Source organism: Rhodococcus aerolatus (assembly GCF_054783215.1).
This window is the reverse complement of record NZ_BAAGQZ010000004.1, coordinates 227115-282880: the sequence shown is the minus strand read 5'-3', so window position 1 is coordinate 282880 and position 55766 is coordinate 227115. Positions and strand designations below refer to the sequence as shown.

The 55766-nt window shown below is 74.4% G+C and carries 61 protein-coding genes and 3 tRNA genes (2 of these 64 cut by a window edge); 30 read left to right on the top strand and 34 right to left on the bottom strand.

Translation table 11 applies throughout. The features are described 5' to 3' along the window. The 5 genes from ACYVOF_RS03020 to ACYVOF_RS03000 form a co-directional block, all read right to left on the bottom strand. Positions 1-659, bottom strand: the 5' portion of a protein-coding gene (locus ACYVOF_RS03020; RefSeq protein WP_460864019.1) for a formate/nitrite transporter family protein. The gene continues 196 nt to the left of window position 1, outside the view; 659 of the gene's 855 nt are visible here — the first part of the coding sequence; its start codon is at positions 657-659; the stop codon falls past the left edge of the window. A 93-nt stretch (positions 660-752) separates the two neighbouring features. Beyond that, on the bottom strand, positions 753-1565 hold the full coding sequence (locus ACYVOF_RS03015) for an FAD binding domain-containing protein (protein ID WP_460864018.1): 813 nt from the start codon (positions 1563-1565) through the stop codon (positions 753-755). Further along, entirely contained in the window at positions 1562-2038 is a 477-nt protein-coding gene (locus ACYVOF_RS03010; protein WP_460864017.1) for a (2Fe-2S)-binding protein, read from the bottom strand. The genes ACYVOF_RS03015 and ACYVOF_RS03010 overlap by 4 nt, the downstream gene beginning before the upstream one ends. Then, entirely contained in the window at positions 2038-4320 is a 2283-nt protein-coding gene (locus tag ACYVOF_RS03005; RefSeq protein ID WP_460864016.1) for a xanthine dehydrogenase family protein molybdopterin-binding subunit, read from the bottom strand. The genes ACYVOF_RS03010 and ACYVOF_RS03005 overlap by 1 nt, the downstream gene beginning before the upstream one ends. 102 nt (positions 4321-4422) lie before the next feature. Further along, entirely contained in the window at positions 4423-5109 is a 687-nt protein-coding gene (locus ACYVOF_RS03000) for a TetR family transcriptional regulator (protein ID WP_460864015.1), read from the bottom strand. 88 nt (positions 5110-5197) lie between these two features. Between ACYVOF_RS03000 and ACYVOF_RS02995 the strand changes: the two genes are divergently transcribed. The 7 genes from ACYVOF_RS02995 (at position 5198) to ACYVOF_RS02965 (ending at position 12953) form a co-directional block, all read left to right on the top strand. Continuing rightward, positions 5198-6439 (top strand): ferredoxin reductase, encoded by a 1242-nt coding sequence (locus ACYVOF_RS02995; protein ID WP_460864014.1) that lies wholly within the window; start codon positions 5198-5200, stop codon positions 6437-6439. Positions 6440-6581: 142 nt separating this feature from the next. Beyond that, positions 6582-7775, top strand: coding sequence for a fatty acid desaturase family protein (locus ACYVOF_RS02990; protein WP_460864103.1), 1194 nt, complete (start codon positions 6582-6584; stop codon positions 7773-7775). Between the two features lie 138 nt (positions 7776-7913). Beyond that, on the top strand, positions 7914-8747 hold the full coding sequence (locus ACYVOF_RS02985) for a DNA-formamidopyrimidine glycosylase family protein (protein ID WP_460864013.1): 834 nt from the start codon (positions 7914-7916) through the stop codon (positions 8745-8747). A 45-nt stretch (positions 8748-8792) separates the two neighbouring features. Next, positions 8793-9065, top strand: a complete 273-nt coding sequence (locus ACYVOF_RS02980; protein ID WP_460864012.1) for a hypothetical protein — start codon at positions 8793-8795, stop codon at positions 9063-9065. Between the two features lie 225 nt (positions 9066-9290). Further along, on the top strand, positions 9291-10166 hold the full coding sequence (locus ACYVOF_RS02975; RefSeq protein ID WP_460864102.1) for an SDR family oxidoreductase: 876 nt from the start codon (positions 9291-9293) through the stop codon (positions 10164-10166). Beyond that, entirely contained in the window at positions 10163-11995 is a 1833-nt protein-coding gene (locus tag ACYVOF_RS02970) for a glycoside hydrolase family 15 protein (protein WP_460864011.1), read from the top strand. The genes ACYVOF_RS02975 and ACYVOF_RS02970 overlap by 4 nt, the downstream gene beginning before the upstream one ends. A 190-nt stretch (positions 11996-12185) precedes the next feature. After that, positions 12186-12953, top strand: coding sequence for a dioxygenase family protein (locus tag ACYVOF_RS02965; protein ID WP_460864101.1), 768 nt, complete (start codon positions 12186-12188; stop codon positions 12951-12953). Between the two features lie 51 nt (positions 12954-13004). Here ACYVOF_RS02965 and ACYVOF_RS02960 read toward each other — a convergent pair whose 3' ends face one another. Beyond that, positions 13005-13925: an SMP-30/gluconolactonase/LRE family protein gene (locus ACYVOF_RS02960; RefSeq protein WP_460864010.1), complete on the bottom strand. Its 921-nt coding sequence runs from the start codon at positions 13923-13925 to the stop codon at positions 13005-13007. A gap of 55 nt (positions 13926-13980) precedes the next feature. Here ACYVOF_RS02960 and ACYVOF_RS02955 point away from each other — a divergent pair, with 55 nt between their 5' ends. Then, positions 13981-15021: a DUF5685 family protein gene (locus ACYVOF_RS02955; RefSeq protein WP_460864009.1), complete on the top strand. Its 1041-nt coding sequence runs from the start codon at positions 13981-13983 to the stop codon at positions 15019-15021. Between the two features lie 81 nt (positions 15022-15102). On the opposite strand, the gene ACYVOF_RS02950 is transcribed toward ACYVOF_RS02955, so the two are convergent. The 3 genes from ACYVOF_RS02950 to ACYVOF_RS02940 form a co-directional block, all read right to left on the bottom strand. Beyond that, positions 15103-16134, bottom strand: coding sequence for a 5'-3' exonuclease (locus tag ACYVOF_RS02950; RefSeq protein ID WP_460864008.1), 1032 nt, complete (start codon positions 16132-16134; stop codon positions 15103-15105). 100 nt (positions 16135-16234) lie between these two features. Next, the gene (locus ACYVOF_RS02945; RefSeq protein ID WP_460864007.1) at positions 16235-17716 is read right to left on the bottom strand and encodes a choice-of-anchor L domain-containing protein; all 1482 of its coding nucleotides are present in this window, start codon (positions 17714-17716) and stop codon (positions 16235-16237) included. Between the two features lie 231 nt (positions 17717-17947). Continuing rightward, positions 17948-18502: a DUF732 domain-containing protein gene (locus tag ACYVOF_RS02940; RefSeq protein ID WP_460864006.1), complete on the bottom strand. Its 555-nt coding sequence runs from the start codon at positions 18500-18502 to the stop codon at positions 17948-17950. Between the two features lie 332 nt (positions 18503-18834). On the opposite strand from ACYVOF_RS02940, the gene ACYVOF_RS02935 reads away from it, so the two are divergent. Continuing rightward, a complete protein-coding gene (locus tag ACYVOF_RS02935) occupies positions 18835-19509 on the top strand; it encodes a hypothetical protein (protein ID WP_460864005.1) in 675 nt (224 codons plus the stop codon). Here ACYVOF_RS02935 and ACYVOF_RS02930 read toward each other — a convergent pair. From ACYVOF_RS02930 to ACYVOF_RS02920, 3 genes are all read right to left on the bottom strand, one after another. Continuing rightward, positions 19478-20158, bottom strand: a complete 681-nt coding sequence (locus ACYVOF_RS02930) for a DUF4166 domain-containing protein (protein ID WP_460864004.1) — start codon at positions 20156-20158, stop codon at positions 19478-19480. The genes ACYVOF_RS02935 and ACYVOF_RS02930 overlap by 32 nt on opposite strands. Then, entirely contained in the window at positions 20155-20847 is a 693-nt protein-coding gene (locus ACYVOF_RS02925; RefSeq protein ID WP_460864003.1) for a hypothetical protein, read from the bottom strand. Before ACYVOF_RS02925 ends, ACYVOF_RS02930 begins: the two co-directional genes overlap by 4 nt. Before the next feature lie 115 nt (positions 20848-20962). Then, the gene (locus ACYVOF_RS02920; RefSeq protein WP_460864002.1) at positions 20963-21190 is read right to left on the bottom strand and encodes an RNA-binding S4 domain-containing protein; all 228 of its coding nucleotides are present in this window, start codon (positions 21188-21190) and stop codon (positions 20963-20965) included. Between the two features lie 57 nt (positions 21191-21247). On the opposite strand from ACYVOF_RS02920, the gene ACYVOF_RS02915 reads away from it, so the two are divergent. Both ACYVOF_RS02915 and ACYVOF_RS02910 read left to right on the top strand, forming a co-directional pair. Continuing rightward, on the top strand, positions 21248-22675 hold the full coding sequence (locus ACYVOF_RS02915; protein ID WP_460864001.1) for a glucose-6-phosphate dehydrogenase: 1428 nt from the start codon (positions 21248-21250) through the stop codon (positions 22673-22675). Continuing rightward, the gene (locus ACYVOF_RS02910; protein WP_460864000.1) at positions 22675-23373 is read left to right on the top strand and encodes a maleylpyruvate isomerase family mycothiol-dependent enzyme; all 699 of its coding nucleotides are present in this window, start codon (positions 22675-22677) and stop codon (positions 23371-23373) included. The genes ACYVOF_RS02915 and ACYVOF_RS02910 overlap by 1 nt, the downstream gene beginning before the upstream one ends. 105 nt (positions 23374-23478) lie before the next feature. Here the strand turns inward: ACYVOF_RS02910 and ACYVOF_RS02905 are convergent, their stop codons facing one another. From ACYVOF_RS02905 to ACYVOF_RS02890, 4 genes are all read right to left on the bottom strand, one after another. Then, entirely contained in the window at positions 23479-23922 is a 444-nt protein-coding gene (locus tag ACYVOF_RS02905) for an OsmC family peroxiredoxin (protein WP_460863999.1), read from the bottom strand. Positions 23923-23970: 48 nt separating this feature from the next. Continuing rightward, positions 23971-24360, bottom strand: a complete 390-nt coding sequence (locus tag ACYVOF_RS02900; protein WP_460864100.1) for a MarR family winged helix-turn-helix transcriptional regulator — start codon at positions 24358-24360, stop codon at positions 23971-23973. Between the two features lie 135 nt (positions 24361-24495). After that, positions 24496-24927 carry a hypothetical protein gene (locus ACYVOF_RS02895; RefSeq protein WP_460863998.1) on the bottom strand — a complete coding sequence of 144 codons (432 nt, stop codon included), beginning with the start codon at positions 24925-24927 and terminating at the stop codon, positions 24496-24498. Next, positions 24920-25300, bottom strand: coding sequence for a hypothetical protein (locus ACYVOF_RS02890; RefSeq protein WP_460863997.1), 381 nt, complete (start codon positions 25298-25300; stop codon positions 24920-24922). The genes ACYVOF_RS02895 and ACYVOF_RS02890 overlap by 8 nt, the downstream gene beginning before the upstream one ends. Positions 25301-25380: 80 nt before the next feature. Between ACYVOF_RS02890 and ACYVOF_RS02885 the strand changes: the two genes are divergently transcribed. Next, positions 25381-25659 (top strand): DUF7218 family protein, encoded by a 279-nt coding sequence (locus ACYVOF_RS02885; RefSeq protein WP_460863996.1) that lies wholly within the window; start codon positions 25381-25383, stop codon positions 25657-25659. 69 nt (positions 25660-25728) lie between these two features. On the opposite strand, the gene mbp1 is transcribed toward ACYVOF_RS02885, so the two are convergent. Both mbp1 and paaI read right to left on the bottom strand, forming a co-directional pair. Continuing rightward, positions 25729-25971, bottom strand: coding sequence for a microaggregate-binding protein 1 (gene mbp1 / locus ACYVOF_RS02880; protein ID WP_460863995.1), 243 nt, complete (start codon positions 25969-25971; stop codon positions 25729-25731). A gap of 138 nt (positions 25972-26109) precedes the next feature. Next, positions 26110-26541: a hydroxyphenylacetyl-CoA thioesterase PaaI gene (gene paaI, locus ACYVOF_RS02875; protein WP_460863994.1), complete on the bottom strand. Its 432-nt coding sequence runs from the start codon at positions 26539-26541 to the stop codon at positions 26110-26112. Between the two features lie 92 nt (positions 26542-26633). Between paaI and ACYVOF_RS02870 the strand changes: the two genes are divergently transcribed. Continuing rightward, positions 26634-27428: an ANTAR domain-containing protein gene (locus ACYVOF_RS02870; protein ID WP_460863993.1), complete on the top strand. Its 795-nt coding sequence runs from the start codon at positions 26634-26636 to the stop codon at positions 27426-27428. A 53-nt stretch (positions 27429-27481) separates the two neighbouring features. Here ACYVOF_RS02870 and ACYVOF_RS02865 read toward each other — a convergent pair. Further along, positions 27482-27564, bottom strand: a tRNA-Leu gene (locus ACYVOF_RS02865). Between the two features lie 177 nt (positions 27565-27741). Between ACYVOF_RS02865 and ACYVOF_RS02860 the strand changes: the two genes are divergently transcribed. The 7 genes from ACYVOF_RS02860 (at position 27742) to pknB (ending at position 37669) form a co-directional block, all read left to right on the top strand. After that, complete coding sequence (locus ACYVOF_RS02860) at positions 27742-29250, top strand: DUF3662 and FHA domain-containing protein (RefSeq protein ID WP_460863992.1); 1509 nt, start codon at positions 27742-27744, stop codon at positions 29248-29250. 209 nt (positions 29251-29459) lie between these two features. Further along, on the top strand, positions 29460-29930 hold the full coding sequence (locus ACYVOF_RS02855) for an FHA domain-containing protein FhaB/FipA (protein ID WP_460863991.1): 471 nt from the start codon (positions 29460-29462) through the stop codon (positions 29928-29930). Beyond that, positions 29927-31390 (top strand): PP2C family protein-serine/threonine phosphatase, encoded by a 1464-nt coding sequence (locus ACYVOF_RS02850; RefSeq protein WP_460863990.1) that lies wholly within the window; start codon positions 29927-29929, stop codon positions 31388-31390. Before ACYVOF_RS02855 ends, ACYVOF_RS02850 begins: the two co-directional genes overlap by 4 nt. Continuing rightward, on the top strand, positions 31387-32817 hold the full coding sequence (locus ACYVOF_RS02845; protein WP_460863989.1) for an FtsW/RodA/SpoVE family cell cycle protein: 1431 nt from the start codon (positions 31387-31389) through the stop codon (positions 32815-32817). Before ACYVOF_RS02850 ends, ACYVOF_RS02845 begins: the two co-directional genes overlap by 4 nt. After that, positions 32814-34289 carry a peptidoglycan D,D-transpeptidase FtsI family protein gene (locus tag ACYVOF_RS02840; protein ID WP_460863988.1) on the top strand — a complete coding sequence of 492 codons (1476 nt, stop codon included), beginning with the start codon at positions 32814-32816 and terminating at the stop codon, positions 34287-34289. The genes ACYVOF_RS02845 and ACYVOF_RS02840 overlap by 4 nt, the downstream gene beginning before the upstream one ends. A gap of 54 nt (positions 34290-34343) precedes the next feature. Continuing rightward, positions 34344-35723, top strand: coding sequence for a serine/threonine-protein kinase (locus ACYVOF_RS02835; RefSeq protein WP_460863987.1), 1380 nt, complete (start codon positions 34344-34346; stop codon positions 35721-35723). After that, positions 35720-37669: a Stk1 family PASTA domain-containing Ser/Thr kinase gene (pknB, locus tag ACYVOF_RS02830; protein WP_460863986.1), complete on the top strand. Its 1950-nt coding sequence runs from the start codon at positions 35720-35722 to the stop codon at positions 37667-37669. The genes ACYVOF_RS02835 and pknB overlap by 4 nt, the downstream gene beginning before the upstream one ends. Positions 37670-37675: 6 nt before the next feature. Here pknB and ACYVOF_RS02825 read toward each other — a convergent pair whose 3' ends face one another. Continuing rightward, a complete protein-coding gene (locus ACYVOF_RS02825) occupies positions 37676-38320 on the bottom strand; it encodes an aminodeoxychorismate/anthranilate synthase component II (protein ID WP_460863985.1) in 645 nt (214 codons plus the stop codon). A 44-nt stretch (positions 38321-38364) separates the two neighbouring features. Then, positions 38365-38970 carry an acyl-CoA-like ligand-binding transcription factor gene (locus ACYVOF_RS02820; protein ID WP_460863984.1) on the bottom strand — a complete coding sequence of 202 codons (606 nt, stop codon included), beginning with the start codon at positions 38968-38970 and terminating at the stop codon, positions 38365-38367. A gap of 144 nt (positions 38971-39114) precedes the next feature. Here ACYVOF_RS02820 and ACYVOF_RS02815 point away from each other — a divergent pair, with 144 nt between their 5' ends. Genes ACYVOF_RS02815 through ACYVOF_RS02800 form a run of 4 tightly spaced genes read left to right on the top strand, consistent with a single transcriptional unit; the run spans position 39115 to position 42789 of the window. Next, positions 39115-39948: a mycofactocin-coupled SDR family oxidoreductase gene (locus ACYVOF_RS02815; protein WP_460863983.1), complete on the top strand. Its 834-nt coding sequence runs from the start codon at positions 39115-39117 to the stop codon at positions 39946-39948. Continuing rightward, positions 39945-40781 (top strand): mycofactocin-coupled SDR family oxidoreductase, encoded by an 837-nt coding sequence (locus ACYVOF_RS02810; RefSeq protein ID WP_460863982.1) that lies wholly within the window; start codon positions 39945-39947, stop codon positions 40779-40781. Before ACYVOF_RS02815 ends, ACYVOF_RS02810 begins: the two co-directional genes overlap by 4 nt. Positions 40782-40836: 55 nt before the next feature. After that, entirely contained in the window at positions 40837-41802 is a 966-nt protein-coding gene (locus ACYVOF_RS02805; protein ID WP_460863981.1) for an AAA family ATPase, read from the top strand. Between the two features lie 24 nt (positions 41803-41826). Further along, positions 41827-42789, top strand: a complete 963-nt coding sequence (locus ACYVOF_RS02800) for a vWA domain-containing protein (RefSeq protein ID WP_460863980.1) — start codon at positions 41827-41829, stop codon at positions 42787-42789. A 97-nt stretch (positions 42790-42886) separates the two neighbouring features. On the opposite strand, the gene ACYVOF_RS02795 is transcribed toward ACYVOF_RS02800, so the two are convergent. The 3 genes from ACYVOF_RS02795 to ACYVOF_RS02785 are packed head-to-tail and all read right to left on the bottom strand — an operon-like array spanning position 42887 to position 44690. Further along, the gene (locus tag ACYVOF_RS02795) at positions 42887-43060 is read right to left on the bottom strand and encodes a hypothetical protein (RefSeq protein WP_460863979.1); all 174 of its coding nucleotides are present in this window, start codon (positions 43058-43060) and stop codon (positions 42887-42889) included. Between the two features lie 5 nt (positions 43061-43065). Beyond that, on the bottom strand, positions 43066-43926 hold the full coding sequence (locus ACYVOF_RS02790) for a class E sortase (protein ID WP_460863978.1): 861 nt from the start codon (positions 43924-43926) through the stop codon (positions 43066-43068). A 26-nt stretch (positions 43927-43952) separates the two neighbouring features. Beyond that, a complete protein-coding gene (locus ACYVOF_RS02785; RefSeq protein ID WP_460863977.1) occupies positions 43953-44690 on the bottom strand; it encodes a DUF881 domain-containing protein in 738 nt (245 codons plus the stop codon). A 195-nt stretch (positions 44691-44885) separates the two neighbouring features. On the opposite strand from ACYVOF_RS02785, the gene crgA reads away from it, so the two are divergent. Both crgA and ACYVOF_RS02775 read left to right on the top strand, forming a co-directional pair. Further along, positions 44886-45146 (top strand): cell division protein CrgA, encoded by a 261-nt coding sequence (gene crgA, locus ACYVOF_RS02780; RefSeq protein WP_460863976.1) that lies wholly within the window; start codon positions 44886-44888, stop codon positions 45144-45146. A 64-nt stretch (positions 45147-45210) separates the two neighbouring features. Then, entirely contained in the window at positions 45211-45678 is a 468-nt protein-coding gene (locus tag ACYVOF_RS02775) for a PH domain-containing protein (protein WP_460863975.1), read from the top strand. On the opposite strand, the gene ACYVOF_RS02770 is transcribed toward ACYVOF_RS02775, so the two are convergent. Continuing rightward, on the bottom strand, positions 45635-46249 hold the full coding sequence (locus tag ACYVOF_RS02770) for a TetR/AcrR family transcriptional regulator (protein ID WP_460863974.1): 615 nt from the start codon (positions 46247-46249) through the stop codon (positions 45635-45637). The two genes, ACYVOF_RS02775 and ACYVOF_RS02770, sit on opposite strands and share 44 nt — an antisense overlap. A gap of 152 nt (positions 46250-46401) precedes the next feature. Here ACYVOF_RS02770 and ACYVOF_RS02765 point away from each other — a divergent pair, with 152 nt between their 5' ends. Together ACYVOF_RS02765 and ACYVOF_RS02760 are read left to right on the top strand one after the other, a co-directional pair. Continuing rightward, positions 46402-47727, top strand: coding sequence for a cytochrome P450 (locus ACYVOF_RS02765; RefSeq protein WP_460864099.1), 1326 nt, complete (start codon positions 46402-46404; stop codon positions 47725-47727). 23 nt (positions 47728-47750) lie between these two features. Further along, a complete protein-coding gene (locus ACYVOF_RS02760; RefSeq protein ID WP_460863973.1) occupies positions 47751-47942 on the top strand; it encodes a ferredoxin in 192 nt (63 codons plus the stop codon). 99 nt (positions 47943-48041) lie between these two features. Here ACYVOF_RS02760 and ACYVOF_RS02755 read toward each other — a convergent pair whose 3' ends face one another. Together ACYVOF_RS02755 and ACYVOF_RS02750 are read right to left on the bottom strand one after the other, a co-directional pair. Continuing rightward, positions 48042-48932: a rhomboid family intramembrane serine protease gene (locus ACYVOF_RS02755; RefSeq protein ID WP_460863972.1), complete on the bottom strand. Its 891-nt coding sequence runs from the start codon at positions 48930-48932 to the stop codon at positions 48042-48044. A 31-nt stretch (positions 48933-48963) separates the two neighbouring features. After that, a complete protein-coding gene (locus tag ACYVOF_RS02750) occupies positions 48964-49515 on the bottom strand; it encodes a peptidylprolyl isomerase (RefSeq protein WP_460863971.1) in 552 nt (183 codons plus the stop codon). A gap of 120 nt (positions 49516-49635) precedes the next feature. Here ACYVOF_RS02750 and ACYVOF_RS02745 point away from each other — a divergent pair, with 120 nt between their 5' ends. Beyond that, on the top strand, positions 49636-50031 hold the full coding sequence (locus tag ACYVOF_RS02745; protein WP_460863970.1) for a hypothetical protein: 396 nt from the start codon (positions 49636-49638) through the stop codon (positions 50029-50031). 7 nt (positions 50032-50038) lie between these two features. On the opposite strand, the gene ACYVOF_RS02740 is transcribed toward ACYVOF_RS02745, so the two are convergent. The 5 genes from ACYVOF_RS02740 to ACYVOF_RS02720 all read right to left on the bottom strand — a co-directional run bounded on the left by ACYVOF_RS02740 (position 50039) and on the right by ACYVOF_RS02720 (position 51516). Next, on the bottom strand, positions 50039-50605 hold the full coding sequence (locus tag ACYVOF_RS02740; RefSeq protein ID WP_460864098.1) for a DUF2020 domain-containing protein: 567 nt from the start codon (positions 50603-50605) through the stop codon (positions 50039-50041). Next, positions 50590-50662: transfer RNA gene (locus ACYVOF_RS02735), tRNA-Ala, on the bottom strand. The genes ACYVOF_RS02740 and ACYVOF_RS02735 overlap by 16 nt, the downstream gene beginning before the upstream one ends. Next, entirely contained in the window at positions 50653-50796 is a 144-nt protein-coding gene (locus tag ACYVOF_RS02730; protein WP_460863969.1) for a DLW-39 family protein, read from the bottom strand. The genes ACYVOF_RS02735 and ACYVOF_RS02730 overlap by 10 nt, the downstream gene beginning before the upstream one ends. 26 nt (positions 50797-50822) lie before the next feature. After that, positions 50823-50896 (bottom strand) — tRNA-Ile (locus ACYVOF_RS02725). Positions 50897-50964: 68 nt separating this feature from the next. Further along, a complete protein-coding gene (locus ACYVOF_RS02720) occupies positions 50965-51516 on the bottom strand; it encodes a DUF3566 domain-containing protein (RefSeq protein ID WP_460863968.1) in 552 nt (183 codons plus the stop codon). Here ACYVOF_RS02720 and ACYVOF_RS02715 point away from each other — a divergent pair. Continuing rightward, entirely contained in the window at positions 51503-51769 is a 267-nt protein-coding gene (locus tag ACYVOF_RS02715; protein ID WP_460863967.1) for a hypothetical protein, read from the top strand. The two genes, ACYVOF_RS02720 and ACYVOF_RS02715, sit on opposite strands and share 14 nt — an antisense overlap. Before the next feature lie 115 nt (positions 51770-51884). On the opposite strand, the gene gyrA is transcribed toward ACYVOF_RS02715, so the two are convergent. Both gyrA and gyrB read right to left on the bottom strand, forming a co-directional pair. After that, the gene (gene gyrA, locus ACYVOF_RS02710) at positions 51885-54476 is read right to left on the bottom strand and encodes a DNA gyrase subunit A (RefSeq protein WP_460863966.1); all 2592 of its coding nucleotides are present in this window, start codon (positions 54474-54476) and stop codon (positions 51885-51887) included. 69 nt (positions 54477-54545) lie between these two features. Then, positions 54546-55766, bottom strand: the 3' portion of a protein-coding gene (gene gyrB, locus ACYVOF_RS02705) for a DNA topoisomerase (ATP-hydrolyzing) subunit B (protein WP_460863965.1). The gene runs 774 nt beyond the window's last position; only the last 1221 of its 1995 coding nucleotides appear in the window; its start codon lies beyond the right edge, outside the window — the gene reads right to left on this strand; its stop codon occupies positions 54546-54548.

The following is a 55766-nucleotide window of genomic DNA, read 5'->3' as shown; positions in this document are numbered from 1 at the left end:
GTGCCCACCAGGACGAACGAGAAGGCCACCGCGGCCACCAGCTTCGCGCCCACCGACTCGGTCGCGGTCTGCATCCGGGTCAGCAGGGTGATGACGGCCCCGGCGAGCACGGCGAGGAAGAACGCCCGCCACGTGGTGCCCAGCTCGGCGTAGTGCAGCCCCGTCTCGATCGCGGTCTCCCGCACCGACGGCAGCGCCACGATGATCATCGCCGCCATGGCCAGGCCCCCGACGAGGTTCGCGGCCAGGCTCACCCCCCACAGCCGCACCAGCTGGCGCACCGACCCGTCGCGGGAGACCACGGCGATCACCGGGACGAGGAAGTTCTCCGTGAACAGCTCGCTGTTGGCCAGCAGCAGGGCGATGAACCCGACCGTGAAGCCCAGCGCGGCCAGCAGCGAGCTGCCGGTCTGCTCCTTGACCACCAGGTACGTCAGCACCCCCACCCCGACGTCGACGCCGCCGAGGAAGCCGGTGGAGAGCAGCGGCAGCAGCGGCCGGTCGAGCCGCTCCTCCCCGTCGTCGAGGATCTTGTCGAACGTCTCCTCGAGCTCGCTGTCGTCCCGCTCGCCGGGCTCGGCGGTGAAGCTCTCCGAGCCGGTGAGGTCCTGCTCGGGGCGCCGGTCCGCGTGGGTGGGGTCGTCGGTGCGGTCGCTCATCGCAGGTCACGCGAGGTGGTCATGGCGCGGACGCTAGACCCGCGTGCCACGCCGGGCCCGACGAAGACGGGTGCATCGCGGTGCGGGGAGCGGTCAGGCGGCGGCCGTCTCCAGGGCCCGCTGGGTCAGGGTGCGGATGAGGTGGCGGCGGTACTCGACGCCGCCGTGCATGTCGGCCGACGGCGAGGTCCCCTCGTCGGCCACGGCCGCGGCGTCGGCCGCCGAGGCCCCGCCGGCGAGCGCCTCCTCGGTCGCCGCGGCCCGAAGCACGGTCGGCCCGCAGTTCGCCATCGCGACCCGGCCGTCGATCGCGGCGACCGACACGATCGGCCAGTCGTTGGCGCGGCGGGTGAACTTCTCGTACCCCCAGCCCGCGCTGCCCGTCCGCGGCACCCGGACCTCGGTGAGCAGCTCGTCCTCGCCGACCGCCGTGGTGAAGAAGCCCTGGAAGAAGTCGGTGGCCGCCACTGTCCGGGTGCCCTGCGGCCCCTGGACGACCATGCTGCCGCCGAGCGCGAGCACCGCCGTGGGCAGGTCGGACGCCGCGTCACCGTGGACGAGCGAGCCGCCGAGGGTGCCGCGGGCGCGGACCTGCGGGTCCCCCACCTGCGAGGCCACGTGGGCCAGCAGCGGGCACTCCGCGCGCAGCACGTCGGAGGACTCGAGCTCCCGGTCGCGGGTCAGCGCGCCGATGGCCACCTCGTCGCCCTCCACCCGGACGTAGCGCAGGTCGTCGATGCGGGCGATGTCGACGAGCACCGAGGGCACCGCGAGGCGCAGCTTCATCAGCGGCAGCAGCGAGTGCCCGCCGGCCAGCAGCTTGGCCTCGTCCCCGTGCTCGGCCAGCAGGCTCAGCGCGTGCTCCGCGGAGTCGGCCCGGACGTAGTCGAACGCGGACGGGATCATGCCGAGGCCCCCTGGCCCGTGCCAGCCGCGGAGAGCACGGCCTGCACGATGTTGTGGTAGCCGGTGCAGCGGCAGAGGTTGCCCTCCAGGCCTTCCCGCACCTGCCGCTCCGTCGGGTCCGGGTTGTCCTGCAGCAGGCTGACGCTGGCCATCACCATCCCGGGGGTGCAGAAGCCGCACTGCAGGCCGTGCTCGGCGCGGAAGGCGGCCTGCACCGGGTGCATCGTCCCGTCGGACTCGGCGAGGCCCTCCACGGTGGTCACCGCGCAACCGTCGGTCTGCGCGGCGAGCACGGTGCACGACTTCACCGCGGTGCCGTCGACGAGCACGGTGCACGCCCCGCAGCTCGAGGTGTCGCAGCCGACGTTGGCGGCACGCAGCCCCAGGGTCTCGCGGAGGTGGTGCACGAGCAGCGTGCGCGGCTCGACGTCGTGGGTGGACTCGGTGCCGTTCACCGTCATGGTGACGTCCATCAGGCGTTCGCTCCTTCGCGAGCGGTGGCGGCCTGGATCGCGAGCCAGACCTTCTCCGGGGTGGTGGGCATGTCGATGTGGCGGACGCCGAGGTGGCCGACGGCGTCGACCACGGCGCTGTGGACCGCAGGGGTGGAGCCGACGGTGCCGGACTCCCCGATGCCCTTGGCGCCCAACGGGTTCATCGGGGTGTCGGTGGCCATGTCGAGCAGCTCGTAGCTGGGCAGCTCGGCCGCGGAGGGGAAGGGGTAGTCCGCCAGCGTCGAGGTCAGCGGGTTGCCGTCGTCGTCGTAGAGGACCTCCTCGAACAACGCCTGCGACGCGCCCTGGGCGATGCCGCCGTGGCGCTGGCCCTCCGCGAGCAGCGGGTTCAGCACGCGGCCCGCGTCGTCGACGGTGACCACCCGCTGCAGCACCACCTTGCCGGTGCCGGTGTCGACCTCGACCACGGCCAGGTGGGCACCGAACGGGAACGTCGGGGCGTTGGCGGTGAACGTGGTGCGCACCAGCAGCGGCTCCTCGGCGGCGAGGTCGGCGTAGCTGACGCCGGCGTCGGTGCCCTGCACCCGCAGCCCGCCCATCGTCACGTCGATGACCAGGTCGTCCGGGTTGGCCTCGAGCCGCTCGGCGGCGCGCTTGCGGGCCAGCTCGACGAGCTCGCCGGCGGCCTGGTGCACCGCGGCACCGCCCTGCTGCAGGCTGCGCGACGCCATCGTCCCGCCGCCGTTGGGCACGCGGTCGGTGTCGCCGTGCACCACGGTGATCTTGTCCATGGGGATGCCGGTGCGGTCGCTGGCCAGCATCGCCCACGCGGTGCCGTGGCCCTGGCCGTGCGGCGACGTGCCCGTCAGCACCGTGGCGGTGCCGTCGGCGTGCACCTCGACCTCCGCCTCCTCGCCGGTGCCGCTGGGGGCGGCACCGGTGATCTCGACGTACAGGCTGACCCCGATGCCGAGCTGCGTGACGGCCCCGGACTCGCGACGGCGGGCCTGCTCGGCGCGCAGCTCGTCGTACCCGGCGCCGGCGAGGAGCCTGTCGAGCGCGCCGACGTAGTCACCGCAGTCGTAGGTGGCGCCCGCACCGTTGGGGCGGGGCTCGCCGAAGGGGGCGACGAGGTTGCGGCGCCGCACCTCGGCGGCGTCCATCCCGATCTCCGCGGCGAAGAGGTCCATGGCCCGCTCGATCGCGGCGGTGGCCTCCGGCCTGCCCGCGCCGCGGTAGGGCGCGGTGGACGTGGTGTTCGTGACGACGCTGCGGGCGAAGGAGTGCACGGTGTCGATCTCGTACACCCCCGGCGCCATCATCATCGTCAGCGTCGGCAGCACCGCGCCCGCCCGCGGGTAGGCGCCCGAGTCCTGCAGGATCTCCAGCGAGTAGGCGGTGACGTCGCCGTCCCGGGTGCCGCCGATGGTGACGCGCTGGTCCTGCCCGCGGCCGTGCACCAGGCCGGTGAGGTTCTCCGAGCGGCTCTCCGCCCACCGGACGGGCCGGCCGACGTGCTTCGCGAGCCACGCGACGAGGGCGAACTCCGGGTCCGCGCCGATCTTGGCGCCGAACCCGCCGCCGACGTCGGGCGTGCGGACGTGGATGGTCTGCGGGTCGACGCCGAGCCAGCCCGCGACCTCGGCCTTGACCTGCTGCGCGCCCTGGTTGGAGCAGAACAGCGTGACCCGGCCGTCGTCGCCCCAGGCCGCCGCCGCGGCGCGCGCCTCGAGCGGCACGGGCGCGACGCGCTGGTTGACGATCGCCTCGGAGACGACCACCTCGCAGCCGTCGAACATCCCGGCGGGGGCGGGCTCGCCGTAGGTGGTGACGGTGTTGGTGCCCGCCGACTCGTGCACGAGCGTCGCGTCGGACGCGGCGTCGGCCGGCCTGACGACGGCGGGCAGCGGGTCGATGTCGACCTCGACGAGCTCCGCGGCGTCCTCGCCCTGGTAGCGCTCCTCGGTGAGCACCGCGGCCACCGGCTCCCCGACGAAGCGCACCACATCGGTGGCCAGCCAGGGCCGGACCATCTCCTGGTTGTAGAACGGGAACGCCGGGGCGAGCGGCGTCAGCCCGGTGAGGTCCGCCCCGGTGACCACCGCGACGACGCCGGGGGCGGCGAGCGCCTCGGTGGTGTCGATGGAGGTGATGCGGCCGTGCGCGGCGGGCGAGCGCACGAACGTGAGGTGCAGCGCCCCGGTGAGCTGCTCCTCGACGAGGTCGTCGGTGTAGGTGCCACCGGTGGTGAGGAACGTCGGGTCCTCCGTGCGCACGACGCGCGTGCCCAGGATGCTCATGTGATCACTGTGCCCGCGGTCACACCGGTTGGCAACGGTGGATGTCAACGCCGCTGTTGACGCGCGTGTCGCCCCGTCGGGTCAGGGCGGGCTGCGCGTGGGTCAGGGCTGGCTGCGCCAGTGCTCCAGGCCGGCCACGACCATCCGCAGCTGACGGCCGGAGTCGGCCAGCACCGTCTCCCGCGGGTCGGTGGCGTCGATGAGCCGCTCGGTGGTGGCGACGACCTGGTTCACGATGACCTCGGCCAGCAGGTAGCGGTCGCGCTCGCGCCAGTCCCGCAGGGGCGGGAACACCAGCAGGTCGGCGGAGAGGTCGGAGACGAACACCCGCAGCTGGCGCTGCACCGACGCCCGGATGACGGCGGAGCCGCCGGAGCGCTCGCGGGCGATGAACTGGAAGTGCGCCTCGTGCGAGCCCACCCAGTCGGCCAGCACGTCGACGGACCCCTCGATGAGGGCGCCCGGCTGGATGCCCTCCGACCGGATCGCGCGCATCATGCGGCGCAGCGTGGAGAACGACTCCTCGACGAGGGTCTCGCCGAGCGCGTCCATGCTCGCGTAGTGGCGGTAGAAGGCCGTGGGCACGATGCCCGCGGCCTTGGTCACCGCGCGCAGGCTGGTGCCGGCGAAGCCGTGCTCGGCCGAGATCTCCAGCGCCGCGTCGAGCAGGGCGCGGTGGGTCCGCGCCTTGCGCTCCTCCCGGGTGACGCCCTCGTCCGGGGCCGCGCGTCCGGTGACCGGCGTCGCGAGACCGACGTCACCGGCTCCGCGCGCGCTACCCCTGGCCATCGGGCCCTCCCCTGCGTACCGTCGGTTTCGGTGAACAGGTGTTCGCTGATCACTCCTGCCGAGTCCCGACACCCGAGGTGGTGACCCCGTGCCGACGACCGTCGTCCCATCATCGTCCCCGCCGCGCCCGAGCCCGACCAGCGCCGGGGCGACCCCGCCGCGCGGTGGGGCACCCGCCAACCCTAGGCCGCCGCGGCCCGCGAACCCGCGCCGCAGCCTGCTCGGCCGCCTCGCCGTGCCGCTGCTGGAGCGGCTCGCCTACCCGCAGTCGCCCGACCGCTACCTCGAGCTGGTCGACCCCACCTGGTCGCTGCGCGAGGTCCGCGCCACCGTCACCGAGGTCGACCGCTCGACCCCCGGCAGCGTCACCGTCTCGCTGCGCCCCAATGGCAACTGGCGTGGTCACGTCGCCGGGCAGCACGTGGTCCTCACCGTGCTCGTGGCGGGCGTCCGACGCAGCCGCTGCTACTCCGTCACCACCTCCCAGCACGCCACCGACGGCCTGCTCGAGCTCACCGCCCGGCTCGGCCGGACCGACGACGGCCGCCCCGGCGCGGTCTCGGGCCACCTGCACGAGCGCCTGGCCCCCGGCGACGTCGTCGACCTCACCCAGGCCCAGGGCACGTTCGTGCTCCCCGACGCGCGGCCCGAGCACGTGCTGCTGGTCTCCGGCGGCAGCGGCATCACCCCGGTGCTGTCCATCCTGCGCACGCTGGTCGACGAGGGCCGCGCCGACGGCGGGGACGCCGGCCGGGTGACGTTCCTGCACTACACGCGCACGCTCGACGAGGTCCCGGCCCACGACGAGCTGCGCGACCTCGCCGACGACCACCCCGGCCTGCGGCTGGTCCGCGTCACCACCCGGTCCGACGAGCACCCCGACGGGGTGCGGGGGCACTTCAGCCCCGCGCAGCTCGAGGCGCTCGTCCCCGACTGGCGGCGCGCCGGGGTCTACGTCTGCGGCTCGGCGCGGCTGGTCTCCGAGGTGCGCGCACTCGCCGAGGCCGAGGGCGTCGCGATCGAGGCCGAGCAGTTCGACCCGCCCGCGGCCATCGTGCCCACCGACGGGGAGATCACCGGCGAGGTGAGCTTCTCCGCCAGCGGTGCGAGCGCGGCCAACTCCGGCCGGCCCCTGCTCGAGCAGGCCGAGGCCCTCGGCCTGAGCCCGGCGTACGGCTGCCGGATGGGGATCTGCTTCTCCTGCACCCGGCGCAAGACCGCGGGCACCACGCGGCACCTGCACACCGGCGAGACCACCACCGAGGCCGAGGCCGACATCCAGCTCTGCGTCAGCGTCCCGGTCGGCGGCGACGTCACCATCGACCTGTAGACCCACGCTCTCACAACGCTTCTCGAGGAGGCACCCCGTGTTCCTGATCTCCGGGATCCAGACCCTGCTGCGCGACCCGCTGCTGCGCCGCAGCGACGGCCGCGCCCCGCTCTCCGGCGAGGTGCTGCCCGCCGACACCGCGCTGCTGCCGCGCCGCAACGAGGCCCACCGCGCGGCCCGCGAGAACGGCCGCCCCGACCTGACGCCCGAGCAGGTGACGGCCCTCGGCGAGGAGCTCGACGCGCTGCGCCGCCGGGTCGTCGAGTCCCTCGGGGAGGACGACGCGGACTACCTGCGCGCCGTCGTGGACAAGCAGCGCAAGCTCGAGCTGCTCGGCCGCGGCCTGCTCGCCGTCGGCATCTTCCCGCCCGCGTTCATCGCCGGGGTCGGGGCGCTCGGCGTCGCGAAGATCCTGGACAACATGGAGATCGGGCACAACGTCATGCACGGCCAGTACGACTGGATGCGCGACGACGTGCTCAACAGCCTGGTCTTCGAGTGGGACACCGCCGCGCCGTCGGCGAACTGGAAGCACTCCCACAACTACCTGCACCACACCTACACCAACGTCGTCGGCAAGGACCGCGACGTGGGCTACGGGATCCTGCGGATGAGCGAGAGCCAGCCGTGGCATCCCTACTACCTGGGCAACCCCGTCTACGCCGTCGCGCTGATGCTGTTCTTCCAGTGGGGCGTGTGGTTCCACGACCTCGAGGTGGACAAGCTGCTCAGCGGCGAGACGCGCTGGGAGGACTACGCCGACGTCCGCAAGCGGATGGGCCGCAAGGCCGTCAAGCAGGTCGCCAAGGACTACGTCCTGTTCCCCGCCCTGTCCGGCCCGCTGTTCCCGATCACGCTTGCGGGCAACGTGACCGCGAACCTGGTCCGCAACGTGTGGACGTTCTCCATCATCTTCTGCGGGCACTTCCCCGACGGTGTGGCCACGTTCACCGAGGAGGAGATCGAGGACGAGAGCCGCGGCCAGTGGTACCTGCGCCAGCTGCTGGGCTCGGCGAACATCACCGGCAGCCCGCTGTTCCACGTCATGACGGGCAACCTCAGCTTCCAGATCGAGCACCACCTGTTCCCCGACATCCCGGCGCGGCGCTACAGCGCGATGGCCGAGGAGGTCAAGGCGATCTGCGAGCGCTACGACCTGCCGTACAACACCGGCGGGCTGCGCTCCCAGCTCGGCTCGGTGGCGGGGAAGATCATCCGGCTGGCCATGCCCTGGAACGGCACGCCCCGCGGCGGGGTCGACCCCGAGCGCGTCGCCCGCGAGGAGTCCGCCGCCCGTGAGGCCGCCCGCGCCCAGCAGGTCCCCCAGGCCGCCTGACCCCGTCCCCGACCCGGCCCCCACACCCGCAATTGGAGTGCCGGTGGTCGTCATCCCCGCCGGATGACCGCCACTGGCACTCCAACGGCGTACCGGGACCGGTGAGCGGGGACAGGGCCGGCGCGGGATGATGAGGGCGTGCCGGAGGGGGACAGCGTGCTGCTCGTCGCCCGCAAGCTCCAGGCACGGCTGAGCGGGCTCGTGCTGGCGCGCACCGACTTCCGCCACCCCCGCTGGGCCACCGCCGACCTCTCCGGGCACCGCGTGCTCGAGACCGTGCCCCGCGGCAAGCACCTGCTCACCCGACTGGACGGCGGCACCACGCTGCACACGCACCTGCGCATGGACGGCTCGTGGACCGTGCTCGCCCCGGGCAAGGTCCTGCCGCGGCGCGTGCAGCCCCAGGTCCGCGTCTCGCTGGGCACCACCGCCGACGACGGCACCCCCGGGCCCACCGCGGTCGCGCTCGCGATGCCCGTCGTCGAGCTGATCGAGACCCGCCTGGAGCACCGTGCCGTCGGCCACCTCGGCCCCGACGTGCTGGGCCCGGACTGGGACACCGCCGAGGCCGCCCGGCGCCTCGGCGCCGACCCGGCCCGACCGCTGGTGGCCGCGCTGCTCGACCAGCGCAACCTGGCCGGGCTGGGCAACCTGTGGGTCAACGAGCTGGCCTTCCTGCGCGGGGCGTACCCGTGGACGCCCGTCGGGCAGGTCGACCTGCCACCGCTGCTGGCCCTCGCCCACCGGGCGCTGCGGCACTCCGTGGACACCCCCGGGGCCTACCAGGTGACCACCGGGTCGCGGCGTCGCGGCGAGCAGCACTGGGTGGCCGGGCGGGCCGGGCGGCCGTGCCTGCGCTGCGGCACCACCGTGCGCGTGGTGGCCGAGACGGCGGGCGACCCCGAGCGCCGCCGCACGTGGTGGTGCCCCTCGTGCCAGCCCGTCCACGACGCACCGCACCCCGTGGGGTGATCACCCGGGTGGCGCAGCCCCACCCAGGAGGTCCACCGTTGGGGGGTGAACCCCGAACCCGACCCCGGGACGGACTCCGCCTGGGCGCTGCGCACCGGGCTCGCCCTCGCCGGGCTCGAGCCCCAGCAGCTGTGGCTGGCCTACGTCGGGGTGGGGGGCATGATGGCCGAGACCGAGCTGGTCGCCGCGCTCCGCGGCACGGCCGGCGTCTCCGACCGCGAGCACGACATGCTGGCGCTCACCCTGAACGACAGCCTGCTCGAGCGCGGCATCCACTTCCCCGTCGCCTACAGCGGCGAGCTCGTCCACCAGGGCTGACGCTCGCCCGGCGCGCCGCGCCCCCGACCCGTAGCGTCGCGGCTGCTCGGCACCGCCGCCGAGGCCCTCCGGGCCATCCCGCCGATGTGCAGCCACGCCGCACCGGCCGGAGCCCGGCCCCCCGGACCCGCCGCGCACCCACCTCGTGCGCCGGGCCCTCCCCGCACCTGGAGCACCGCCGTGAGCGAGAACACCCCGTCCGAGCAGACCCCGACGCAGCACACCATGACCGACCCGGTCACCCAGTACAAGACCGGTGACTACCCCGACGACACCCAGGACGGTCCCGGCCTGACCTCGGCGATGTCACCGCGCCCCGACCACGGCGAGGACACGTACGTGGGCAGCGGCAAGCTGACCGGCCGCAAGGCCCTCGTCACCGGGGCCGACTCGGGCATCGGCCGGGCCGCCGCCATCGCCTTCGCCCGGGAGGGCGCCGACGTCGTGCTCAGCTACCTGCCCAGCGAGCAGAGCGACGCCGAAGAGGTCGCCGAGCTCGTCCGCGCCGCCGGCCGCACCGCCGTGCTGGCCCCGGGCGACATCGCCGACGAGACCGTTGCCCGCGGGCTTGTCACCACCACCGTCGACGAGCTGGGCGGCATCGACGTCGTCGCCAACGTCGCCGGCCGCCAGCAGAACGTGACCGACCTGGCCGACCTCACCTCGGCCAGCTTCGACGAGACGTTCAAGACCAACGTCTACGCGCTGTTCTGGATCTGCCAGGAGGCGCTGCCGCACCTGCCCAAGGGCGCCTCGATCATCAACACCAGCTCGATCCAGGCCTACCAGCCCGCGCCGTTCCTGGTCGACTACGCCACCACCAAGGCGGCCATCAACACCATCAGCAAGGCGCTGGCCCAGCAGCTGGCGCCGAAGGGCATCCGCGTCAACGTCGTGGCCCCCGGCCCGATCTGGACCCCGCTGCAGACCGCGGGCGGCCAGCCCGCCGAGAACCTGCCCAGCTTCGGCCAGGAGACCCCGCTGGGGCGCGCCGGGCAGCCGGCCGAGCTGGCGCCGGCCTACGTGTTCCTGGCCTCGCAGGAGTCGAGCTACGTCAGCGGCGAGACGCTGAACGTCAACGGCGGCATGCCGACCCCGTGACCGACCCTCACCACGAGCACGACGCGACCGCCGCCGCGGCCCCTCCCGGCGGCGGTCCGCGCGATCCCGCCGGGTACGCCGACCTGCGGTCCTACGCCGCCATCGGCGACGGCCGCACCGTCGCCCTGGTGGCGCGGGACGGACGCATCGACTGGTTCCCCGCCCCGCACCTCGACGCCCCGCCCGCGTTCGCGGCGCTGCTCGACGCCGACCACGGCGGGTTCGTCTCGCTGCGGCCGGTGGAGGACTTCACCGTCGAGCGCGAGTACGTGGCGGGCACCAACGTGCTGGCCACGACCTTCACCACGGCTTCGGGCCGCGTGCGGGTGACCGACGCGCTCAACACCGGTGTGGCGGGCCGCCTGCCGTGGTCCGAGCTGGCGCGCCGGGTCGACGGCCTCGAGGGCTCGGTCGCGATGCACGCCGAGGTCAGCCCCGGCACGGTGCTGAACACGGTGTCGCCCTGGGTGCAGGAGACCACCCACGGCGCGGTGCTCCGCGTCGACGGCCTCACCCTGGCGGTGCGGACCCTCGGTGAGTGCGAGGCCACCGTCTCCGAGCAGCACATCGAGGTCGACCTCGTCACCGGCGCCGGCTCCCGGCACCTGCTGGCGCTCGTCGCCACCGACCGGGAGGCGCTGTTCCTGCCCGACCCGGCCGTCATCGACACCGCGGTGGACCGCACGATCGCGAACTGGCGGGACTGGACGAGCGCCTTCGAGTGGGACGGGCCCTGGGAGGACGCGGTGCGCCGCAGCGCGCTGCTGCTCAAGCTGCTCATCCACGCCCCCACGGGGGCGATCGCCGCGGCCGCCACCACCTCGCTGCCCGAGGACCTCACCGGGGGCAAGAACTGGGACTACCGCTTCGCCTGGGTCCGTGACATGGCCTACACGCTGACCGCGCTGTTCCGCTTCGGCCTGCGCGAGGAGACCCACGCCGCCGTCACCTGGCTGCTGGGCACCATCGCCGACCACGGCCCGCAGCCGCGGGTGTTCTTCCGGCTCGACGGCACGATGCCCGACGGCACCGCCGAGCCGGACGTGCCCGGCTGGCGCGGGGTGGGCCCCGTCGTCGACGGCAACGCCGCGGCCGACCAGCTGCAGCTCGGCGTGTTCGGCGACCTGTTCACCACCGTCCGGCTCTTCGTCGACCGCGGCAACGTGCTCGACGCCGCGACCGGCCGGCTGCTGGCCAGCATCGCCGACCAGGCCTGCGACGCGTGGCACCGCAAGGACTCGGGGATGTGGGAGCTGCCCGAGCTGGCGCACTACACGACGTCGAAGCTGGGCTGCTGGGAGGCGCTGGAGTGCGCCGTGCACCTGGCCGAGGTGGGGCAGGTCCCCGGCGACCCGGGCCGGTGGCGCAGCGAGGCGGGCCGCATCCGCACCTGGGTCGAGGACCACTGCTGGGACGCCGAGCGCGGCGCCTACGTGATGGCCCCGGGCTCGGACCGGCTCGACGCCTCGATCCTGCTGCACGCCATCTCCGGGTTCGACCGCGGCGAGCGGATGGCCTCGACCGTGGACGCGCTGCGCCGCGAGCTGGGGTCCGGGCCGCACCTGTACCGCTACTCGGGCATGCGCCAGGAGGAGGGCACGTTCGTCGCCTGCTCGTTCTGGACCGTCTCCGCGCTGCACCACCTCGGCCGCTCCGCGGAGGCGCACGACCTCATGGACGAGCTGGTGGCCGCGGGCAACGACGTCGGGCTCTACGCCGAGATGATCGACCCCGCGACGGGGGACTTCCTGGGCAACCTGCCCCAGGCGCTGAGCCACCTCGCCCTGGTCAACGCGGCGATCACGCTCACCGAGGACGGGGCCGCGTAGGCCCCCGCGGCCGGGGGTGTTCCACGTGGAACGGTGCTAGCATCGGTTGAGCGCTCAACCAACTGTGTCGGAGGTACCCGTGGCCAGCCTGATCGACCCCCCGGTGCCCGGCGCCGCCTTCGACGCGTTCCTGCGTGACGAGGCACCCCGGGCCCGGGAGCGGCGGGCCTGGACCCCGGAGGACGGGCCGCTGCCGTCGCTCTACCTCAGCCACGGTGCTCCCCCGGTGTTCGACGACCCGCTGTGGATCAGCCAGCTCTTCGGCTGGGCGCAGTCGATGCCCACCCCGCGGGCGATCCTCGTCATCAGCGCGCACTGGGAGTCCGCGCCGCTGAGCCTGTCCGCCCCCGGCGCGAGCACCCCGCTGGTGTACGACTTCGGCGGCTTCGCCCCCCGCTACTCCGCCATGACCTACCCCACGCCGGACGCGAGCGCGCTGGCCGCCCGGGTCGCGGCCGTGGTGCCGGACCACGAGCCCGTGCACGTCCACGCCTCCCGCGGGCTCGACCACGGCGCCTGGGTCCCGCTCAAGGTCATGTACCCGTGGGGCGAGGTGCCCGTGCTGCAGCTCAGCATGCCCACCCACGACCCGGACCGGCTGCTGGCCCTGGGGTCCCGGCTGCGCGAGCTGCGCCACGAGGGCGTGCTCGTCATCGGGTCGGGCTACATGACCCACGGCCTGCCGTTCCTGAGCCGGGACTCGTTCGCGCACAACGTCGTCCCCGGCTGGTCGCGGGAGTTCGACGCCTGGGCGGCCGAGCGGCTCGCCGCCGGCGACGTGGCCGCGCTGGCCGACGTCGCCCGCGCCCCCGGGATGCCCTACGCCCACCCCACGGTGGAGCACTACACGCCGCTGTTCGTGACCCTCGGCGCCGCGACCGACCCCGCCGCGGCGCCCACCACCGCGATCGACGGCTTCCAGATGGGGCTCGCCAAGCGCAGCATCGTCTGTGTGTGATTCCTGCACCCAGGACGCGAGGTCCCGTTCACGGTCCCGGGGCGGACGGGGCTAGGGCGTCCCGGAATGGGGCACGTCCACCCGCACGCTGAGCACCTGCGCCTCGCGGGCGGCGCTGCGGGCGTGCTCGTCGAAGTCCGGTGCCGCGCTGAGGAACAGGGTTCGGCCGTCGGCCCCGCCGAGCATGCAGGCGAACACCCCGGTGCCGGGTGAGACCTCGTCGAGCACCTCGCCGCCCTCGCGCACCCGCACCGCCCGGCCGTGCACCGCGTCGGCCACCCAGAGCGCACCCTCGGCGTCCAGGCCGCACCCGTCCGGGGCGACGACCAGCCCGGGCAGCGCCTCGCCGATGTCGCGCGAGGTCGGGAGGTCACCGAAGCGCGCCCACTCCCGGCGGTTGCCGAGCGAGCCGTCCTCGGCCACGTCGAAGGCCGTGACCCGGTTGCCGAAGGTCTCGTCGACCAGCAGCACCCCGTCGTCGGTGAGCACGCTGCCGTTGGGGAACCACAGGTCGTCGGCCACGGGGGTCACCGTGCCGTCGGGGTCCACCCGCACCAGGCCGGTCGGCTCGATCGGTGCGCCCGCCATGAGGTTGAACCCGAAGTTGCCGACGAACGCGCGGCCCCGGGCGTCGACGACCATGTCGTTGGGGTGCCCGCCGACGTGCGCGGCGAGGTCGGCGTGCGTGACCAGGGTGCCGTCGTCCTCGCGGCGCAGCAGCCGGGCGTCGCGCATCGACACCACCAGCAGCCGACCGTCCGGCAACCACCCCAGGCCCGACGGCTGCCCGGGCACCTCGGCCTCGACCCGCAGGTCCGCCCCGTCCTCGGTGCACGAGAGCACCCGGTGGGTGTAGAAGTCCACCAGCCAGAGCCGGCCGTCGTGCCACCGCGGGCACTCGGTGTAGCTGAGGTCGGACAGGACGGTGGTGACCTCGCGGCTCAGCGGGGCTCGCTCTCGTCGTGCCGGCACACCGGTGCACCGGATCCCCGCCCGTCGGTAGCCGCGTCACCCTAGGGTCCACCCCGTGCTCGGTCTCGTCGCCCCGTGCCGCTGCCGGCTCGGCCCAGAGCTCGCCGACCGGTGGCAGGCCCACCTGTGCGGGCTCTGCCTGCGGCTGCGCGACCACCACGGCCAGCTCGCCCGCGGCCTGACCAACACCGACGCCGTGCTGGTCTCGGTGCTGGTGGAGGCGCAGGCCCCCGGGCCGGCCGCGCGGGTGACGGCCGGGCGCTGCGCGCTGCGGGGGATGCGGACCGCCGAGGTCGTCCCCGCCGACGCCCTCGCCGCCCGGCTCGGGGCCACCGCCTCGCTCACCCTGGCCGCGGCCAAGGCGGGCGACGTCGCCGGTGAGGCCGAGCAGGGTCTGGCCCCGCACGCCGCGCTGGGCGGGCGCGCCGCCCGGGTCGTCGCGCCTCGGCTGCGCGGCCACGCCCACCGCGACGGGGCGGTCGCCGCCGCCCTGGGGGTCGACACCGTCCTCGACGACCTCGCCGGGCAGGCCGCGCTGGAGGCGGCGGTGGCGCCCGGCGACGACCTCGACACCGTCACCGGGCCGTCGGCACGCGCCTGCGCCGCGGTCTTCACCACCGCCGCCACCCTCGCCGGCGTGCCCGCCAACACCGCCCCGCTCGCCCGGCTGGGCGCCGACTTCGGCCGGCTCGCGCACCTGCTCGACGCCCTGACCGACCTCGCGGACGACGCGCGCACGGGCGCGTTCAACCCGGTCACGGCCACGGCGACCCCGCTGCCGCTGGTGCGGGCGCGGTGCCGGGCGCTCGCGGCCCGGGTGCGCCACGGGATCGACGAGCTGGAGCTGGCCGACGACCGGCTCGTCCGGGTGCTGCTCGTCGACACCCTGCGCGCCGCGGTGCACCGCGTGACGTGCACCGACCCGGTCTCCGCACCCCCCGACCGCGGACCGTGGTGGCGCCGGGCCGCACCGTGGGCGGCCGTGTACTGCACCGGGTACGCCTGCTGCGCCTCCCACGACAACCCGTGCACCGGCAAGCGCCACGAGCCGGCCTGCCTGCGCTGCGACGGGTGCGACTGCGGGTGCGACTGCTGACGCCCGGCCCGGGCGGTCGGGCAGCGCGCCTCGTCACCACGACCACGACCACGGCCGCTGCCCGATCGCGCGGGACCGGGCTCAGAACAGCGTGAGCTCGGGCTCCTTGGCCACGGCCTTGGGCGGGTTCGCCAGCGGGGCGCGCCGCACCCGCTCGGTGGCCACCACCGGGGGCGGCGGGGTGAACTCCAGCCCGCAGAGCGCCCGGATCGCGGGCCGGCAAGTGGCGTCGAGGCGCACCCGGGCCAGTGCCGCGCGCAGCGCGTCCTCGGCCAGCGGGAGCTCGGCGCCACCCCCGGCCAGGTCGCAGCCCAGGTCGACCGGGCGCGGCGTCATCAGGGCCACCGTCCGCGCGTAGACCTCGCGGGCCTCGGGGCTGGCCAGCGTCGCCGCCACCCGGTCCCCCAGCACCGCCCGGGTGCGCTCCGGGTCGGCCAGCGCGGCGTCCACCGAGCCCAGCTCGGCGAGCAGCCGCGCCCCGGTCTTGGGGCCGATGCCGCGGACCCCCTCGAGGTTGTCCGAGGCGTCCCCGCGCAGCGCGGCCAGCTCCCGGTACTGCTCGGGCCACACCCCGGTCAGGGTGTGCATCAGCGAGCGGGTCAGCAGCGGGGACGCGTCCACCCCGCCGCGGATGAGCCGCAGCAGCCGGGTGTGGCGATCGACGAGGGCGTAGGCGTCGCGGTCCGAGGTGGCGATGACGGTGCACCAGCCCGCGGCGGGGGCCTGCGCCGCGGCGGCGGCCACCACGTCGTCGGCCTCGAGGCCGGGCGGGACGACGACGTGCACGCCGGCCTCGCGCAGCACGTCCACCGCGAGGGCCAGCTGGCTGACCAGGTCGGGGTCCTTCTCGGCGCGGGTGCCCTTGTAGCCGGGGTGGTCGTGCTTGCGCAGGTTGTGGGTGGGATCGTCGAAGCCGACGACGAGCCCGTCCGCGCACACCCGGTCCACCAGCAGGCCCAGCTGGGAGAACAGCCCCCGCACGGCCCACGTCGGGGCGCCGTCCGCGGTGCGCGTCGGGGAGTCGCCGAGCGCGTGGAAGCTGCGGTGCACCAGCGAGTTGCCGTCGACGGCCAGCAGCACGCGGGGGGAGTCGTCCACCGCCACCGCCGTCACGGCGACCAGTCTCCCAGACCCACGCGGGTGCTGACGTGAGGTGCCCGCGACGCGCGTCGACCCCGGCCGGGGGTGGCCGGGGTCGACGCGGGTCGGAGGGTCAGAGGACCAGGTTGAACCCCCCTGCGCCGTCCAGCGTGTTGTTCCCCGGGCCACCCACGATCAGGTCTGCGTCGGCACCACCGAGGATGTAGTCGTCGCCGGGTCCGCCGTAGAGCAGCCCGGTGCCGGCACCACCGCAGATGGTGTCGTTGCCGCCGCCACCGAACACGAAGTCCAGACCGCGCTGGGCGACGATGACGTCGTCACCCGGCGTGCCGACCAGGAAGTCGACACCATCGGTGCCGACGATCGTCGCCGTCTTGCCGTTGCAGGTCGGCAGCGTCGGAGGGGGCGTCACGTCCGTGAACGTGAAGTCGTACGACGCAGGCGCTCCGTCGAGGACGTAACCCGTGTCGGCGACGGGGACGACCGACACCGTGCCCGCGCCCGGGTACGTGCCCGCGGGCACCGTGGCCCCGCCGACCTGGTAGGAGACACCCGTCGTCGTCGGGATCGTGTACGTGTCGTTCGCCGTCCCCGGCAGGTCGGTGAACGTCGGGGCGGTCGGCGTCACCGGGATGTCGGCGGGCGGGTCGACGACGTTCGTGAACGTGAAGTCGTACGACGCAGGCGCTCCGTCGAGGACAAAGCCCGTGTCGGCGACGGGGACGACCGACACCGTGCCCGCGCCCGGGTACGTGCCCGCGGGCACCGTGGCCCCGCCGACCTGGTAGGAGACACCCGTCGTCGTCGGGATCGTGTACGTGTCGTTCGCCGTCCCCGGCAGGTCGGTGAACGTCGGGGCCGTCGGGGTCACCGGCTGCTGGGTGGGCGCGTCCACCGCTCCGGGCTTGCAGTCGGTCGCCACGTCCGCGACCTGCCCGATGCGGATGTTGTCGATCAGCACCGTCGAGTCCAGGATTCGGTCACCCTGGTCGAAGATCGAGAAGTAGAGCGTGTGCGGCCCGGGGCTCAGCGGGGTCGCGGCCGACAGCACCGTCGTCGCACCGTCGTAGGTCGTGCCCGACGCGTCCTCCGCCGTCATCGTCGCCGCACCCGCCGCGTTGATGGTGATCGGGTTGCCCAGCTGGTCGAAGGCGAAGTTGCCGGGCGCGGTGATCGTCGAGCCGGACGTGGTCCACGTCGAGCTGTCCACCTCCGCGATGAACGCGTCGTTGAACCGCGTCCCGACGTACTCCGGGTACTCCTCGCTGAGGAACTTGAAGTCGACCCCGAGCAGGCAGTTGGCCTGAGCGGGGACGACCACGTCCACGCCCAGCACGGTGACGTCGTAGTCCGTGTCACCCCGGACGTTCTGGCCGCCGAAGGAGGTCGAGGTGTCGGGGGCGTCGTTCGGCAGGTACGCGTCCGCCGCAAGCCCCGTGGACAGGATGGCGAAGGAGTCGCCGGCCCGGGGGAAGCCGGCCAGAGGTGTGCTCGACACCTCTGCCGCGCCGTCCCCGGCCGGCCCGTCCAGGAAGGCGGCTCCGGAGAGCTGCGCCGAGTTCGCGACCGCAGCCGCGGCGAGAGACTCGGCCAAGGTCGGCTCAGCCGCCATGGCTTGTGGGGGGTATGCCACGGCACCGATCAGTACGAGGCCGGCCGCAGCCGCCACGCGTGTTCTCGTCACATTTCTGCCTTTCCTTCTCTGGTGGGCCACCCGCTGGCTGCGGGCAGGGCAGGACGCCGCCGGAGCGGACCGCCGAGGCGGCACCGTCGGGCGGAAGAATGGTCCCGGCAACGACCGGGAATGACGCCGGAGCTAGGCGGGTCAGCCGCCCTGGGCTCGTCCCAGCTGGGGGCAGAAGGACACGACGGCGGCTCCGACCACCGCTCCCGCGGCGAGCCGGTCCGACCCGACGGCACGGCTCACCGTCTCGACGACGGCGGTGAGCGGGGAACCACCGGCGAGCCTGTCGCACGCGGAACGTCCCAAGGCGATGGCAGCAGCGGGCCCGGGGGTGACCCCGCCCACCGCGGCCAGGTTTGCGAGGAACTGGTCGTCCCCACCACCGGTGGTACCGGGTGGCGGAGCAGGCGGAAGGGCACCACCGTCAGCGTTGGTGGCGACGACAGAGGTTGCAGTGGAACTGTTCTCGCGACCGTCGACGGCTGACGACGACGAGGCGCCGGGGTCGACGACCGACGTGGGAGCAACGGTGTCCGCCGCACCGCGACCTCCGTCCTCCGCCGCGTCCGGGATCCCGGTGGAGGCCGACGGTCCGCGCGTCGCACCCTGCACCGCGGCAGCGGTGGTGGAGGGCGCGGACGCACCGACACCGGTCGCACCGCTCCCGCAGGCACTCAGCGCACCCAGCAGCACCACGAAAGCGACCCCCCGCCGCATGCACACCATGGACCCCCTCGTCCTCGGCCACCTGGCCCCCGTGGAGAGGATCTGTGATCGCCGTCGGCCGGAACACTCCCCCCGTCCGAATGGCGAGTCAAGGGTTTCTCAGAACTATCTCGAGGTTTGCGTTCGCATCGACGAGATCGTTAGCGAAGACCATTAAGGGTATTCCGCAAGGACCCGCTCGTGCGAGCTCGCTACCGGGGTCGCGCCAAGTTCGGGGCTGCCCCACCGTCGAGTCGTCGACCGGCGGGCGACCGTGCGGCAAACCCGCCCGGGCGGGCGCCCGGGTGCCTAGCGTGGGGGCCGTGCAGGCCACCCCGTACCCGCCCCCGGTCCGGTTCCCGGTCGTCGTCCGGCGGCGGGCGTCGACGCGGGTGGGGCTGACGGTGCTCACCGCGCTGTTCGCCGGCGTCCTGCTCTGGCCGCTGGCGCGCGACGGGACTCGCTCCAGCGGGGGCGAGGTGCTCGGCGGCGCCGTCATGGTGCTCATCGCCGTGGTGGTCCTGGTGCAGGTCAACCTGTTCCGGGTGGTCATCGACACCGACCGGGTGGAGGTCCGGGGCCTCACCGGGCGGGCGGTGCTGCCCCTGGCGGGCCTGCTGCGGGTGGAGAAGACGTACACCTCGCGCCGGACGTCGATGCCGTTCCCGTTCGTGCGCGCCTCCGGGGTGACCCGGACGGTGACCGGTCGCGCCACCACCGGGCAGGTGCGGCGCGCCGCGATCAACGCCCAGCTCTGCGACACCCGCGAGTCGGACCCCGCGCTCGACGCCCTGCTCCGCCAGTTCCCCCACCTCGACGCCGACGTCCAGGGCGCCGACGTCCCGTGGGTGCGGTGGTACGACCGCCCGCTGGGGAAGCGGCCCGCCCCGCGCGCCGCCCCGCCCGGCCTGGAGCACGGCTGGGGGGCCACCGGGGGCACCTGGCGCGAGGGCGACGGCGCGGGGCCTACTCGCGGCGCTCCTCCCGGATCGGCTTGAGCGCGCCGGACACCCCCTCCGGCGGCACCGGCCTGCGGTGCGCGCGGAACGAGCCCCGGTAGCCGAACAGCCGGCCCAGCCGCGGGTTGCGCACCTCCACCTCGATGCGGTGGCAGCCGGCGTCGTCGTCGAACCACTCGTGCACGTCGCCGCAGCCGGTGAGCGCCGCGGGGAACCGGAAGCTGACGACCCGCTCGTGGAAGCGCTGCTCCCCGGTGCGCAGGTGCAGCCCGCCCCGGGCGTCGACCTCGAGGTCGACGTCGGCGGCCAGGTGCTGGTGGGTGCCCAGGTAGTCCACGACGCCGCCGCGCTGCTCGCTGTAGACCATGGTGGCGTCGAACCGGCGGCGGACGCCGGCGAGCTCGAAGGTGCGCACGAAGGTCACCGTCTCCCGGCCGAGACCGTCGGTGTAGGGCCAGTTCTCGATGGTGAAGGGCACGTCGCGGCCCGTCTCCGGGAACATGATGTGCCGCCACGTGCCGAAGGCCAGGAAGGGTCGGGTGAACCCCGGGGCGCGCCACACCTCGTCCATCGTGCCCACCCCCACGCAGCCGTGACCCCCGGCGGTGGAGAGGTCGAAGCGGGCCGCGATCTCGGGGTGCAGGCGCTCGAAGTCCGACCCCAGGGCGCGGCGGTAGATCGACGTCACAGCTGCTCCATCGTGGACGGTGGGGTCCGGGCCAGGCGGTCGGGCGGGGTGCGCAGGCAGCGGCGGGCCCGCGGCACCCCGGGCGCGGCGGGCGCCAGCACGGCGGCCGCGGCCAGGACCACGCCGAGCAGCCCACGCCGGTGGGCCCCCACCGCGAGGGCGGCCGCGCGCAGACCGGTGTCGGCCAGCCAGCGCCGGGCGGCCGTCTCCGGGGCGACCCCGTCGTCCAGCCACAGCCGGAGCCGGTCGAAGCTCCACGCCGTGCCCCAGCCGACGGCGGCCCGGAAGCCGGCCCGGTCCACCAGCGGGCCCAGCGCGGCCCACCCGGGCTCGTAGTCGAAGCCGGTGAGGAAGCGCGTGCCGTCGTCGGTGGGGACGTAGCGCCACCAGCCGCTGCCCGAGCGCACCAGCGAGAGCGGGTGCGGCGAGCCGAAGCGCAGCGCCGAGGTCAGCGTCCCGTCGGGCCGGCGCCGCTCGCCCACCGTGGTGCCGGTGCCGGAGATCGTCAGCCCGGGCAGCCGCAGGTCGTAGCGGAAGGTGCGGGGGGCGTCGGCGGTCTGCGCGGTCACGTCGGCGATGGTGGTGAAGCGCAGGTCCCAGCGGGTGTGCTGGTCGGCGTCCTGGGTGCGGTGCCACAGGGTGTCGTCGTCGGCGTGCACCCGGGTCTCGACGTAGATGCCTGCTGCCACCCGACGAGGCTCGCACGCCCGACCCGCCCGCGTCCGGGGATCGGCCGGCGCGGACGTCCTGGTGGCGGTTGCAGACCCCCGGGGGCGCTCCTGGGGGTGCTTGCAGACACCCCGCTCAGCCGGCGGCGACGACCCGGGCCCGCTGCCCGGCCACCTCGACGACCTCGCCGCCGCGCAGCTGGCGGCCGCGGCGGGTGTCGACCTCGCCGTCGACCTGCACCAGCCCCTCGGCCACGACGGACTTGGCGTCCGCCCCGGTGTCGACGAGCCCCGCGACCTGCAGGAACTGCCCCAGCCGGATCGTGGCGCCGCGGACCTCGACGTCGACCGGTGCGCTGCTCACCGTGACAGTCTCCACCCCGGGTGGTGCCGGGGGGACGCGCGGGGAAAGGTGGAGCTCGTGGCTGACGACACCCGTCCGGGACCGACGATCTTCATCCTCTACGGCGCGACCGGGGACCTCGCGAAGCGGATGGTGCTCCCCGCGTTCTACGAGCTCGCCGCCGCCGGCCTGCTGCCGGAGGACTTCTGGCTCGTCGGCAACGGCCGCGGGGACGAGTCGGACGACGACTTCGTCGACCGCGTCCGGGAGAGCCTCGAGGAGTTCGGCGACGGCACCGACGCCGGCCCGTGGGACCGGTTCCGGACGCGGCTCAAGTTCGCGGGCAAGGGGTTCACCCCCGACAACCCGGGCGAGCTGGTCGACGTGGTCGAGGGTCTGCGCGGCGGCGAGGGGGGCGCGTCGGGCGGGGACTACCAGCTGGTGCACTACATCGCGCTGCCGCCGAGCACCTTCACCGACTACACCCGGGCGATCGGCGAGCACGGCCTGGCCGAGGGCGCGCGGGTCGTCTACGAGAAGCCCTTCGGCACCTCGCAGCAGAACTTCACCGAGCTCGACGAGGCCGTGCACGACGTCCTCGACGAGAAGCAGGTCTACCGGATCGACCACTTCCTGGGGAAGGAGGCGTCGCAGAACCTGCACGTGCTCCGCTTCGCCAACGACCTCGTCGGCGGGGTGTGGAACAACCGCCACGTCGAGCAGGTGCAGATCGACGTGCCCGAGGAGCTCGACATCGACACCCGCGCGGAGTTCTACGACGCCACCGGGGCGGTGCTCGACATGCTGGTCACCCACCTGTTCCAGATCGCGGCGGAGGTGGCCATGGAGCCGCCGACGTCGATGTCGGCGGACGACCTGCAGACCGCCCGGGAGACGGTGATCGCGGCGTTCCGGCCGCTCGCCGACGAGGACGTGGTGCTGGGGCAGTTCGAGGGCTACACCGGCACCGAGGGCGTGGCCGAGGGCTCGCAGACCGACACCTTCGTCGCCGCCCGGCTCTGGGTCGACACCGACCGCTGGCACGGCGTGCCGTTCCTGCTGCGCACCGGCAAGCAGATGGCCGTGAGCGAGCAGCGCGTGAGCCTGGTCATGAAGGCACCCGACGGTCCGCTCACCCACGTCCCCCCGCAGGGCACGGTGCTGACGTTCTCGCTCAAGGGCGACGGCTCGGTGGGCCTGAGCCTGGTGGTCAAGGAGCCGGGGCCGGAGCTGGAGCTGACCGTCGGCCGCACCGAGCTGAACCTGGCCGCGGTGCCCGACGCGGAGCCGCTGCCCCCCTACGCCCGGCTGATCCACGACGTGCTGCAGGGCGACCGCTCGCTGTTCACCCGGCCCGACGGCCTGGCCCACGTGTGGGAGGTGGCGGCCCCGCTGCTCGACGACCGGCCGGCGGTGCAGCCCTACGAGCGCGGCTCCATGGGCCCGCAGGCGGCGATCGACCTGGCCGGGGACACCGGCTGGCTGCTGACCGGGCAGGGGTCCTGATGGACCCCACCCGCGAGTGGCCCGCCGCGCAGCGCCGCGTGATCGACCTGGTGGCCGGGCTGGGACCCGACGAGCTGGCCACCACCGTGCCCGCGTGCCCCGACTGGACCGTGCAGGACCTGCTGGCGCACGTCATCGGGGTCGGGGTGGACGTGGTCAACGGCGACGAGGTCGACGACCACAACCCCACGTGGACGCAGGCGCACGTCGACGCGCGGCGCGGCCGCTCGCTCGACGCGCTGCTGGCGGAGTGGACCGAGCTGACGCCGCAGATGGTGTCGTGGATGCAGGAGCGCCCCGGCCCCGGCTCGCGGCCCGTGCTGGACCTGACCATCCACGAGCAGGACCTGCGGGGCGCGCTTGGGCAGCCGGGGGCGCGGGACAACGAGGGCCTGGCGTACGCGTTCGGCGTGTTCACCGACCGCGTCGCCCCGGGCCTGCGCGACGCGCGCCTCGACCCGCTCGAGCTCACCGACGGCGAGTTCACCGAGCTGCTCGGCACCTCGTCGGCCGGGCAGGAGCCCGGTGCGGTGCTGCAGGCGTCGCGGTTCGACCTGCTGCGCATGATGCTGGGCCGGCGCTCCGCGGACCAGGTCCGCTCCTGGGTGGTCCGCGGTGACGTCGAGCCCTACCTCGAGCACGTGTCGGCGTTCGGGTCGCTGCGCGGCACCCCGCTCGAGGAGCCCGGCACCGGCTAGACCCCCACCACGATCCCCCGGGACGTGGGACGGCCCCACCACCCGGCGTGACGCACGGGTGGTGGGGCCGGTCGGGGTGCCGGGCGCGGGCCCGGCCGGGGTGGCTCAGCTCTCGAGCGCGGCGTCCAGCGTGATGTCGACGCCGGTCAGCGCCTTCGACACGGGGCAGCTCTCCTTGGCGGCCTGGGCGGCCTCGGCGAAGCCGTCGGCGTCCATGCCCTCGACCTCGCCGCGGACGATCAGCTTGATGCCGGTCAGCTTGAAGCCGCCGTTGGCCTTGTCCGGGCCGAGCGAGACCTCGGCGGTGACGTCGAGCGACTGCGGCGTGCCGCCCTTCTCGGCGATGATCGCGGAGCACTGCATCGCGTAGCAGGAGGAGTGCGCGGCCGCGATCATCTCCTCCGGGCTGGTGGTGCCACCGGCGTCGTCAGCGGCGCGCTTCGGGAACGACACGTCGTAGGTGCCGACCTTGGAGGAGGTCATCTCGACCTGGCCGGAGCCCTCCTCGAGGGTGCCGTTCCAGGCGGTGCGGGCGGTACGGGTGGGCATGGGGGCTCCTTGCGTCGGCGGTGACTGGCTGAACCGATGGTACACGTTTCAATCGTGCGCGACAGACCTGTCGGCGGGGTCGAGCCGCTCGGCCAGCGCGCGCAGCACGCCGACGAGCTCGGCCTGCTCGGACCCGTCCATCCCGGTGGCGTCGCAGATCGCGTCCGGCACGCGCGCCGCCGCGACCTCCATGGCCCGGCCCCCGACCGTCAGCTCCACCCGGACCGCGCGGGCGTCCGCCACCCCGCGGACGCGCCGGACCAAGCCCATCGTCTCCAGCCGCTTGAGCAGCGGCGACAGCGTCGAGGAGTCCAGCCGCAGCTGCTCACCGAGCCGGCCGACGCCGAGCGGCCCGCCCTCCCACAGCGCCACCATCACCAGGTACTGCGGGTAGGTCAGGCCCAGCTCGGCGAGCAGCGGGCGGTAGCGCGCCGTCATCGCCCGGGAGGCGGTGTGCAGCGCCAGGCAGAGCCGGTCGGCGAGGGCGAGCTCGCGGGGCTCGTCGCTGGTCGTGGTCACCCGGCCACGGTAGCGCGCAGTCCTGTCGTGCACGACAGGACTGTCGCGGGCGCCTCAGCGGCGCGCGGCCCCGCGGCGCAGGTGCACCAGCCAGGCGATCCCGAGCAGCGGCAGCAGGACCGGGACGAAGCCGTAGCCCGCCCCGAACTCCGACCACACCGTCGCCTCCGGGAACTCCGCGGGCAGCAGCACGCTGGTGGTGCCGACGGCCAGCACGCCGACCAGCTCGACGACGACGGCGACCAGCGCCACGCCGAGCCAGCCCCGCACCAGCGCGACGGTCGCCACGAGGTAGACCACGGCCGCCAGCGCGGAGAGCAGGAACGGCACCGGGGCGAGCGAGAACTTCGTCGCGATCTGCTCGACCGAGCGGGCGCCCGCCGAGAGCGCGAAGACCGCGTACACCGCCACCAGCACCCGGCCGGGCCCGGACCGCGCGCGCTCCCGACCGGTGACCGGCGCGTCGGGCTCCCGGCGCTCAGGCACTGACGTTCCAGATCTGGACCATGCGCAGGATCATGACGGGGATGGTCACGAACGCCACCGCCAGCACCCCGGGGCCCCACCGGCTGCGGTCGGCCAGGGCCCACGCCAGGCCGACGGGGACGATGAGCAGCGAGCCCACGAGGTAGCCGACGAAGGTGACCCCGGAGACGGGCCGGTCGGTGCCGGCGAGCAGGACGACGCCGACGACGAGCTGCACCACCAGGGCGACCTCGAGCAGGCCGGCCACGCCGAGCACCCCGCGGTCCGCGACCGCGGCCGTGCCGAGCGGGCGGCGCACGGCCACCATCACCAGGGCCCACAGCAGGCCCACGGCGCTGAGCAGGAGGACGAGGTCGGCGAGCCAGGACACCACGCCCGCCATCCTCCCCGCGCGCGCCGCGGGCGGCAGGGCCGGGGCTGCGAGCGGCCCCGCGGGCTGCCACCATCGCGGCCATGGCTGAGGACGAGAAGGAGGACCCGGGCCCCAGCGTCAAGGACCCGGAGATGTACGAGGCGCTCCGCGAGGAGGGCAACAGCAAGGGCAAGTCGGCCCGGATCGCGAACGCGGCGGCGCGCGACGGCCGCTCGACGGTCGGTGAACGGGGCGGCGAGTCCCCGTCCTACGAGGAGTGGACGGTCGACGAGCTGCACCAGAGGGCGCGCGAGCTCGACGTCGAGGGCCGCTCGTCGATGACCAAGGACGAGCTGGTCGAGGCGCTGCGCAACAGCTGACCGCCAGGCGCACGCCCGCCCCCCGGTGGTGCTCACCGGGGGGCGGGTGCGGGAACGGGTGGAGCCGGGTCAGCCCTGCTCGGCGGCCTTCTGGCGGCTCTCGTCGGCCTTGGCCTGCGCGCGGGCCTTCTCGGCCTCGGCCTCCTTCTGGGCGACCTCGCGCTGGTCCTCGGCCTTGTCCTGCTGGGCCTTGCCGGCCTCCTTCAGGGAGTCGTTGCCGGTGACGGCACCGACACCCTCCTTGGCCTTGCCCACGACGCCCTCGACGATGCCCTTGACGCCCTCGGCGGCACCGCTCTTCTCGTCAGCCACGGTCTTCTCCCTCTCGTCCGCGCCCGTGCTCGCACCGCCCCCCGGGGGGCGGCCATCGCCGGGTCGGCGACGGTGCCGGGCTGCGCTGGGAAGGTTCTCAGCCCCTCACCGGGGCCGCCACCCGGGGAGGCGGACGTCTCACCGGGCCCGCAGCTCCTGGCTGTGGCCCCGCAGCTCGGCCACCACCTCGTCCCCCTCGCCGGGCTGCGTGCCCCGGCGGGTGACGGTGACGTCGCAGATGCCGCGGCGGCCGAAGCGGGTCCGCACCTCGGCCCGGGCGTCGAGCACGTCCCCCTCGCGGGCCGGGGCGACGAAGGTGATCTCGCAGCCGGCCGCGACCGCGGCGGGGCCCCAGCTGTTGCAGGCGCAGGCGAACGCGGTGTCGGCGAGGGTGAACACCATGCCGCCGTGGGCGATGTGGTGGCCGTTGACCATGTCGGGGCGCACCGTCATCCGCACGTGCGCCCAGCCGGGGCCGTGGTCGGCGAGCTCGATGCCCAGCGCCGGGCCCGTGGCGTCCGCGGCCATCATCGCGAGCACGGGGTCCTGGTCGGGCGGCTGGGGGTCCACGCCGCGGACGCTAGCCGTTCGCGCCCCGGCCCGGGCCCGTGCGGACCCCGGTCGCCCGCGCGCGACCGGCGCGGCTGCTTACCATCCGGGCCGTGGACACCCCCGCAGCGAGCCCCGCGCTCTCCGACGCCCGCACCACCAGCTACGCCGACCTCGTGCGCACCGCCGTCCGGACCCACCCCGCCGCGACCGCCGAGGTGGTCGCGGCCCTGGGCTGGTCGGTCTCCGACGAGGACGAGCTCGTCGAGTTCCTGCAGCGCACGGTGGACCTCGCCACGTCCGTGGTCGGCGGGGCGACCAGCGCCGGGGTGACGGCCCGGGTCGGGCGCACCCCCTTCACCGCCGTCGCCACCGACGACGGGACGCTGACCGTGGACGCCGCGCAGTACGACGCGGGCGACGGCCCGTGCCTGCACGCGATGCGCAGCGGCGAGGTCGTCCACGTCGACCTCGCCACGGTGCGGGAGCGCTGGCCGACCTTCGCCCCGGACGCCGAGGCCGCGGGGATCTCCGCCTTCCTCGCCGCCCCCCTGGGCTCGGACGACGGGTGCCTGGGCGCGCTGAACCTCTACGCGACCGACACGGACCGCTTCTCCGAGGACGACGCGGTGCTGCTGCAGCTGCTCAGCGCGCACGCCGAGCGGTCCGTGGGCGACTACGCGCGGCTGCGGGCCTCGCAGGACCTCGTCGCCCAGCTGCAGGAGGCGATGGTCAGCCGCGCCCCGATCGAGCAGGCCAAGGGCATCCTCATGGCGGTCCACTCGGTCTCCGCCGAGGACGCGTTCGAGCTGCTGCGCACCCGCTCCCAGCACACCAACACCAAGCTGGCCGTGCTGGCCCGGGAGTTCGTCGCCGAGCACAGCGGCACCGGGCCCGCCGCGCGGTAGCGCCCGGGGACGCCGCGAGCCGGCCCGGGGGTCCCGGACCGGCTCGGCGTGCGTGGGCGAGGGGGGACTTGAACCCCCACGTCCCGGAGGACACTGGCACCTGAAGCCAGCGCGTCTGCCATTCCGCCACTCGCCCGAGCGACGGCGAAGAAGGTAGCACGCGGCCCAGCGGCGTCCTCCCACCGAGTGCACGTGGTGGACGGGCCCGACCGATACCATGCGAGCACAGGCGGTGCCCGGTGGTGGGACACCGCGCCGCACCGCGCCGCCAGGACGGTGGTGAGGAGGCCGGCCGAGCGGAGGGAGGGCAGCGGTGGGGATCGTCCAGCGCTTCGAGCGTCGCCTCGAGGGCGCGGTCGGCGACGCGTTCGCCCGCATCTTCGGCGGCGGCGTCGTCCCCGCCGAGCTCGAGGCCGGCCTGCAGCGCGAGGCGGCCGACGGCGTGCGCCACCTCGACGGCGGCCACTGGCTCGCGCCGAACTCCTACGTCGTCACCCTGAGCAGCACCGACCGCGCCCGCGTGGCCGAGGACGAGCAGCGCGCAGCCGACATGCTCGTGCGCTGCGTGCGTGACAACCTCACCGACCGGGGGTGGCAGACGTACGGCGAGGTGGCCGTGGCGCTCGAGTCGTCCCCCGCGCTGCACACCGGGCAGTTCCGCATCACCTCCCGCGTCGACCCCGACGCGGAGCACGGCAGCCGACCACGCCACGACCCCGACCCTGGAGCACCACCGATGAGCCACGACCACGGCCACGACCAGCCCGACGACGCCGAGGGGCGCGACGAGTCGCGTGCGGCGGGGCCGGGCCAGCACGACGCGGCGGCGCAGGGCGGCCGTCCCGGTCCCGGTGGCTACGCGGAGCAGGGCGGCCCCGGCGAGCAGGGCGGCTACCCCGAGCAGGGTGGGTACCCGCAGCCCGGTGGCTACCCCGGGCAGGGTGGGTACCCGCAGCCGGGGTACGGGCAGCCGCAGCCGGGGTACGGCCGGCCCGAGCAGGGTGCGCACGGGCAGCAGGACCAGCCCGCCGGGCAGCCCGAGCAGGGTGGCTACCCGGGGCAGGGTGGTCACCCCGGTCAGCAGGGCTACGGCCAGCAGGGTGGGTACGGCCAGCAGGGCGGCTACCCCGGTCAGCCGGGCGGCTACCCGGGCCAGCAGGGCGGCGACCCCCAGCAGGGTGGCTACCCCGGTCAGCAGGGCGGCGACCCCCAGCAGGGTGGCTACCCCGGTCAGCAGGGGTACGCGCAGCATGGCTACGGCCAGCCCGGCCAGCAGGGTGGCTACCCGGGACAGCAGGGCGGCTACCCCCAGCAGGGGTACGGCCAGCCCGGCCAGCAGGGCGGCTACCCGGGCCAGCAGGGTGGGTACCCCGGCCAGCAGGGCTACGGGCAGCAGGGGTACGGCCAGCAGGGCTACGGGCAGCAGGGGTACGGGCAGCCGGAGCAGGGCGGCTACCCGGGCCAGTCCGACGCCGGCCCCGCCACGCAGGGCTACGCCGGCGCGGGCGCCGGGGGGTCGTGGGGGCAGCAGACCCTGCAGGCCTCGCTGCACCTCGACGACGGCAGCGGGCGGTCCTACCAGCTCAAGGACGGCACCACCGTGATCGGCCGCGGCCAGGACGCGCAGTTCCGGGTGCCCGACACCGGCGTCTCGCGTCGGCACGCCGAGATCACCTGGGACGGACAGGTCGCCATGCTCACCGACCTGGGCTCGACCAACGGCACCACCGTCAACGGCTCGCCGGTGAACAACTGGCAGCTCGCCGACGGGGACGTGCTCCGCGCGGGCCACTCCTCCATCGTGGTGCGCATCCAGGGCTGACCGACCGACCCCGCCGAGCCCCTCGGGCACCACCAGGCACTCCCGCAGCAGGCGGGGCTCGGGCAGGATCGGGGGCGGGTGCGAGACTGCTCGCGCGATGGCCGCGGTCCGGCGCCGCACCGTGCGGGGTCCGGGACGGGCCCCGCAGCACAGCCCCGGGCGGCCGCACGGCCGACCCGGACCGAGGACGAGGACAGGGAGGGGGACCCGTGCAGGGACTGGTGCTGCAGCTGACCAGGGGCGGCTTCCTCGTCCTGCTCTGGCTGTTCGTCCTCGCCGTCCTGCGCGTGCTGCGCACCGACCTCTACGCCGCGTCGGGCACCCGGGTGCCGGTGGCCTCCCCGCTGCGCCGCAGCAGCAGCCCGCGCCCGTCGTCGCGCAGCGGCAAGGTCGCCCGCAACCTCGTGGTCACCCAGGGCGCGCTCAAGGGCACCCGCATCACCCTGGGCACCCAGGCCGTCCTCATGGGTCGCGCCGACGACTCGACCCTGGTGCTCACCGACGACTACGCCTCCACCCGCCACGCCCGGCTCTCGCCGCGGGGCACCGACTGGTTCGTGGAGGACCTCGGCTCGACCAACGGCACGTACCTCGACCAGGACAAGGTCACCGCGCCCACCCGCGTCCCCCTGGGGACCCCGGTGCGGATCGGGCGGACCGTGATCGAGCTGCGCCCGTGACCCTGGTCCTCCGCTACGCCGCCCGCAGCGACCGCGGCCTGGTGCGCGCCAACAACCAGGACGCGGTCTACGCCGGGCCCCGTCTGCTCGCCCTCGCCGACGGCATGGGCGGGCACGCGGCCGGCGAGGTGGCCTCGAAGATGGTCATCGCCGCGCTCGCCCCGCTGGACGACGACGAGCCCCGCGGGGACCTGCTCGCCCAGCTGCGGCAGGCGACGATCGCCGGCAACGACTCCATCACCGAGCTCGTGGCCGACGAGCCCGAGCTGGAGGGCATGGGCACCACGCTGACGGCCGTGCTCTTCGCCGGCACGCGCCTGGGCCTGGTGCACGTCGGGGACTCGCGGGCCTACCTGCTGCGGGGCGGCGAGCTCTCCCAGATCACCCACGACGACACCTTCGTGCAGTCCCTCATCGACGAGGGCCGGCTCAGCGCCGACGAGGCCGCGGTGCACCCCCAGCGGTCGCTGCTCCTGCGCGCGCTGACCGGCGGCGACGTCGAGCCGACCCTGACGGTGCGGGACTGCCGGGCGGGCGACCGCTACCTGCTGTGCTCCGACGGGCTCTCCGGGGTGGTCAGCACCGAGACCCTGGCCGAGGCGCTGACCATCGCCGACCCGCAGGCCAGCGCGGACCGGCTCATCGAGCTCGCGCTGCGCAGCGGCGGCCCGGACAACGTCACCGTCGTGGTGGCGGACGTGGTCGACGTCGAGTACGGCGAGGACCACCCCATCGTGGGCGGCTCGGCCTCCGGCGACGTCGACGACGCGGCCACCCCGGACACCGCGGCCGGGCGCGCCGCCGCGGTCAACCCCGCCCGGGCCACCCCGCAGCGGGTCGAGCCCCCGGCCGACGCCGCCCCCACCCGCGGGCGGGGCCGGCGGCGGCGCACCGTGCTCCTCGCGCTCGTCGCGCTGCTCGTCGTGGCCGCGGGCGTCGTCGTCGGCCGGGCGTGGATCAACTCCAACTACTACGTCGGCGACCGCTCCGGCACGGTCTCGGTGCTGCAGGGCCTGCCCGGGGAGGTCCTGGGCATCACGCTGCAGGACGTCACCGAGCAGGGCTGCGTCACCGACGCCGGGGAGCTGCGCCTGGTGGTGCCCGGGCAGGCCTCCGCCGGGTGCACGCTGCTCACCCTCGACGACCTGCGCCCCGCCGCGCGCGAGCAGGTGCTGGCCGGGCTGCCCGGCGGGTCGGTCGACGACGCGCACCGCCAGCTCGCCCAGCTCGTCGAGCAGGAGCTGCTGCCGCTGTGCGCCTCGCTCGCCGCCACCACGTCCACCACCGCCACGCCGACGACCACGGCGCCCCCGGCCACGCTGAGCGAGACCCCGCCGGTGCCGCTGCCCGGGGTCACCGCACCGCCGCCGACCACCACGACGACGCCCACCCCGACGGGCACCGACCTGCCGGTGCCGTCCCCCGTCGAGGGCACCAACTGCCGGGTGGGGGCACCGTGAGCGGCCCGCTGAGCCCGCCGGGCGGCACCCCGGTGCCCACCCGCCGCGGCGCCGAGCTCGCGCTGCTGGCCCTGGCCGCGGTGCTGACGACCTCGGCCCTGACGCTGGTGGAGGTGAACCAGGAGCAGGCGCTGAGCCTGGCGATCCTGCAGTACGGCGCCGCGTTCCTGGCCCTCTACGCCGTGGCCCACGTCGCGGTGCGCCGGCTCGCCCCGCACGCCGACCCGCTGCTGCTGCCGTGCGTGGCCGTGCTCAACGGGCTGGGCCTGGTGCTCATCCACCGGCTCGACCTGGCCGAGGTGGCCGAGGCCGTGCAGGCGGGGGACCCGCTGCCCTCGCCGGACACGACCAACCAGGTGGTGTGGACCGCGCTCGGGGTGGCCCTGTTCGTCGGCGTCCTCGCCCTGGTCCGGGACCACCGGCTGATGGCCCGCTACGGCTACACCCTGGGCCTGGCGGGCCTGGTCGCCCTGGCGCTGCCCGCCGTGCTGCCCGCCAGCCTGAGCGAGGTCAACGGGGCCAAGATCTGGATCCGGCTGCCGGGGCTGTCCATCCAGCCGGGCGAGTTCGCCAAGATCCTGCTGTTCATCTTCGTGGCGGCGTTCCTCGTCTCCAAGCGGGACCTGTTCACCACCGCGGGCCGCCACCTGCTCGGCCTGGACCTGCCCCGGGCGCGCGACCTGGGCCCGCTGCTGCTGGCGTGGGGCCTCTCGGTGCTGGTGCTGGTGTTCGAGCAGGACCTGGGCACCTCGCTGCTGCTGTTCGGCACGGTCCTGGCCATGATCTACGTGGCCACCGAGCGGGCGTCGTGGCTGGTCATCGGGCTGGGGCTGTTCGCCGTCGGGGCGTACACGGCCTACCAGCTCTTCGGCCGGGTGCAGATCCGCGTGTCCACCTGGCTCGACCCCTTCGCCGACTACGACAACACCGGCTACCAGCTGTCCCAGGCGCTGTTCGGCCTCGGCACCGGGGGCGTCGGCGGCACCGGGCTCGGCGCCGGCCGCCCGGAGACCGTGCCGTTCGCCAAGACCGACTTCATCACCTCCACCATCGGCGAGGAGCTCGGCCTCATCGGCCTGGCCGCGGTGCTCATGATCTACGCGCTGATCACGGTGCGCGGCATGCGCTCCGCGATCGCGGTGCGGGACAGCTTCGGCAAGCTGCTCGCCGCCGGCCTGGCCTTCTCCATGGCGCTGCAGGTCTTCGTCGTCGTCGGCGGCGCCACCGACCTCATCCCGCTGACCGGGCTGACCCTGCCGTTCCTCTCCTACGGCGGCTCGTCGCTGGTGGCCAACTACGCGCTGGTGGCGCTGCTGCTGCGCATCTCCGACGCCGCGCGCCGGCCCGCGCCCAGCCGCAGCGCCGCGCCCGTCCCGCCGCCGGCCCCGATCGCGGACGCCCCGACCCAGATGGTGGAGCGCCCGTGAACACCCCGCTGCGCCGCGTGGCGATCGCCGTGATGGTCCTGGTGGTCGCCCTGCTGGTGAACATCACCTACGTGCAGGTCATCCGGGCCGACCAGCTGCGCGCCGACCCCCGCAACCAGCGGGTGCTGCTCGACGAGTACTCCCGCCAGCGCGGCCAGATCTCCACCGGGGGGCAGGTGCTGGCCTCCAGCGTGCCCACCGACGACCGGTTCAAGTACCTGCGCACCTACCCGGGGCAGACGGCCGCCGCCTACGCCCCCGTCACCGGCTACTACTCGCTGCAGTACGCCAGCTCGGGCATCGAGAAGGCCGAGGACCCGGTGCTCTCCGGCTCCGACGACCGGCTCTTCGCCCGCCGCCTCATCGACCTCGTCGCGGGCCGCGACCCGCGCGGCGGCAACGTCGTGCTCACCCTCGACCCGCGCGCCCAGCAGACCGCCTACGACCAGATGACGAGCAACGGCTACCGGGGCTCCGTGGTGGCCCTGCGGCCGTCGACCGGCGAGGTCCTGGCCATGGTCTCCACCCCCAGCTACGACCCGAACCCGCTGGCCAGCCACGACGCCGACACCCGGACGGCCGCGTTCGACGCGCTGCAGGGCGACGCGGCGGACCCGCTGGTCAACCGGGCGACCTCGACGACGTACCCGCCGGGCTCGACCTTCAAGGTCGTCGTCACCGCGGCGGCGCTGGCGAACGGCGCCACCCCCAGCACCCCGCTGACGGCGGCGGGGCAGACCACGCTGCCGGGCACCAGCACCACGCTGGAGAACTACGACGGGGAGACGTGCGGCTCCGGCTCGACCGCCCCGCTGTCCGAGGCCTTCGCCCGCTCCTGCAACACCGCCTTCGTCCAGCTGGGGATCGACACCGGCACGGCCGCGGTCCGCAAGCAGGCGCAGGCCCTGGGCCTCGACCAGGCCCCGGCGCCGATCCCGCTCGAGGTGGCCACCTCCGAGCTCGGGGACATCCCCGACGACGCGGCCCTGGGCCAGTCCAGCATCGGGCAGCGCGACGTGCGGGTGACCCCGCTGCAGAACGCCGAGATCGCTGCCACGGTGGCCAACGGCGGCATGCGGATGGCGCCGCACCTGGTCTCGCAGCTGCAGGGCCCGGACCTGTCCACCCTCGAGGCCGTGGCCCCCGAGCAGCTGGGCCAGGCGATGAGCAAGTCCGTCGCCGACCAGCTCACCCAGCTGATGATCGGCTCGGAGAACTTCTCCACCAGCACCGGCAAGATCAACGGGGTGCAGATCGCGTCCAAGACGGGCACCGCCGAGCACGGCGAGGACCCGCGCAACACGCCGCCGCACGCCTGGTACATCGCGTTCGCCCCGGCGGTGAACCCGCAGGTCGCGATCGCCGTGGTGGTCGAGGACGGCGGCAACGCCTCGCTCGCCGCCACGGGCGGGTCCGTCGCGGCCCCGGTGGCCCGGGCGGTCATCGCGTCGGTGCTGCAGGGTGGTGGGTGACGCCATGAGCGAGCGTGACGAGCGGAGCCTGCGGAGCGACGTGGGGGTGCAGCGGTGAGCTTGCGCGCGGGCAGCATGCTGGCCGACCGGTACCAGCTGACCCACCGGATCGCGGTGGGCGGCATGGGCGAGGTCTGGGAGGCGACCGACGGCCGGCTGGGCCGCCAGGTGGCCGTCAAGGTCCTGAAGCCGGAGATCTCCAGCGACGACGAGTTCCTGCAGCGCTTCCGGGTGGAGGCGCGCACCACGGCCGGGCTCAACCACCCGGGCATCGCCGGGGTCTTCGACTACGGCGAGACCTCCGGGGTGGACGGCTCGCCCGACGAGGTCGCCTACCTGGTCATGGAGCTCGTGGCCGGCGAGTCGCTGTCCTCCGTCCTGTCCCGCGAGGGCCGGGTCAGCACCGAGAACACCCTGGACCTGCTCGAGCAGACCGGGCGCGCGCTGCAGGTCGCCCACTCGCGCGGGGTGGTCCACCGCGACGTCAAGCCCGGCAACATCCTCATCACGCCCGCGGGCCAGGTGAAGATCACCGACTTCGGCATCGCCAAGGCCGTCGACGCCGCGCCCGTCACCCGCACCGGGATGGTCATGGGCACCGCCCAGTACATCTCCCCGGAGCAGGCGCTCGGGCAGGAGGCGGGCCCCGCCAGCGACGTGTACTCCCTCGGCATCGTCGGCTACGAGTGCCTGGCCGGGCAGCGGCCGTTCACCGCCGAGAACCCGCTCACGGTGGCGATGATGCACATCCGCGACGTCCCGCCGCCGCTGGGCGCGGCCGCACCGCCCGCGGTGGCCGAGCTGCTGGGCTACGCGCTCGCCAAGGACCCGGCCCAGCGCTACCGGTCCGGCGGTGAGCTGGCCGACGCCGTGTCCGCGGTGCGCGCGGGCCGCCGCCCGCCGGCGCCGGCGGGGTGGACCGGCGCCGGCGCGGCCACCGAGGTCATGGGCCGGCCCACCGCGCCGCGCACCGCCGTGATGGGGGCCGTGCCGGGCCCGCCGCCGCGCACCTCCTCGACCCGGGTGGCCCCGGTGGCCGACCCGCGGCGCGGCGGCAACGGCCCGCTCATCGCCCTGGTCGCCGTGGTGGCGCTGCTGCTGCTGGGGGTCGCCGCGTACCTGCTCAGCCGCGGCCTGCCCTCCCCGACCACGCCCGTGCCGCCGTCGTCGTCGGTGACCACCACGGCGCCGACGACGACCACCGAGGCGCCCACCACGACCACCACGACCGAGGCGCCCACCACGACGACGACCCGGCCGACGACCACCACGACCACGACGACCACCACGACCCCGCCCACGACGACGACCACCCGCGGGAACGGGAACGGGAACGGCGGCGGGAACGGGAACGGCGGCGGGAACGGCGCGGGCCCGCAGACGATCTCCGTGCCCGGGCTGCCCCCCATCACCGTCGGCGGTGCCGCGCGGTGACGACCCCCCGCAACCTGTCCGGCCGCTACGAGCTGGGCGAGACCCTCGGCTTCGGCGGCATGTCCGAGGTCTACTCCGCCGTGGACACCCGGCTGGGCCGCGACGTGGCCGTAAAGGTGCTGCGGGCCGACCTGGCGCGCGACCCGACGTTCTTCCTGCGCTTCAGCCGGGAGGCGCAGAACGCGGCCTCGCTGAACCACCCCGCCATCGTCGCGGTGTACGACACGGGCGAGGCGGACACCGAGGCCGGTCCGCTGCCCTACATCGTCATGGAGCGGGTCGACGGGGAGACGCTGCGCGACGTGGTCCGCGGTGACGGCCCGCTCTCCCCACGCCGGGCCATGGAGGTCATGGCCGACGTCTGCGCGGCGCTGGACTACAGCCACCACCAGGGCATCGTCCACCGCGACGTCAAGCCCGCCAACGTGATGATCAACCGGGCCGGCGCGGTCAAGGTGATGGACTTCGGCATCGCCCGGGCGGTGTCCGACGGCACCTCGACGATGACCCAGACCGCCTCGGTCATCGGGACCGCGCAGTACCTCTCCCCGGAGCAGGCCCGCGGCCAGCAGGTCGACGCGCGCTCCGACGTCTACTCCGCCGGCTGCGTGCTCTTCGAGCTGCTGACCGGGGAGCCGCCGTTCACCGGGGACTCCCCGGTGGCGGTGGCCTACCAGCACGTGCGGGAGGACCCGCCCGCCCCGTCGCAGGTGCACGCCGACGTGCCCGCGGCGCTGGACTCCATCGTGCTCAAGGCGATGAGCAAGAACCCGGCCAACCGCTACCAGAGCGCCGGGGAGATGCGGGCCGACCTGGTGCGGGTGATCGCCGGGCAGCGCCCCTCGGCCCCGGTGATCATGAGCGAGGAGGAGCGCACCTCCATCCTCGGCCCCACGGCCGTGGGCGGCGGTAAGCACCGCACCGAGGACGACGAGGACGACCCGGTCGAGGACGAGCGCCGGCGGCGCCGCAACCGCCGGGTGCTGGCCACCCTGGCCACGGTCGCGGTGGTCGCGCTGGCCGGGGTGCTGGGCCTGTACCTCTACCAGCTCAACGGCGGCGGCCGCCCGCCGCAGGTCGCGATCCCCGACGTCACCGGCCAGCCCTACGAGACGGCGCAGACCCGCCTCACCGCGCAGGGGCTCAACGTCCGGCCGCTCATGACCACGTCGAACACGGTGGCCGACGGCGACGTCATCGACACCGACCCGGCCGCCGGGGCGACCGTGGACCGCGGCACGGCCGTGGTCATGCGCGTCTCCACCGGCAAGGAGAAGAAGACCGTCCCGTCGTTGGTGGACCTGACGCTGGACCAGGCCACCGCGGCGCTGCAGCAGGCCGGGCTGGTGCTGGCCCCCAACCCGACCCGGGCCCCGAGCACCCCGGAGGCGAGGGACAAGGTCCTCAACTCGTCGCCCGCCGAGGGCGCGCAGCTCGACATCGGCAGCGCCGTCGCGGTCGTGCTGGGCAGCGGCCCGGCGCAGGTCCGGGTGACCGACGTCGTGGGCCAGCAGGTCGCAGGCGCCCGCGGCAACCTCGAGGCCGCCGGGTTCGTCGTCGTCGAGGAGCAGGTGGACTCGCCGCGCACCGCGGGCGTGGTGCTGGCCCAGACGCCCAAGGGCGGCACCCAGGCCGACCTGGGCTCGACGATCGTGCTGACCACCTCGCGCGGCAACCGCTTCATCGTCCCCGACCTCGTCGGGCTGACCCCGGCCGACGCCGTCACCCGGCTCACCGCGGCGGGCTGGACGGGCACCGCGGCCACCCTGGTGCAGACGCCCACGCCGACGAACGACCTGACGCAGAACGGCCGGGTGCTCACCCAGAGCACCGCGCAGGGCACCGAGCTGGACCCGGCGGCACCCATCTCGGTGACCGTGGGGGCCTTCACGATCTTCCCGGCCCCGCCGAGCACGACGACGACCTCGCCCGCCCCCACGCGGTAGGTGCGCTCAGGCGGGGGCGAGCCCCGCGGCCATCTCCTGCTCGAGCTCGACCACGCGGGCCTCGGGGACCGCGAACCCGCAGCGGCGCAGCCAGGTCGCGAGCATCCGGTGCCCGCCCTCGGTGAGCACGGACTCGGGGTGGAACTGCACGCCGTCGACGGGCAGGTCGCGGTGCCGCACGGCCATGACGATCCCGGTGTCGGTGTGCGCGGTGGGCAGCAGCACGTCGGGCAGCGTCTCCGGGGCGATCGTCAGCGAGTGGTAGCGGGTCGCGGTGAACGGCTCGGGCAGGCCGGCGAGGACGCCGTCGCCCCGGTGGTGCACCAGCGAGGTCTTGCCGTGCAGCAGCTCCGGGGCCCGGACCACGGTGGCGCCCCACACGGCGCCGATGGCCTGGTGGCCGAGGCACACCCCGAGCACCGGGGTGCCCGCCTCGGCGCAGGCGCGGATGACGGGCATGCTCCGCCCGGCCCGCTCCGGCGTCCCCGGTCCGGGGCTGACCAGCACCCCGTCGTGGTCGGCGGCGTCGTCCAGGCGGGGGTCGTCGTTGCGCAGCACCTCGACCTCGAGGTCGTCCCCGCCGAGCTGGCCGAGGTACTGCACGAGGTTGAACACGAAGCTGTCGTAGTTGTCGACGACCAGGATGCGCACGCAGGCAGGCTACGCGCGGGCGCGGGCACCCCCTGCGGTCGTGCTCAGCCGGGCGGGGGCGGCAGCACCAGGCCGAGCGCCGACCGCAGCGCCGCGGGCAGGTCGGTGGTGGGGTGGGCGACCCAGTGCTCGTGCGCGGCCTGCACGCCGGCGAGCGTGGCGTGCCCCACGGCCAGCGGGAGCAGCGCGTCGGCGGGTTGCCCGACGCACCGGGCGGCGTGCTCCCCCGCCGCGGCGCGCCACCGCGCGTAGACCCGGGCCGCGTGCGCCTGCACCGCGGGCACGGTGAGGACCAGCTGCGCGCGGTGCCGCGCCCAGTCGGCGTCGTGCTCGGGGTGCTCGAGCGCGGTGACGACGGCCGCGGTCAGCGCGGGCCGGTAGTCGTGGTCGCGGGGGGCCGCGCCGAGCAGGGCGTGCAGCCGGGCCAGCTCCGCGGGCGACTCCACCCAGAGCACGTCGGCCTTGGCCGCGAAGTAGCGGAAGAACGTGCGGCGGCTGACCCCGACGGCCGCGGTGATGTCCTCCACGCTGACGGCCTCGAAGCCGCGCTCGACGAACAGCCGCTGCGCGGCGGCGGCCAGCGCGTGCGGGCTCGTGGCGCTCGGCCGTCCGCCCCGGTCGCCGGGCACGGCGGCACGGGTGATGGGCACGCGCCCATCCTGCCCCCCACCCCGCGGGCGGCCCGGGTGGTCACGGGTCCTGGTGATCTTCCGTTCTGTCACTGCGTGCCATAACCTGAGACCGGGATCACACGTCGCGACGACGAGGTCGCGACGGACGAGAGGAGGCAGGACATGGGCCAGCTTGAGGGCAAGGTCGCGTTCATCACCGGAGCCGCACGCGGGCAGGGCCGCAGCCACGCGCTGCGCCTGGCGCAGGAGGGCGCGGACATCATCGCCGTCGACCACTGCGCCGACGTCGCCACCGTCGGCTACCCCCAGGCCACGCCGGAGGACCTGGCGCAGACCGTGAAGGAGGTCGAGGCGCTGGACCGCCGGATCGTCGCCACCCGCGCCGACGTCCGGGACACCGCCGCGCTGACCGCCGCGGTCGACGACGGCGTGGCCCAGCTCGGCCGGCTCGACATCGTGCTGGCCAACGCCGGCATCGCGAGCTTCGCCCCCGTCGAGGAGCTCACCGACGACATGTGGGACGACATGATCGCCATCAACCTGACGGGGGTGTTCAAGACCGTGCGGGCCGCCGTGCCGCACCTCAAGGCCGCCGGGGGCGGTGCGATCGTGCTCACCAGCTCGACGGCCGGCATCAAGGGCCTGGGCAACCTCGCCCACTACGTCGCAGCCAAGCACGGCGTCGTCGGGCTGGTGAAGACGTTCGCCAACGAGCTGGCGCCGCACATGATCCGGGTCAACTCGGTGCACCCGACCTCGGTGGACACCGACATGATCCACAACGAGCAGACCTACGGGACCTTCCGGCCGGACAAGCCGGGGTCGGAGGTCACCCGGGAGGAGGCGAGCGAGTCGTTCGCGACGCTCAACGCCCTGCCGATCGCCTGGGTGGACCCCGTGGACATCTCCAACGCCATCCTGTTCCTCGTCTCCGACGCGGGCCGCTACGTCACCGGGGTGCAGCTGCCCATCGACGCCGGCTCGGTGGTCAAGTGAGCGGGCGCGTCGAGGGCAAGGTCGCCTTCATCACCGGGGCGGCCCGCAGCCAGGGCCGCAGCCACGCGCTGCGCCTCGCCCAGGAGGGCGCAGACATCATCGCGGTCGACCTGTGCGGGCCGGTGGAGAGCATCGGCATGTACGCCCCCGCCACCGAGGACGACCTCGCCGAGACCGTGCGCCAGGTCGAGGCCCTGGACCGCCGCATCGTCGCGACGCGCGCCGACGTCCGGGACACCGACGCGATGACGGCCGCCGTGGCCGACGGCGTCGCCCAGCTCGGCCGGCTCGACATCGTGCTCGCCAACGCCGGGGTCTTCGAGATCTCGCCCGCCCTCGACATCACCGACGCCATGTGGCGGGAGATGATCGACATCAACCTGACCGGGGTGTGGAACACCTGCAAGGTGGCCCTGCCCCACCTGCTCGAGGGGGGCCGGGGCGGGTCGATCGTGCTGACCAGCTCCACCGCAGGCCTCAAGGGGACCCCCAACACGATCCACTACACGGCGGCCAAGCACGGCGTCGTCGGGATCATGCGGACCCTGGCCAACGAGTTCGGCCACGCCTCCATCCGGGTGAACTCGGTCCACCCCACGGGCGTCGACACGGTGATGATCCAGAACGAGAAGACCTGGGGGCTGTTCGCCCCGGACGACCCGGCGCCCAGCCGGAAGAAGGCGGCGCCGATCTTCGAGACGACCAACGTGCTGCCGGTGCCGTGGGTGGACCCGGTCGACATCTCCAACGCCATCCTGTTCCTGGTCTCCGACGAGGCGCGCTACGTCACCGGTGTGACGCTGCCCGTCGACGCCGGCTACACCGCCAAGTAGGAGGTCCCCGATCACCACCGACCGGACGGCCGACGACCACGCCGGCGGCGCCCCCGTGGGCGGGCGCACCACCGGGGACGACGGTGCCGCGGTCCGCGCGGTGCGGGCGCGGGTGGCCCGGCACCTCGTCGGGCGCGAGGCCGAGACCGACCTGCTGCTGGCCGCCGTCGCGGCGGGGCGCGACGTGCTCCTGGAGGGTCCGCCGGGCACGTCGAAGTCGACGCTGCTGCGCGCGATCACCACCGAGTGGGGCGTGCCGCTGGTGTTCGTGGAGGGCAACGCGGACCTCACCCCGGGCCGCCTCGTGGGTTACCACGACCCGGCCCGGGTGCTCCGGGAGGGCTACACCCCGGAGGCGTTCGTCGCGGGCCCGCTGGTGGAGGCGATGCGCTCGGGCGGGTTCCTCTACGTCGAGGAGCTCAACCGCGCCCCCGACGACACCCTGAACACCCTGCTCACCGCCATGGCCGAGCGGAGCCTGGCCGTGCCCCGGGTGGGCACGGTGACCGCGGCGGCGGGGTTCCGGGTGGTGGCGTCGATGAACCCGTTCGACAACGTCGGCACCACCCGGCTCTCCACCTCGGTGCACGACCGGCTGTGCCGGCTCGCGGTCGGCTACCAGGACGCGGCCGCGGAGCGCGGCGTGGTGGTGCGCCGCGCCGGGGAGGTGCCCGCGCGGCTGGTCGCGGACGCCGTCGCGCTGACCCGGGCCACCCGGGAGCGGGACGACGTGCGGCAGGGCAGCAGCGTGCGCGGCGCCATCGACCTCGCGCTCGTCGCCGTCCAGCTGGCCGCGGTCCGCGACGTCGCGCTGCCCGGGGGCCCGGTGCCCGACCCGGACGGCCCGCCGCCGCGGGACCTGCCCGGCGCCTACACCGCCGTGGTGCTCGACGCGCTGCTGCTGGCCCTGTCGGGACGCATCCACCTCGACGAGGCGCTCGAGTCCACCCCCGAGGGGGTGCTGCGCGAGCTGTGGGAGGACCACTTCCTGCTCGGACCCGCCGCGGCCGAGCCGGGTTGAAGAGCGGTCGACGCCGACTCCCCGGTGCGCCGCCGCGCGTCGCGCCCGCCCGGGCCCCGCGGGCTGCGGCCGCTGCGCCGCCGGCCCAAGCAGCTCGACGCCGCGCCGTCGCTGTTCGCCCCCGCGGGCGGCGGCGGGGCCGGGCTGGTCCTGACCGGCAGCCGCGACCGCCGGGGGCGGGGGGCGGACCGGCCCTCCGGCTCGGCGCCGGGGGAGACGGCCGAGGCCGGTGAGCTCGTCGTCGACCTGACCCTCGACGCGGCGCCGGACCCGGTGACGCGCCGGCGTGCCCGGGAGATCGCCCAGCGGCTGACCCTGGCCCGCCCGGCCGCCGACGACCGGCCCCGCCGCGGGGTGGGCGAGCTGACCGCCGCCCGGTGGCGCGGCGGCTCCGACGAGGTCGACCTCGAGGCGACCCTGGAGCACCTGCTGGCCGACCCCCTGCTCACCGCGGACGACGTGGTGGTGCGGGAACGGGTGCGCCCGCGCCGCTCCGTGGTGCTCGTCGTCGACGTGTCGGGGTCGATGCGCGGGGAGCGGGTGCGCACCGCGGCCGCCACCGTCGGCGCGCTGGCCGGGGAGCTGCACCGCGACGCCCTCGCCGTCGTCGCCTTCTGGTCCGACGCCGCCCGGCTGGTGCGCCTCGGCGAGCCCGCGGACCCCCTGGCCGTGGTGGACCTGCTGCTGCGGGTGCCCACCCAGGGGCTGACCAACGTGGCGTTCGCCCTCGAGGTCGCGGCCCGCGAGCTGGCCGGGGTGCCCACCCGGGACGCCCGGGTGCTGCTGCTCTCGGACTGCGTGCACAACGCCGGCCCGGACCCGCGGCTGGTGGCCGGGCGGCTGCCGCGGCTCGACGTGCTGCTCGACACCTCCGGGGAGGACGACGTGGAGCTGGGCCGCGACCTGGCACGGGTCGGCCGGGGGCGCTGCCGCCTCGTGCGCGGGCACCGCGACGTCGCGCCCGCCCTCTCGGCCCTGCTCGCCTGAACCGGCCGCTCCTGCCGGTGCATCGCGCCCGCGCGATGCACCCCGACCGCCCCCAGGACCGCATCGAGCCCGCTGGATGCGGTGGGAGGAGCCGAGGTCAGCCGCCCGCGGCGCCCGACGGCACGGAGACGTCGTTGAACGGCAGCAGCGGGTCGAGCACGGGGAACACCACGAGGAACAGCAGCGCCACCACGCCGAGAAGCAGCACCAGCACGGTGAGCAGCCGCACCGGCAGCGGTCCCGGCAGGTGGCGCCACACCCAGGGGTACACGGCGCTCAGCCCGCCGCGAGCTCGGGCGGCGGCCCGGCCGACTTGGGGGTGCTGCGCACCTCCACGGCGTGGATGATCAGCCGCTGGCTGGCCGAGAACTTCGGCGTGCACGTGGTCAGCGTGAGCAGGTGCGCCTCCCCCCCGGCGGGCGGGGTGGCGGCGACGTCCCCGGGGACGGGCGCGATGACGTCACCGTCCGAGGGCAGCACCACCTGCTGGCCCACCACGGCCTGGTACGGGGCAGGCAGCGGGGCCACGGGGGTCGCGCCGGGCCCGCCGGTGCACCCCGGCCGGGTGCCCGCGCCGGTGGCCCAGCCCGCCACCTCGTCGGCCATCGGCAGCACCCGGTAGACGACGTAGTCGGTGCGCGTCTCGACGACGACCGCGTCGCACGAGCGCAGCAGGTCGAGGTCGTTGAAGGGGGCGCCCTTGCCCACCCGGTGCCCGGCGATGGCGCTGTTGCCGGGGTCCCCGGGCAGCGCCGTGCCCACGTAGTGCCCGGGCCCGGACTCCAGGGTGGTGTCGTCGGTGCCCTCGAGGACGGTGAACTCGAAGTCAGACCCGAAGGCGGGGACGTAGAGCTTGGCGAAGCCCTGGCCCAGCGGCAGGTCGCCGCGCGCGGTGCGCTGGTTACCGGCGGGCACGGTGGGGGCGTCGTCGGCCCAGCGCTGGTCGAGGGCCTGCTGGGCGTCGGCCTGCTTGCCGGCGGAGATGACGTCGGTCCAGTAGACCTCGTAGACCACCAGCAGCAGGCTGACCAGGCCGAGGGTGATGAGCACCTCGCCGACGGCGGAGACGGCGCGGGCACCCCGTCCCGCGGGGGGCGGGGGCGGCGGGCGGTGCCGACCCGCGCGGGTCGCCGTCACCGGCACATCCCCCGGACGGGCGGCCGTCACCGGGGCGCCCCGGCGGCCGCCTCGGTCAGCGCGACGGGCCCGCCGTACGCGGGCACCTCCACCGGACCGGCCGTGACCTCGTAGCCCAGGCCGAAGCGCTGCACGTACTGCCGGTACACCGTGACCCCGCGCTCGGAGTCCAGCGCGGTGCGCAGCCGCTCCGGGTCCCCGATGGCCCGCAGCACGTACGGCGGGCTGTAGGTGCGCCCGTGCAGCAGCAGGGTGTTGCCGATGCACCGGGGGGCCGAGGTGGTGGTGATCCGCTCGTCCTGCACCGACACCGCGTCGGCGCCCCCCGCCCACAGCGCGTTGAGCACGCTCTGCACGTCCTGCTGGTGCACGACGAGATCGTCCGGCGCGGCGTCCGGGGCGTAGCTGCCGTCGCTGCGGCGCGACGCGTCGGTCAGCGACACCGTCAGGCCCGGCCCGCTCAGCGCGGTCAGGCCGGCGGGGCCGCCGAGCTCGGCCGCCACCGCCGCCGCCGCGGCCACGTCGGAGTCGCCGGCCGCGGCCGCGTCGCGCTCGCCGTCCAGCGTGGTGCGCAGCTCCGCGCGCCGGGCCTCGACCTGGTCGACGTCGGCCTGCGCCTGGCGCACCAGGTCCGAGAGCCGGGCGGAGCCGGCCGGGCGCAGGTCGCCCCCGTCGGCCGCCTGCCTCGAGGTGGCGAGCAGCAGGCCCGCCACCAGGCACACGACGGGGACCGCGACGCCCCACCGCGACCGTCCTGCCCGCACCGTCCGCCCCCCTCGAGCCGCACCCCGGCACCACGACGCCGGTGCTCCCGACCTGCAGCGGGACCCCGTCGCGGTGACCCCTCCTACGTTAGCGTGTGGGGGAGCCCGGACCCCGGCTCCGCCGCTCGGACCCCGTCCGGCAGCGCCCGGTCCCCCGGCCCGCACCGCGGGCGCCCCCCCAGTCGCGAGGAAGCCATGCCGAAGTCCAAGGTCCGCAAGAAGCCCGCCTACGCCGGGACGCCGGCCAGCCGCACGCCGGTGAAGGTGGCCGGGCCGTCCAACCCGATCTACGTCGCCGTCATGCTCGGGCTCATGGTCGCCGGGTTGGCGTGGCTGGTCGTGAACTACCTCGCGGGGGACAAGATCGGCTTCATGGGCACGCTGGGCCCGTGGAACTTCCTCATCGGCTTCGGCCTCATGGTGGTCGGCCTGCTCATGACGATGCGCTGGCGCTGAGCCCGCACCGCGCTGAGCAGCACAATCACACCGGTGTCATTCATCCACACTGTGGACAGCTGCTGTGGACAACCCTGATCCCGGGTCGCGCGACGAGGCGGTGCTGACCTGCTCGCCGCGGCCGGGGGAGCTGGCCGTCTCGGCCGCCGGCGGGGTGCTGCTGGCGGTGGTGGCCCTCGTCGCCGTGGCCGAGCCCGCGGGGCGGGTGCTCGTCGGGCTGGCCGCAGTGGGGCTGCTCGGCCTGGCCGCGGTGGGTGCGCTGCGCCGCCCGCGGCTGCACGCGGACGCCGAGGGCCTCGTCGTCCGCGGCCCGCTGCGCACCGTCGCGCTGGCCTGGGTCGACGTCGGCGACGTGCTGCTGCGCCAGCACCGCCGGCTCGGCCGCGAGGTGGGCATGCTCGAGGTCAGCGGGGCCGGCGACAGCGAGGTGCTGCTCGTGCTGGGCCGGCGGGACCTGGGGGTGGACCCGCGCGAGGTGCACCCCGAGCTCAGCCGGCGCCACCTCGCGGCCCTGGCGCGCCGCCGAGCATGAGCAGCGCCACCTCGGTGGTGGTGCCCGCCGGGTCGGGCACCGCGTCGGGGCGGGCGAGGACGACGTGGCTGATGACCAGGCGCACCACGGTGTCGACCGCGGCCGCCACCCGCTCGGGCGTGGCGGCGGGGAAGTGGGCGCGCAGCCACGGGGTCAGCGCGCCGTCGGCCAGCGCGAACGTCGGTGCGGAGCGCGTCGTCAGCTGCGGCAGCAGGCCCGAGGACCCGGCGCCGGAGAGCATGTCGTGCAGCAGCGGCGAGTCCCGGACCGCGGCCAGGCAGTGCTCCAGCGCGGAGCGCAGCACGGCCGTCGGGTCGCCCGGGGTCTCCTCGAGCTCGCGGACCACCCCCGCGACGAAGCGCTCCGTCTCGGCCAGCGCCAGTGCGTCGGCCAGGCCCTGCTTGTCCCCGAACTCCTTGTAGAGCGTCGGGCGCGACACCCCGGTGAGCTCGGCGACCCGGCCCATCCGCACCCCGTCCCAGCCGTGGGTCAGCGTCAGGTCCAGCGCCACGCCGAGGGCCTGCTCGCGCACCTGCCTGCGGTAGCTGGCGCGCAGCGGCTCGACGGTCACCGGCCCAGTGTGGCGCACGGCCGTGCATGCCGTCCTCGTTGACAGATCGGTGTTTTTGTCTCGGGGGTTGACTCAGGTGCGTCTGGTGTCAACACTGTGACCGTCGCCACCCGGGCGGCACGCGTCCACCGGAGGTCGCCGTGACCGACACCCTGAGCACCACCGAGACCGGCGGGACCGACCCCGAGGACCGGGAGGCCTCGCGCGCCGCGTCCGCCGCCGAGCGGGCGGCCCGGCCCTACGACGAGGCCGACCTGTCCTCGGAGGAGTTCTGGGCGCGCACCGCCGCCGAGCGCGAGGTCACCTTCGCCGAGCTCCGCGAGCACCGTCCGGTCAGCTGGCACCGCCCCGTCGAGGAGCGGCTCATGGACGACCCCAACGACCAGGGCTTCTGGGCCGTCACCCGCTACGCCGACCTCGTCGAGGTGACCAAGCGCCACCACGACTTCCTCTCCGGCGAGGGCATCGTCTTCGACTCGGTGCCCCAGGAGCTGCTCGACGCCGGGCAGGGCTTCATCGCCATGGACCAGCCGCGCCACACCCAGGTGCGCCGGCTGCTGACCTCGGCGTTCACCCCGAAGCAGATCCGCCGCATCGACGAGCAGATCCGCGCCAACGCGACCCGCATCGTCGACGACATCGCGGGCAAGGGCGAGGTCGACTTCGTCGCCGAGTGCGCCGCGCTGCTCCCGATGCACAACATCTTCGACATGATGGGCGTCCCCGCCGAGCACCGGTCCGACCTCGCCTACTGGACCCAGTTCGCCGGCGCGTGGAACGACCCCGAGCTGCTGGCCGGCCGCGAGCCGATCGAGGCCATGTTCCAGGCGATGATGTACCAGCGGGAGCTGTCGTCCCAGCTCATCGCCGCCCGCCGGGAGAACCCCACCCCGGACCTGCTCACCGCCCTGGTCGCGGCCGAGGTGGACGGCGAGCAGCTCACCGACGACGACCTGATGAGCTTCTTCAACCTGCTCAACGTGGCGGGCAACGACACCACCCGGCAGTCGGCCAGCCACGCGATGCTGGCGCTCTCGCGCAACCCGGAGCAGAAGCAGTGGCTGCTCGACGACCTCGACGCGCGGCTGCCGGTGGCGATCGAGGAGATGGTCCGCTGGGCCACCCCGATCATGACCTTCCGCCGCACGGCCGCCCGGGACACCGAGCTCAACGGCGTGCGGATCACCGCGGGCGACAAGGTCATCCTGTTCTACGCCTCGGCCAACTGGGACACCGAGGTGTTCGACCACCCGGAGCGGTTCGACCTCGCCCGGCACCCGAACCCGCACATCAGCTTCGGTGGCGGCGGCATCCACCACTGCCTGGGCAACCAGCTCGCCCGTCAGCAGCTCAAGGCGCTGTGGCGCGAGGTGCTGACCCGGCTGCCCGACATCGAGGTGTGCGGCGACCCGGTCTTCACCCGCGGCAACTTCTTCCACGGCATGAGCCACCTGCCGGTACGGTTCACCCCGGCCTGATCCCCCCGACGCGAGGAGCGCTCGTGCGCATCACGTTCGACGAGAACATCTGTGCCTCGATGGGCATGTGCGAAGCCGCGGCCGAGGACATCTTCCGCATCACCGACGAGGGCTACCTCGAGATCCTCGACGAGACCCCGCCCGAGGCGCGGCGCGCCGAGGTCGAGGAGGCCGTGCGCACCTGCCCGACGGGCGCGCTCTCCCTCGAGGGCTGACCCCCCGGGATCCGCGTCCCGCGTTTCGCCCACGTCGCGCGGTCCTGGGCCCGCCTGCACCGGCGGCTCGCCCACATCGCGCGTGGGGCCCGGCCCGGGCTAGACGCCGTACTCGGCCTTGAGCCGCAGCACGGCCACGCCGATGAGCACCAGCGCCAGCACGCCCACCCCGGCAACGCCCGCCCACTGCACCGCCGACCGCCGCGCGCGGGGGGCGTAGACGATCGCCGCCGCGGCCAGCGCACCGGTGACCAGCCCGCCGAGGTGCGCGAACAGCGAGATGCCCGGCACGACGAAGCTGATGACCACATTCAGCCCGATGATCGTCAGCACCGGCCGCGGGCTGCGGCGCAGCTTGAGCAGCACCACCGCGATCGCGCCCATGAGGCCGAACACCGCTCCGGACGCGCCGACGGTCGCGGCCAGGGGATTCTCGAACAGCATCACCGAGGCCGAGCCGCCGAGCAGCGACACCGCGTACACACCCAGGTAGCGGGCCCAGCCGAGCGCGGCCTCGAGGTCACGCCCCAGCACCCACAGCGCCAGCATGTTCACCGCCAGGTGCAGCGGGCCGTAGTGCAGGAACCCGCTGGTGACCACCTGCCACCAGCTGCCCTCGGCCACCAGGATCGGGGCCAGGGAGAGCCGGCCGAAGACCTGCGACGCGTAGTTCGCGGTGACGTTGCCGCCCGCCGCGAGCACCGACAGCACGAACACGAGCACGTTCGCGCCGATCAGGCCGTAGGTGGCGCGCGGGTCCGCCGAGCCCTGCTGCAGCGGGGTGCCGAGGGCGTTGACCGCCGTGCGGCTCTGCGCCCGGCCCTCCGCCACGCACGCGACGCAGTGGAACCCGACCGAGGCCTCGCGCAGGCACTCCGGGCAGGCGGGTCGCCCGCACCGGGTGCACCGCAGGCCGGTCGGCCGGTCCGGGTGACGGAAGCACACCTCGGACACCTGCCCGGGCGAGGTCTGGCCCCAGGCTCCGGTCACGGCCGACCCGCCGTCGTCGTGGTGGCGGTGCTCAGGCCTGCTCCACCGTGACGCGCTCGATGACGACCGGCTCGGTCGGGCGGTCGGACCGGTCGACCGAGGTGGTGCTGATGGCGTCGACGACCCCGCGGGAGTCGGCGTCGGCCACCTCGCCGAAGATCGTGTGCTTGCGGTTGAGGTGCGGGGTCTTGCCGGTGGTGATGAAGAACTGCGAGCCGTTGGTGCCCGGGCCGGCGTTGGCCATGGCCAGCAGGTACGGCCGGTCGAAGGTCAGCTCGGGGTGGAACTCGTCGGCGAACTGGTAGCCGGGCCCGCCGCGGCCGGTGCCCGTGGGGTCGCCGCCCTGGATCATGAAGCCGTCGATGACGCGGTGGAACACCGAGCCGTCGTAGAACGGGCCCTCGGCCGAGTCGGAGGCGTTCTTGGCGCTGTAGTCCTTCGAGCCGTCGGCCAGGCCGGTGAAGTTGGCGACGGTCTTGGGCGCGTGGTTGCCGAACAGCGCGATCACGATGGGGCCGCGGTTGGTGTGCAGCGTCGCGGTCGCGGTGGCGGGGGCAGCGGTCTTGTCCTGGGGTGAGCTCACGGCTCCATCCTGCCACCGGGCGGGTCCGCACGCCGCCGCCGGACCGCGGCGGGCAGGATGGGCGCCCGACGCGTCGGCAGCAGGCACGGGCCGACGCACCCCCGCACCGGAGGAGGACCCGTGGGCAGCACGGTCACCGACGAGCTCGACGCCCGGGGGCTCGCGCGCACCGGGTCCCACCTGGCCCGCCGGGGCGCCTCGCTCGCCGCGACGGCCGCCGCCGGACCCTCCGCCGTCGGGGTGCGGCTGGCCCGGGTGGGCGTCGCCCGGTGGCGGGCGCAGCGCGCGGTGCTGGCCGCGGACACCTCGACCCGGCGGGCCGCGATCGCGGAGACCTCCGGCCCGCGCCGGCGCCGGTGGCCGTGGGTCCTGGGGGTGCTCGTGGCCGCCGGGGGCGTCGCCGCCGTCGCCGCCGTGCTCCGCCCGACGCCGCCGCCCCCACCGGCGGCGCACCCGCCCCGGGTCGACGACCCCGCCCCGGCTGCACCGCCGGAGGGGCCAGGGCCGCAGGCCTGAGCCTCGCTCAGGGCAGGCCGAGCGTGGCGATGACCTGCTCGGCGATGCGCTGCGCCTTGAGCGACTGCTCCTGGTTGGTGGTGACCACCACGGCCGTCGCCCCGTCCGCGACGGCGTAGACGGCCCCGCCGAGGTCCCCGGTGCCGGACCCGCTGCGGCCCCCGGTCCACCCGGCGGGCTCGGACGCCGGGTCGGTGGTGCCCACGGGGGCGGCGCGGTCGACGACGGCCGTCGCCTGGGCGGGACCTGTCGCCCGCAGCACCCACACCGTGAGCTGGGTGCGGCCGTCGAGGCCGGTGAACGCGCACGCGGGCGGGTCGGCGGTGTCGACGAGGGTGCTCAGCACCTTCTGCCCGTTGGTCGAGGCCACGTCGGCGGCCGGCAGGTAGGGGCACTCCCCCTCGACGCCCGGCGACGGGACGGGCGGCGGTGCCGCGTCGACCGTGGTGGTGGGTGCCGCCGTGGTGGGGACGGCAGTGGCCGGTGGGGTGGCCGACGGGGCCGCCGGCGCGGCCGGTGCCGCGGCGCCCGAGGAGCACGCGGCGAGGACGAGAAGGGTGGAGACGAGGGGAATCGAACCCCTAACCCCCGCCTTGCAAAGGCGGTGCTCTGCCAATTGAGCTACGTCCCCGAGCGGGGTGACCCGCCTGACCCGGCGGGAGCCGGCTCGGTGGCCCGGTGCCAGTGGTCGGCCTCCGGGGTGGTCCGGGAGCGGACCAGGACGGCGCCGGCGGCCGCCGCGGCCAGCAGCAGTGCGACCTTCACGCCGTCCACCTCTTCCCGGGTGCGAGTGGGCCTAGGTGGACTTGAACCACCGACCTCTTCCTTATCAGGGAAGCGCTCTAACCGCCTGAGCTATAGGCCCGGGATGCGACGCCAGAGGCTACCGCACCGGGATGACGGCCCCCAAAACGGCTGGTGGGGGCGACGCGGTCAGTCCCGCTCGGTGAGCGTGACCTCGATGCCGCCCGCCAGGTCGGACGACAGGTTGTAGATGAACGAGCCGATCGTGGCCAGGGCCGTGAGCAGCACGATGTTCACCGCGCCGATGACGGCGGCGATGCCGAAGATGCGGCCCGGGCCGATGAGCGGCGCCGCGCTGGCGGTCGGGTCCGAGGAGGTGACGAACTCCGAGAACGTGGAGTTCAGCCGCTCCCAGACCCCCATCGAGTCGAGCACCAGGTACAGCACGCCGACCGCGACCATCCACACCAGGAACATGGCCACTGAGAGGACGAGCGAGAGCTTGAGCGTCGACCACGGGTCGATGTGCTTGAGCTGCAGGCTGGCCCGGCGCGGGCCCTTGCGGGCGGCGCGGGCGACCGTGCTGCGCCGGGCGGGCTCCGGCGACGGGCCGGGCGTGCGGTCGGCGGGGCGCGAGGAGCTGCTCCGGTCGGCCGGCGGCCGCGACGACCGCGGCGTCGACAGGTCGGGCATGTCGGTGGGCACGTCGGTGCGCTTGATCGAGCTGGTGGGCGCGTCCACGACCGCGGTGCCCCGGCCGCGCTGCCAGGGCGGCTGGTCCGCCGACCCCGAGCCGGACGACCCGCTGCTCGACGACCCGCTGCTCGACGACCCCGAGCCGGACGACCCCGTGCTCGAGGACGAACCGGCGCCGGCGGACCCGCCCGCGCGCGACGAGCCCGACCCGGACGGGGCCGGCCCGTCGGGCTGGGCCGGCAGCGTCTGCGTCCGCTCCGCCTCCGACGGGGCGGACGACGGCCGCGGCGCGTTGTAGCGCGCCGCGGCGGTGCCCGTCACGACCGGCCGCGACGCGCGCGACCCGGGGTCCGCGCTGCCGCCGCTGCCGTTCGAGCTGCTCGCGTCGTCACGACCTGGCGTCTGCGGGCTCATCAGCTCTCCTCGGTGGAGGTGTCGGTGCTCTCGGCGGTGGTGGTCTCGGCGTGGTTGCTGTCGGTCTGCGACGCGCTCGTCTCCGTGGTGCCGGGCACGGGCTCCCCGGCCTCGCCCGCCTCGTCGGCGTTGCGCGCGATGGCGAGCAGGGTGTCCCCGTCCCCGAGGTTCATCAGTCGCACACCCTTGGTCTGCCTGCCTGCCTTGCGGACCTCCTTCGCGGTGGTCCGGATGACCCCCCCGCCGGAGGTGATGGCGTAAAGCTCGTCGTCGAGCTCGGCGATGAGCGCCCCGACCAGGGTGCCACGTCGTCGGTCGTACTGGATCGTCAGCACGCCCTTCCCGCCGCGACCCTGCACCGGGTAGTCCTCCATCGCCGTGCGCTTGGCGTACCCGCCGGAGGTGGCGACCAGCAGGAACGTGCCGTCCTTGACCACGTTCAGGCTGAGCAGCCGGTCCTCGCCGTTGAACCGCATCCCCAGCACGCCGGAGGTCGCGCGGCCCATCGGGCGCAGCACCTCGTCGGTGGCCGAGAACCGGATGGACTGGCCCATGGCCGAGACCAGCAGCAGGTCGTCCTCGCCGGAGCAGAGCACGGCGCCGACGAGCTCGTCGCCCTCGCGCAGGTTGACCGCGACGATGCCGCCGGAGCGGTTGGAGTCGAAGTCGGTCAGCCGCGACTTCTTCACCAGGCCGTCGCGGGTGGCCAGCACCAGGTACGGCATGACGCCGTAGTCCTTGATCTGGATGACCTGGGCGATGCGCTCGTCGGGCTGGAACGCCAGCAGGTTCGCCACGTGCTGGCCGCGGGCGGTGCGGTTGGCCTCCGGCAGCTCGTAGGCCTTGGCGCGGTAGACCCGGCCTGCGGTGGTGAAGAACAGGATCCAGTCGTGGGTGGAGCAGACGAAGAACTTGCTGACGATGTCGTCCTGCTTGAGCCCGGCGCCCTGCACGCCCTTGCCGCCGCGCTTCTGCGCCCGGTACAGCTCGGTGCGGGTCCGCTTGGCGTAGCCGGTCTCGGTGATGGTGACGACGACGTCCTCGCGGGCGATGAGGTCCTCCATGGACACGTCACCGTCGGCGGGGATGATCCGGGTGCGCCGGTCGTCGCCGAACTTGTCCACCAGCTCGGTGAGCTCGTCGCGGACGATCTGCCGCTGCCGCTCGGGGCGGGCCAGGATGTCGTTGAGGTCGGCGATCTCGCGCTCGATCTCGGCCAGGATGTCGATGATCCGCTGGCGCTCCAGGGCGGCGAGGCGGCGCAGCTGCATGTCGAGGATGGCCTGCGCCTGCACCTCGTCGATCTCGAGCAGCTCGATGAGGCCGGTGCGGGCGACGTCGACCGTCTCGCTGGCGCGGATGAGCGCGATGACCTCGTCGAGGGCGTCGAGCGCCTTGACCAGGCCGCGGTAGATGTGGGCGCGCTCCTCGGCCTTGCGCAGCCGGTAGCGGGTGCGCCGCACGATGACGTCGAGCTGGTGGCGGACGTAGAGCCGGACCATCTGGTCCAGCCGCAGGGTGCGCGGCACCCCGTCGACGATGGAGAGGTTGTTGACCCCGAAGCTCGTCTGCAGCTGGGTGTGCTTGTAGAGGTTGGCCAGCACGACCTTGGCCACCGCGTCGCGCTTGAGGGTGAGCACGATCCGCATGCCCACGCGGTCCGAGGACTCGTCGTGGATGTCGGAGATGCCGGCGATCTTGCCGTCGCGCAGCTGCTCGGCGATGTTGGTGACGAGGTTGTCGGGGTTCACCTGGTACGGCAGCTCGGTGGCGACGATGGTGGTGCGGCCGCGGGCGTCCTCCTCGACCTCCACCACGCCGCGCATCCGGATGGACCCGCGGCCGGTGGCGTAGGCGTCGCGGATCCCGTCGGAGCCCACGATCAGCCCGGAGGTGGGGAAGTCGGGGCCCTTGACCCGCTCCATGCAGGCGGCCAGGGTCGCCTCGTCGTCGGCCTCGTAGTTGTCCAGCGCCCACAGCACCGCGTCGGCGACCTCGCGCAGGTTGTGCGGCGGCATGTTCGTCGCCATGCCCACCGCGATGCCGCCCGAGCCGTTGACCAGCAGGTTCGGGAACCGGCTGGGCAGCACGTCGGGCTCCTGGGTGCGCCCGTCGTAGTTGGCCGAGAAGTCGACGGTCTCCTCGTCGATGTCGCGCAGCATCTCCATGGCCAGCGGGGTGAGCCGGCACTCGGTGTAGCGCATGGCCGCGGCGGGGTCGTTGCCCGCGGAGCCGAAGTTGCCCTGCCCGTCGATGAGCGGGTAGCGCAGCGACCACGGCTGGGCCATCCGCACCAGGGTGTCGTAGATCGCCGAGTCACCGTGCGGGTGGTAGTTGCCCATCACCTCGCCGACGACGCGGCTGGACTTCACGTAGCCGCGGTCGGGCCGGAAGCCGGAGTCGTACATCGCGTAGAGCACGCGGCGGTGCACCGGCTTGAGGCCGTCGCGGACCTCGGGCAGCGCCCGGCCGACGATGACGCTCATCGCGTAGTCGATGTAGCTGCGCTGCATCTCCTGCTGGATGTCGACCGGCTCGATGCGGTCGCCGGCCGGCGTCCCCCCGTCGGGGGGCAGCGTGGTGTCGGTCATGAAGCCCTCCGGGCCTGTGTGTGATTACTGCAGCCATGTGGCGAGGTGTCGTTCACAGCGACGCAACCCTCAGACGTCGAGGAAGCGGACGTCCTTGGCGTTGCGGGTGATGAAGCTGCGGCGCGCCTCGACGTCCTCGCCCATGAGGACGCTGAACAGCTCGTCGGCCATGGCCGCGTCGTCGAGGGTGACCTGGCGCAGGATGCGGTGCGCCGGGTCCATCGTGGTCTCCCACAGCTCCTTGGCGTTCATCTCGCCGAGGCCCTTGTAGCGCTGCACGCCGTCGTCCTTGTTGATCTTGCGGCCCGCGGCCACCCCCGCCTCGACGACGGCGTCGCGCTCGCGGTCGGAGTAGACGAAGTCCGGGGCCACGCCCTTGCCGCTCCACTTGATCTTGTACAGCGGCGGGGCAGCGAGGTAGACGTGCCCGCGCTCGACGAGCGGGCGCATGAAGCGGAACAGCAGGGTGAGCAGCAGCGTCGAGATGTGCTGGCCGTCCACGTCGGCGTCCGCCATGAGGACGATCTTGTGGTAGCGCAGCTTGGCGATGTCGAACTCGTCGTGGATGCCGGTGCCCAGCGCGGTGATGATGGCCTGGACCTCGGTGTTCTTCAGCACCCGGTCGATGCGCGCCTTCTCGACGTTGATGATCTTGCCGCGCAGCGGGAGGATCGCCTGGAACATCGAGTCGCGCCCGGACTTGGCCGAGCCGCCGGCCGAGTCGCCCTCGACGACGTAGATCTCCGAGCGCGACGGGTCGTTGCTGCGGCAGTCGCTGAGCTTGCCGGGCAGGCCGCCGATGTCGGTTGCGGACTTGCGCCGGACCAGCTCGCGGGCCTTGCGCGCGGCGAGGCGGGCCTGCGAGCTCGACACCGCCTTGTTGATGATGATCTTGGCGTCGGTCGGGTGCTGCTCGAACCAGTCGGTGAGGTGCTCGTTGCAGGTCTTCTGCACGAACGACTTCACCTCGGTGTTGCCGAGCTTGGTCTTGGTCTGGCCCTCGAACTGCGGCTCGGCCACCCGGACGCTGATGACGGCGGCGAGGCCCTCGCGGATGTCGTCGCCGGTGAGCGAGCCGTCCTTCTCCTTGATGAGCTTCTTCTCGCGCGCGTACTTGTTCACCGTGGTGGTGAGCGCGGTGCGGAAGCCCTCCTCGTGGGTGCCGCCCTCGTGGGTGTTGATGGTGTTGGCGAAGGTGTGGACCGACTCGGAGTAGCCCGAGTTCCACTGCATCGCGACCTCGACCTCGTGGCCGGTGCCGACGCCGGTGAACCCGACGATCGACGAGTG

Bases quoted from the DNA above. Each gene is read 5' to 3' on its own strand.
- ACYVOF_RS02900 (WP_460864100.1), bottom strand. From the start codon at position 24,360: ATGACGGCGCGCTACCGCCCGCTGCTCGCCGAGCTGGGCCTGACCTAC.
- ACYVOF_RS03015 (WP_460864018.1), bottom strand. From the start codon at position 1,565: ATGATCCCGTCCGCGTTCGACTACGTCCGGGCCGACTCCGCGGAGCAC.
- ACYVOF_RS02975 (WP_460864102.1), top strand. From the start codon at position 9,291: ATGACCGACCCGGTCACCCAGTACAAGACCGGTGACTACCCCGACGAC.
- crgA (WP_460863976.1), top strand. From the start codon at position 44,886: ATGCCGAAGTCCAAGGTCCGCAAGAAGCCCGCCTACGCCGGGACGCCG.
- ACYVOF_RS02910 (WP_460864000.1), top strand. From the start codon at position 22,675: ATGGACCCCACCCGCGAGTGGCCCGCCGCGCAGCGCCGCGTGATCGAC.
- gyrA (WP_460863966.1), bottom strand. From the start codon at position 54,476: ATGACCGACACCACGCTGCCCCCCGACGGGGGGACGCCGGCCGGCGAC.
- ACYVOF_RS03010 (WP_460864017.1), bottom strand. From the start codon at position 2,038: ATGGACGTCACCATGACGGTGAACGGCACCGAGTCCACCCACGACGTC.
- ACYVOF_RS02885 (WP_460863996.1), top strand. From the start codon at position 25,381: ATGGCTGAGGACGAGAAGGAGGACCCGGGCCCCAGCGTCAAGGACCCG.
- ACYVOF_RS03005 (WP_460864016.1), bottom strand. From the start codon at position 4,320: ATGAGCATCCTGGGCACGCGCGTCGTGCGCACGGAGGACCCGACGTTC.
- ACYVOF_RS03000 (WP_460864015.1), bottom strand. From the start codon at position 5,109: ATGGCCAGGGGTAGCGCGCGCGGAGCCGGTGACGTCGGTCTCGCGACG.
- ACYVOF_RS02905 (WP_460863999.1), bottom strand. From the start codon at position 23,922: ATGCCCACCCGTACCGCCCGCACCGCCTGGAACGGCACCCTCGAGGAG.
- ACYVOF_RS02815 (WP_460863983.1), top strand. From the start codon at position 39,115: ATGGGCCAGCTTGAGGGCAAGGTCGCGTTCATCACCGGAGCCGCACGC.